Annotated in this window: 39 protein-coding genes; 16 read left to right on the top strand and 23 right to left on the bottom strand. The window is 67.9% G+C overall.

Going from position 1 to position 50,571, the window contains the following annotated elements:
- The 6 genes from P3W75_RS07000 to P3W75_RS06975 all read right to left on the bottom strand — a co-directional run.
- Positions 1 to 1,483: TolC family protein (locus P3W75_RS07000; RefSeq protein WP_276226641.1), on the bottom strand; the 1,483-nt coding region annotated here is incomplete at its 3' end.
- A 53-nt stretch (positions 1,484 to 1,536) separates the two neighbouring features.
- Complete coding sequence (locus P3W75_RS06995; protein WP_276226640.1) at positions 1,537 to 7,560, bottom strand: DUF4347 domain-containing protein; 6,024 nt, start codon at positions 7,558 to 7,560, stop codon at positions 1,537 to 1,539.
- A gap of 285 nt (positions 7,561 to 7,845) precedes the next feature.
- Positions 7,846 to 9,945 (bottom strand): HlyD family efflux transporter periplasmic adaptor subunit, encoded by a 2,100-nt coding sequence (locus P3W75_RS06990; protein WP_276226639.1) that lies wholly within the window; start codon positions 9,943 to 9,945, stop codon positions 7,846 to 7,848.
- Between the two features lie 2 nt (positions 9,946 to 9,947).
- On the bottom strand, positions 9,948 to 11,264 hold the full coding sequence (locus P3W75_RS06985) for an efflux RND transporter periplasmic adaptor subunit (protein WP_276226638.1): 1,317 nt from the start codon (positions 11,262 to 11,264) through the stop codon (positions 9,948 to 9,950).
- Positions 11,261 to 12,001 carry an efflux RND transporter periplasmic adaptor subunit gene (locus P3W75_RS06980; protein ID WP_430765347.1) on the bottom strand — a complete coding sequence of 247 codons (741 nt, stop codon included), beginning with the start codon at positions 11,999 to 12,001 and terminating at the stop codon, positions 11,261 to 11,263. Before P3W75_RS06980 ends, P3W75_RS06985 begins: the two co-directional genes overlap by 4 nt.
- Before the next feature lie 193 nt (positions 12,002 to 12,194).
- The gene (locus P3W75_RS06975; protein WP_276226636.1) at positions 12,195 to 13,112 is read right to left on the bottom strand and encodes a LysR family transcriptional regulator; all 918 of its coding nucleotides are present in this window, start codon (positions 13,110 to 13,112) and stop codon (positions 12,195 to 12,197) included.
- Between the two features lie 92 nt (positions 13,113 to 13,204).
- Here P3W75_RS06975 and P3W75_RS06970 point away from each other — a divergent pair, with 92 nt between their 5' ends.
- On the top strand, positions 13,205 to 13,927 hold the full coding sequence (locus tag P3W75_RS06970; protein ID WP_276226635.1) for a CTP synthase C-terminal region-related (seleno)protein: 723 nt from the start codon (positions 13,205 to 13,207) through the stop codon (positions 13,925 to 13,927).
- Complete coding sequence (locus P3W75_RS06965; RefSeq protein ID WP_276226634.1) at positions 13,924 to 14,247, top strand: antibiotic biosynthesis monooxygenase family protein; 324 nt, start codon at positions 13,924 to 13,926, stop codon at positions 14,245 to 14,247. The genes P3W75_RS06970 and P3W75_RS06965 overlap by 4 nt, the downstream gene beginning before the upstream one ends.
- 697 nt (positions 14,248 to 14,944) lie before the next feature.
- On the opposite strand, the gene P3W75_RS06960 is transcribed toward P3W75_RS06965, so the two are convergent.
- The gene (locus tag P3W75_RS06960) at positions 14,945 to 15,259 is read right to left on the bottom strand and encodes an AzlD domain-containing protein (protein WP_276226633.1); all 315 of its coding nucleotides are present in this window, start codon (positions 15,257 to 15,259) and stop codon (positions 14,945 to 14,947) included.
- A complete protein-coding gene (locus tag P3W75_RS06955) occupies positions 15,256 to 15,954 on the bottom strand; it encodes an AzlC family ABC transporter permease (protein ID WP_276226632.1) in 699 nt (232 codons plus the stop codon). The genes P3W75_RS06960 and P3W75_RS06955 overlap by 4 nt, the downstream gene beginning before the upstream one ends.
- A gap of 201 nt (positions 15,955 to 16,155) precedes the next feature.
- Here P3W75_RS06955 and P3W75_RS06950 point away from each other — a divergent pair, with 201 nt between their 5' ends.
- Positions 16,156 to 16,710, top strand: coding sequence for a C40 family peptidase (locus P3W75_RS06950; RefSeq protein WP_276226631.1), 555 nt, complete (start codon positions 16,156 to 16,158; stop codon positions 16,708 to 16,710).
- A gap of 90 nt (positions 16,711 to 16,800) precedes the next feature.
- On the opposite strand, the gene P3W75_RS06945 is transcribed toward P3W75_RS06950, so the two are convergent.
- The 5 genes from P3W75_RS06945 to tpx form a co-directional block, all read right to left on the bottom strand.
- The gene (locus P3W75_RS06945) at positions 16,801 to 18,285 is read right to left on the bottom strand and encodes an efflux transporter outer membrane subunit (RefSeq protein WP_276226630.1); all 1,485 of its coding nucleotides are present in this window, start codon (positions 18,283 to 18,285) and stop codon (positions 16,801 to 16,803) included.
- Positions 18,282 to 21,392 carry a multidrug efflux RND transporter permease subunit gene (locus P3W75_RS06940; protein ID WP_276226629.1) on the bottom strand — a complete coding sequence of 1,037 codons (3,111 nt, stop codon included), beginning with the start codon at positions 21,390 to 21,392 and terminating at the stop codon, positions 18,282 to 18,284. The genes P3W75_RS06945 and P3W75_RS06940 overlap by 4 nt, the downstream gene beginning before the upstream one ends.
- Positions 21,392 to 24,517 carry an MdtB/MuxB family multidrug efflux RND transporter permease subunit gene (locus tag P3W75_RS06935; RefSeq protein WP_276226628.1) on the bottom strand — a complete coding sequence of 1,042 codons (3,126 nt, stop codon included), beginning with the start codon at positions 24,515 to 24,517 and terminating at the stop codon, positions 21,392 to 21,394. The genes P3W75_RS06940 and P3W75_RS06935 overlap by 1 nt, the downstream gene beginning before the upstream one ends.
- Positions 24,514 to 25,824, bottom strand: a complete 1,311-nt coding sequence (locus P3W75_RS06930) for an MdtA/MuxA family multidrug efflux RND transporter periplasmic adaptor subunit (protein ID WP_276226627.1) — start codon at positions 25,822 to 25,824, stop codon at positions 24,514 to 24,516. Before P3W75_RS06930 ends, P3W75_RS06935 begins: the two co-directional genes overlap by 4 nt.
- Before the next feature lie 283 nt (positions 25,825 to 26,107).
- Positions 26,108 to 26,608 carry a thiol peroxidase gene (gene tpx / locus P3W75_RS06925; protein ID WP_276226626.1) on the bottom strand — a complete coding sequence of 167 codons (501 nt, stop codon included), beginning with the start codon at positions 26,606 to 26,608 and terminating at the stop codon, positions 26,108 to 26,110.
- 423 nt (positions 26,609 to 27,031) lie between these two features.
- Here tpx and P3W75_RS06920 point away from each other — a divergent pair, with 423 nt between their 5' ends.
- A complete protein-coding gene (locus P3W75_RS06920; protein WP_276226625.1) occupies positions 27,032 to 27,508 on the top strand; it encodes a thermonuclease family protein in 477 nt (158 codons plus the stop codon).
- Between the two features lie 51 nt (positions 27,509 to 27,559).
- Here P3W75_RS06920 and P3W75_RS06915 read toward each other — a convergent pair whose 3' ends face one another.
- A complete protein-coding gene (locus P3W75_RS06915; protein ID WP_276226624.1) occupies positions 27,560 to 28,168 on the bottom strand; it encodes an FMN-dependent NADH-azoreductase in 609 nt (202 codons plus the stop codon).
- Between the two features lie 115 nt (positions 28,169 to 28,283).
- Between P3W75_RS06915 and P3W75_RS06910 the strand changes: the two genes are divergently transcribed.
- Positions 28,284 to 29,189: a LysR substrate-binding domain-containing protein gene (locus P3W75_RS06910; RefSeq protein WP_276226623.1), complete on the top strand. Its 906-nt coding sequence runs from the start codon at positions 28,284 to 28,286 to the stop codon at positions 29,187 to 29,189.
- Here the strand turns inward: P3W75_RS06910 and P3W75_RS06905 are convergent.
- Positions 29,186 to 29,878 (bottom strand): DUF1294 domain-containing protein, encoded by a 693-nt coding sequence (locus P3W75_RS06905; RefSeq protein WP_276226622.1) that lies wholly within the window; start codon positions 29,876 to 29,878, stop codon positions 29,186 to 29,188. The genes P3W75_RS06910 and P3W75_RS06905 overlap by 4 nt on opposite strands.
- 10 nt (positions 29,879 to 29,888) lie before the next feature.
- Positions 29,889 to 30,719, bottom strand: a complete 831-nt coding sequence (locus P3W75_RS06900; RefSeq protein WP_276226621.1) for an undecaprenyl-diphosphate phosphatase — start codon at positions 30,717 to 30,719, stop codon at positions 29,889 to 29,891.
- 602 nt (positions 30,720 to 31,321) lie between these two features.
- Between P3W75_RS06900 and P3W75_RS06895 the strand changes: the two genes are divergently transcribed.
- The 6 genes from P3W75_RS06895 to P3W75_RS06870 are packed head-to-tail and all read left to right on the top strand — an operon-like array spanning position 31,322 to position 36,283.
- Positions 31,322 to 31,771 (top strand): hypothetical protein, encoded by a 450-nt coding sequence (locus tag P3W75_RS06895; protein WP_276226620.1) that lies wholly within the window; start codon positions 31,322 to 31,324, stop codon positions 31,769 to 31,771.
- Between the two features lies 1 nt (position 31,772).
- Positions 31,773 to 32,363 carry an adhesin gene (locus tag P3W75_RS06890; RefSeq protein WP_276226619.1) on the top strand — a complete coding sequence of 197 codons (591 nt, stop codon included), beginning with the start codon at positions 31,773 to 31,775 and terminating at the stop codon, positions 32,361 to 32,363.
- A gap of 57 nt (positions 32,364 to 32,420) precedes the next feature.
- On the top strand, positions 32,421 to 33,443 hold the full coding sequence (locus P3W75_RS06885; protein WP_276226618.1) for a heme utilization protein: 1,023 nt from the start codon (positions 32,421 to 32,423) through the stop codon (positions 33,441 to 33,443).
- Between the two features lie 55 nt (positions 33,444 to 33,498).
- Complete coding sequence (locus P3W75_RS06880; RefSeq protein WP_276226617.1) at positions 33,499 to 34,191, top strand: C39 family peptidase; 693 nt, start codon at positions 33,499 to 33,501, stop codon at positions 34,189 to 34,191.
- Positions 34,192 to 34,227: 36 nt separating this feature from the next.
- Entirely contained in the window at positions 34,228 to 34,968 is a 741-nt protein-coding gene (locus P3W75_RS06875) for a hypothetical protein (protein WP_276226616.1), read from the top strand.
- A gap of 49 nt (positions 34,969 to 35,017) precedes the next feature.
- Complete coding sequence (locus P3W75_RS06870; protein ID WP_276226615.1) at positions 35,018 to 36,283, top strand: hypothetical protein; 1,266 nt, start codon at positions 35,018 to 35,020, stop codon at positions 36,281 to 36,283.
- Positions 36,284 to 36,340: 57 nt separating this feature from the next.
- Here the strand turns inward: P3W75_RS06870 and P3W75_RS06865 are convergent, their stop codons facing one another.
- The 3 genes from P3W75_RS06865 to P3W75_RS06855 form a co-directional block, all read right to left on the bottom strand.
- Complete coding sequence (locus P3W75_RS06865) at positions 36,341 to 37,675, bottom strand: sigma-54 dependent transcriptional regulator (protein ID WP_276226614.1); 1,335 nt, start codon at positions 37,673 to 37,675, stop codon at positions 36,341 to 36,343.
- A 241-nt stretch (positions 37,676 to 37,916) separates the two neighbouring features.
- Positions 37,917 to 38,351 (bottom strand): carboxymuconolactone decarboxylase family protein, encoded by a 435-nt coding sequence (locus tag P3W75_RS06860; protein ID WP_276226613.1) that lies wholly within the window; start codon positions 38,349 to 38,351, stop codon positions 37,917 to 37,919.
- Between the two features lie 114 nt (positions 38,352 to 38,465).
- On the bottom strand, positions 38,466 to 38,894 hold the full coding sequence (locus tag P3W75_RS06855) for an Lrp/AsnC family transcriptional regulator (protein WP_276226612.1): 429 nt from the start codon (positions 38,892 to 38,894) through the stop codon (positions 38,466 to 38,468).
- A 240-nt stretch (positions 38,895 to 39,134) separates the two neighbouring features.
- Here P3W75_RS06855 and P3W75_RS06850 point away from each other — a divergent pair, with 240 nt between their 5' ends.
- Positions 39,135 to 40,820 (top strand): flavin monoamine oxidase family protein, encoded by a 1,686-nt coding sequence (locus tag P3W75_RS06850; RefSeq protein ID WP_276226611.1) that lies wholly within the window; start codon positions 39,135 to 39,137, stop codon positions 40,818 to 40,820.
- Positions 40,821 to 40,837: 17 nt separating this feature from the next.
- Positions 40,838 to 41,626 (top strand): carbon-nitrogen hydrolase family protein, encoded by a 789-nt coding sequence (locus P3W75_RS06845; protein WP_276226610.1) that lies wholly within the window; start codon positions 40,838 to 40,840, stop codon positions 41,624 to 41,626.
- Between the two features lie 715 nt (positions 41,627 to 42,341).
- Here P3W75_RS06845 and fusA read toward each other — a convergent pair.
- The 3 genes from fusA to P3W75_RS06830 form a co-directional block, all read right to left on the bottom strand.
- Positions 42,342 to 44,450 carry an elongation factor G gene (fusA, locus tag P3W75_RS06840; protein ID WP_276226609.1) on the bottom strand — a complete coding sequence of 703 codons (2,109 nt, stop codon included), beginning with the start codon at positions 44,448 to 44,450 and terminating at the stop codon, positions 42,342 to 42,344.
- Positions 44,451 to 44,714: 264 nt separating this feature from the next.
- A complete protein-coding gene (locus tag P3W75_RS06835; protein WP_276226608.1) occupies positions 44,715 to 46,205 on the bottom strand; it encodes an AbgT family transporter in 1,491 nt (496 codons plus the stop codon).
- Positions 46,206 to 46,320: 115 nt separating this feature from the next.
- Positions 46,321 to 47,481 carry a M20 metallopeptidase family protein gene (locus P3W75_RS06830; RefSeq protein WP_276226607.1) on the bottom strand — a complete coding sequence of 387 codons (1,161 nt, stop codon included), beginning with the start codon at positions 47,479 to 47,481 and terminating at the stop codon, positions 46,321 to 46,323.
- 130 nt (positions 47,482 to 47,611) lie between these two features.
- Between P3W75_RS06830 and P3W75_RS06825 the strand changes: the two genes are divergently transcribed.
- Together P3W75_RS06825 and P3W75_RS06820 are read left to right on the top strand one after the other, a co-directional pair.
- Positions 47,612 to 48,502, top strand: a complete 891-nt coding sequence (locus P3W75_RS06825) for a LysR family transcriptional regulator (RefSeq protein WP_276226606.1) — start codon at positions 47,612 to 47,614, stop codon at positions 48,500 to 48,502.
- A gap of 405 nt (positions 48,503 to 48,907) precedes the next feature.
- Positions 48,908 to 49,567 carry a DsbA family oxidoreductase gene (locus P3W75_RS06820; protein ID WP_276226605.1) on the top strand — a complete coding sequence of 220 codons (660 nt, stop codon included), beginning with the start codon at positions 48,908 to 48,910 and terminating at the stop codon, positions 49,565 to 49,567.
- A gap of 302 nt (positions 49,568 to 49,869) precedes the next feature.
- Here P3W75_RS06820 and P3W75_RS06815 read toward each other — a convergent pair whose 3' ends face one another.
- On the bottom strand, positions 49,870 to 50,205 hold the full coding sequence (locus P3W75_RS06815; RefSeq protein WP_276226604.1) for a ribonuclease E inhibitor RraB: 336 nt from the start codon (positions 50,203 to 50,205) through the stop codon (positions 49,870 to 49,872).
- Positions 50,206 to 50,409: 204 nt separating this feature from the next.
- On the opposite strand from P3W75_RS06815, the gene ptrC reads away from it, so the two are divergent.
- The coding region (ptrC, locus tag P3W75_RS06810) for a type III secretion system co-regulatory protein PtrC (protein WP_276226642.1) at positions 50,410 to 50,571 on the top strand (162 nt) is incomplete at its 3' end.

Raw genomic sequence — 50,571 nt, 5'->3', positions numbered from 1 at the left:
TCTCGCCGCGCTGCCACTGGGCCTCGCGCTGGGCCAGCGCCTGGCCGATGTCGGCCAGGGAATCGGACTTCAGCTGCGCCGGCAGCGGGTCCAGACCGACGCTGGCGAACACCTGGCCGTAGGCGTTGCGCAGCTCGGCGTAGGCCAGGTCGCGCTGCAGGTCGGCCTGCAGGTTGTTCAGCTCGCCCTGGATCAGCTCCAGCTCGCCGATGCCCTGGGCCTGGCGACGGTTGCGCAGTTCCTGGGTGATCTGGCCGTCGAGGCCGGCCAGTTCCTGGCTGGTCTGGAATTGCCGGCGGGCTTCCTGGTAGTTGGCGTTGGCCACGTAGAGCTGCGCCAGCACCGCCATCGACAGTGCCTGGCGACGGGCCTTGGCGACGTCCTCGCCGGCCTTGGCGACATCGATCGCGGCCGGGGCGGAAATCACGTTGAACAGGTTCCAGGTGACCTTCACGCCGTAGTCGGCCCAGCTTTGCTCGACCAGGTAGGAGTTGCTGTCGTAGTGGCCGCCGGCGGAGAACTCCAGGCCCGGCAGCAGGCGCAGCATGGCCTTCTTGGTCTCGGCGGCGCTGATCCGCGCCTGGTAGTCCTGCTCGCGCAGTTCCGGGCGCGAGGCCAGGGCTTCGCGTTCCAGGCTGTCCATGCCGACCTTGAGTTCCGGCAGCGGGTAGTCGGCGGCCGGCATCGCCAGCTTGACCTCGGTGCCCGGCGGCAGGTTGATCAGCGTGGCCAGTTCAGTCTTGGCCAGCGACAGCGCCTTGCGCTGCTCTTCCAGCTGGCGGGTGGCCTCGATCAGCGAGCGCTGGTAGGCCATCTGCTGCACCGGATCGCCGATGCGCTGGCTGCTCAGGCTCTGGCTGTCCTTGCGGGCCTGGCCGACGCGTTCCATCAGGCCGTCGATGCGGCCCAGCAGGCGTTCGGCGGCCACGGCGCGCCAGTAGGCCGAGCGCACGTCCTGGACGATGGTCTGGCGCACCTTGCGCCGGCGTTCCTCGATGATCAGGCGCTGGTCGGCCTGCTGCTTGGCGCTGACGTAGCTGACACCGAAGTCCAGCACGTTCCAGACCATGGTCAGGTCGGCGACGTCGCGGTCGCGGTCCTGGGAGGTCGAGGGTTCCAGGGACTGCTGGTTGGTCAGCACGCTCTTGCTCGACGAAGCGCTGACGTTGTTGCGCCCGGCGTAGCCGGCCTCCAGGGCCATGCGCGGCAGCATGTCGAAGGTGGCGAGGTCGACCTGGCGGTGCGCCAGGGCTTCTTCCATCACCTTCAGGCGGCCTTCGAGGTTGTACTTGATGGCCCGCGCGGTGGCTTCGTTGAGCGTCAGTTCGCCGCTGAGCGGCTCCTGCGCGCGGAACATCCCGGCGAGGTCGTCGCGGGCGCGTTGCTCGCTGGTGGCACGGCTGATCGGATCGCTGGTCACGGCGCAGCCACTGATGGCCAAGGCCAGCAGGCTGACGCCGAGGAATCGGAATTGCTTGTTCATTGTTATCGAGCCGCCCCCTGTACGGCTTCTGCTGAATACGTGCTCCCTGCCCTTCAGGCCGCCGGTCCCTCCCGACCGAGCTCGCCGATGGCCCGCGCCAGGTCGGCGACCTGACGCTGTTCGCGTTGGTTGATCTCGTGCAATTGCTGGCCCAGGCCCGGCGCGCCGAACACGCCACGCAGCCCCCCGGCCACGTCGCCATGCCGCTTGTCGAACGCCGACAGCGCCTGCTCTTCGCCTTCACGCGCGGCGCCGAACACCGACGACAGCGTGCTGCTGGTGAACACCCCGCCGTCGCCACCGCCGAAGCCGAGGAAGCCGTTGCCACTGCCATCGCCGTGGCCGCTGTCGCTGCTGAAGATCTGCGCGAACTGGCTCTGCGCCGGCGCGTCGCGGAACAGGCTGCTGAAGCCGGATTGCGCCGCGCCACGGTTGCTGCTGTCGAGCAGCGGCGGCTGGCCGAGCACCGGCGGCCCGACCACGATCGCGGGCGGAGCCGGCGGCACCACGCCGGTGCCGGTGCCACCGGGCGCCGCCGGACGCACGCCCTGGTCGGTACGGAACTGCGGGTCGCCGTCGCTGACCGCGCCCTGCACCAGCAGGCCGCTGGTGGACGGCACGCCGCCCAGCGCCAGGTTGGCGGCGTTGCCGGCGACGTCGCTGATGCGCCCGCCGTTGGCCTGGACCTGGCCATCCAGCTGGATGCCGTTCAGGTCGCTCTGGCCGGCCTGCACGGTGTAGGCGAACACCAGCTGGTTGCTGCCGGAGCCGGACACGTAGTCGGCGTAGACCACCACGCCACGGTCCAGGGTGATGGCGATGCGCGGCACGCCGCCACTGCTGTCCACCTGCACCGCTTCGTTGTAGTCGACGGTGAATTCCAGGGTCTGCCCCGGGGTGTAGCGGCCGTCGGCCGGCAGCTGCACGCCGGTGCTGCTCGGCGCCTGGGTGTCGACCAGCACCTGGTGGCTGTCGGCCACGCCGTTGAGGCTGGTGTTCATGGCGTTGCCGGCGCCGTCGCGCAGGGAACCGCCGTTGGCCTGCACGCCGAGCACCTGGATGCCGTCGGCGTCGTTGTCGCCGGCCTGCACCTGGTACTGGAACACCAGGGCGCCGCTGCCGGAACCCGACGCGTAGTTGGCGTAGACCGTGCGCCCGCCGATATCCAGGGCCAGGCGCGGGGTGCCGCCGCTGCTGTCGACGATGACCGCCTCGTTGCTGTTGACGGTGAAGCTGAGCACGTCGCCGGCCTTGTAGGAGCCGGCGCCGGGCACGTCGACCGACTGCACCAGCGGCGCGCTGTGGTCGATCACGTAGGCCTGGCCGGTGGCGCCGCCGGCGATGGCGTTGCCGGCCTGGTCGGCGATGCCGGTGGCGCTGGAATTGAGATCGAGGCGCAGGGTGCCGTCGCCGCTGACGTTGTCCACCACTACCACGAAGCTGTTGCCTGAGCCGGTGATCGAACGGATCGTCCCGCTGGCGCTACCGCTGCCGACCAGCGTGAAGTCGCTGACGTCGACCCCGCTGACCGCCTCGCTGAAGGTGACCTGGAAGCTCAGGGTGCTGCCGCCGCTGACCTCCGGGTCGACGCGGACGATGCTGGTCGCGCTCGGCGCGACGCCATCCACCAGCACGCTGGCGGTGGACGCGACACTGTTCAGGGTGGCCACGGCCGCGTTGCCGGCGGCATCGCGCAGGCTGCCGCCGTTGCTGTCGACCACGCCGCCCACGCTGATGCCGTTGCTGTCGAGCTGGCCGCTGGCGACGGTGAGGCGGAAGACCAGCGCGGAGCCGCCGGAACCGCTGAGGTAACTGGCATACACGGTGCCGCCGGTATCCAGGGTAATGGCCAGGCGCGGCGTGCCGCCGGTGGTGTCGACCACCACGCTCTCGCCGTAGTTGACGGTGAAGTCGAGGTTCTGCCCGATGCCGTAGGTGCCGCTCGCCGGCACGCCGACCGAGGTTACCGTCGGCGCCACGCCGTCGACGACGATGTCGGCGTTGGCGCCAAGCGACCCGGCGGCCCCCGGAGCCGGCAGGGTCAGGGTGGCGACGCCGGTGGTGGCGTTGCCGATGCTGCCGCCGTTCAGCGAGAGCGCGGTGCTGGAGGCGACGTCCAGGTCCGCGCTGCGGTCGCCGGCCTGCACGGTGTAGCTGAACACCAGGGTGTTGGTACCGGAACCGCTGACGTAGATCGCCTGGCGATCGACGAGGCCGGTTTCCAGCAGCAAGGTCGGCAGGCCACCGGTGGAATCCACCGTCACGGCCTGGTCGAAGGTGACGCTGATGGTGAGCGTATCGCCCGCCTTGTAGGCGCCGTTGGCACTGCCCGCGCTCACGCTCTGCACCATCGGGTTGACCTGGACGTCGACGGTGCTGGTCAGCACGGCGCTGTCCTTGGTGCCGTCGCTCACAGTGAAGCTGATGGTGCGCGTGGAGCCGTTCGCGGTCGACGCGTTCGAGAAGGCCACCGAGCTCAGCGCCGCCTGCCACTGCGCGAGGCTCGCCGAGGCGCCGCTCGACGTCAGGGTCAGCACGCCGGTGCCGGCGTTATAGCTGCCCGTGATGTTGCCAGTGTTGATGAAGGACAGGACATCTCCGGCCTGGAAGTTGCCGGTGATACTGACTCTGGCGCTGGCCAGCGTGGTGTTGTCCAGGTCGCTGACCGTGATGTCGGAGTCGACCGCCACGGCGGCGGCGCCCCTGACGTAGGTCGCGCCACCACCACTGGAGCTCAGGATGGGCGTCTGGTCGGTGTCGGTCACGGTCACCGTGCGCGTGCTGGTGGCGCTGTCATCGGTGCCGTCGTTCACCGTGAAGCTGATGGTGCGCGTGGCGTTGTTCGGGGTGACCGCGGTATCGGTGTAGGTCACCGCGCGCAGCGCCGCCTGCCATTGCGCCAGGGTGGCGGTGCCGCTGGCGGACGTCAGGGTCATGACGCCGGTGGCGGCATCGAAGGAGGCAACGATGTTGCCCATGGTGAGGCCATCGTTGCTGAAGCTCAGGATATCCTCGCCGGCGTGGAAGTTGCCGGTGATGGAGACGGTGGCGCTGCTCAGCGTGGTGTTGTCGGGGTCGCTGATGGTCAGGCCGCTGTCGATCGCCACCGGAGTGCTGGCGACGTTGTCGCCGGCGACGAAGGCAGCGCTGCCGGCGTCGGTGGTCACCACCGGCGTCGTGTTGACGGCGGTGACGGTGAGGGTCCTGGTCACCGTGTTGCTGTCGCTGGCGCCATCGTTGGTGACGAAGCTGAGGGTGCGGGTGGCGGTATTCGGCTCGCCGGAGCTGTTGGTGTAGGTGACCGCGCGCAGCGCCGCCTGCCATTGCGCCAGGGTCGCCGTGGCGTTGCTGGAAGTCAGGGTCAGCTCGCCGTTGCCCGCGTTGTAGGAGGCGACGATGTTGCCGAAGGTGGACGAGCTGGTGTTGGTGAAGCCCAGCACGTCCTGGTCGCTGTGGAAGTTGCCCGTGACGCTGACCTTGGCGCTGGCCAGTGTGGTGTTGTCCGCGTCGCTGACGGTGAAGCCGCTATCCACCGCCACCGGCGTGCTGACGCCGCTGCTGCTTTCGACGAACGCGGCGCTACCGCCCGAGGCGCTGTTCACCGGCGTGTCGTTGACGGCCGTGACGGTGAGGGTGCGGGTCGCGGCGGTGCTGGTCGTGCTCCCGTCGTTGACGGCGAAGCTGATGGTGCGGTTGGCGGTGTTCGGCGCTTCGGAGGTGTTGGTATAGGTCACCGAACTCAACGCGTTCTGCCACTGGGCCAAGGTCGCGATGCCGCCGGCGGAGGTCAGGCTGAGTACGCCGGTGCCCGCGTTGTAGCTGCTAGTGATGTTGCCGAAGAGCGTGCTATTGGTGTTGCTGAAACCCAGCACGTCTTCGGCCGTGTGCAGGTTGCCGGTGATGGAAACGCTGGCAGAGGCAAGCGTGCCACTGTCGAGATCGCTGACGCCGATGCCGCTGTCGACCACCACCGGGGTGCTGGTCACGTTGTTGCCTTCGACGAAGGCGGCGCTGCCGCCGGATGCGCTCACCACCGGCGTGTCGTTGACCGCGGTGACCGTGACGGTCCTGGTCGCCGCGACGCTGCTGGTACTGCCGTCGTTGACGCTGAAGCTGACGGTGCGGTTGGCGGTGTTCGGGGCATCCGAGCTGTTGCTGTAGGTGATCGAGCGCAGCGCCGCCTGCCATTGCGCCAGGTTCGCGGTGCCGCCGGCGGAACTCAGGCTGAGGATGCCGCTGGCCGCGCTGTAGCTGCCGACGATGTTGCCCATGGTCGCCGGGTTGTTGGTGAACGCCAGCACGTCCTGGCCGCTCTGGAAGCCGCCGGTGATGGCCACGGAGCCAGAGACCAGGCTGGTGTTGTCGCGGTCGGTGACGGTGATGCCGCTGTCGACGGCGACCGGCGTGCTGGTGACGTCGTTGCCTTCGGTGAAGGCGGTGTTGCCGCCGCTGGCGGTGACGACCGGTGTGTCGTTGGTGCTGGCCACGGTCACGCTGCGGGTGACCGTGGCGCTGTCGGCCACGCCGTCGTTGACCGTGATGCTGATGGCGCGGCTGCTGGTGTCCGGCGTGTCGGAGCTGTTCGAGTAGGTCACCGAGCGCAGCGCCGCCTGCCACTGCGCCAGGGTGGCGGTGGCATTGGACGAGGTCAGTGTCAGCACGCCGGTGGCACCGTTGTAGCTGCCGGTGATGTTGCCGAAGTTGCTGACGTTGGCGGTGAAGCCCAGCACATCCTGGTCGCTGTGGTAGCCCGAGCCGATCGAGACGGTGGCGCTGGCCAGGGTGGTGTTGTCCGGGTCGGACAGGGTCAGCCCGCTGTCCACCGCCACCGTGCTGGTGACGTTGTTGCCTTCGACGTAGGCGCTGGAACCGCCGGACAGGGCGACCGTCGGGGCGACGTTGGGCACCACCACGTCCAGGGTCAGCACGTAGTCGGCGACCACGGTGCCGTTGCCGATGGTGAAGCTGTACAGGCCGGACTGGATGGCGTTGTTGACCGTCTGGGTGGTCATCCCGGTCTGGCGGAAGAAGGTCGAGTCGGACAGGTTCTCGACGGTGAACGAGGTGCCGCTGGAAATCACCACGTTGTTGACGGTAAGCGTGTAGCTGCTGATGTAGGCGCCGTTCGGCAGCTCCACGGGGATCACGTCGGTGGCGTCGTTCGGCCCGCCGGACTCGACGTGGCCGGAGAAGGTGTAGGTACCGGTCTTGTTCAGCAGGAACAGATCGCGGCTCTGCTCGGCGTTGGTGGTGTAGGCGTCGACGTCCTGGCCCTGGGCGGACTCCGAGTAGGTCTTGTCGGTGGGGAACGCCTTGTAGGCCAGCAGGTGATCCCAGCCGGAGGCCTGGCCGCCGGCGAACAGCGCAGCGGTCTCGATGCTGCCGCTGCTGGTTTCCAGGGCCCAGTCGCCGCCCAGCGCGGCGCTGCCGGTGGGGTCGCTGGAGGCGGCCACGTCGGCGCCGGTGGCGTCCGCCAGGGCCTTGACGAAGGCGCTGCCGGCGGCGCCCTCGCCCACGTCGCAGCCGTACAGCAGCAGGTCGCCGTCGGCGCTCAGGGATTGGCCCAGCTCGGCCAGCAACGCCTGGTAGCTGGACAGGTTGGCCTCGCTCAGCACCAGGCTGCCGAAGCGCACTTCGCCGGCCTGGCCGTGGCTGATCACATGGATGGCGTCGATGCCTTCGCGACCGCGCAGGTAGTCGGCCATCTGCTGCAGGCCGTTGCCCGAGGCGTCGAGCACCACCACTTCGGTGCCCGGCTTGGCGTCGGCCACCAGTTGCTGGTAGTCGGCGACGTTGCTGTCGACGAAGACGATCTCGTGGCGCTGGTCGGAGGTGGCCGCGGCCGGCGGTGCTGCGGTCGCGGTGTCATGGCTGTCGCTGGCGTCGGCGTGGCTGCCCTGGGCGGCGTCGGCCTGGGCCGGCGCGGCTTCCGGCTTAGCCGCCTCGGCGGCGCTGGCGACGGCGGCGCCGTCGAACATCATGCGGGGCTCCAGGGCCACGATCAGCGGAGCCTGAGCCGATTGCAAAGCCACCGGACGGCTGTCAGCCGCACGGAATACGCGCTTGATCCATTGCATGCAGGGCACCTCTTGGCCGGCCACCGCGGGATGGCCCGGGCGCCTGTGTTCTTGTCGGTTGTCGGGTGGAACTGGACCGGCCGGCAGTGCGGCGTGAACCGGAAACACAGGGAGGGCGGGTGGCGCGACGAGATTCGTGCGTGCCGGCGAGCATCCCTGCGTTACTGCGGACTGGCAAATTGCAATTACCCGAATGCTATGGCAGTAGAGAATTTTCGTACATATGTATCAGCGTTAATTCAGAGGAATTTCGCGAAAAATTCTCAGTCCAGTACCGCCGGTCGCTCAGAAACCGCTTTCCCGCACGCCGAGGGCCGCCAGGCGTCGCAGGAAGCCGCCGAGGATCGACTCGCTGCGCCCGTCCAGCACCGCCACCCCGCGCAGCGCCTGCAACGGCGGCCGGGCCTCGCCCTGCACGTCCAGGCGCGCGCCGTACTGGGCGTGTTCCGGCACCGCGCGCTGCTCGGCGTCGCGACGCACCGCCAGCGGGCCGCCGAGGTCCGAGGCGAGCAGCGGCAAGGCCAGCGCCGCGCTGCTGGCGGTATCCAGCTCCGCCAGGCGCACCGGCAGCGTGGCCAGGCCCGGCTGCTCGGCGATGAAGCGCCCTTCGGCGCCCGGCGCCAGGCGCGCCAGGGCCTGCTGTTCGACATAGCCGCGCAGCTTCGGTCGTTGCTCGCCCACCACGCGCAGCAGCAACTGCTCCGGCGCCAGCCACTGGCCGGCGCGCAGCTCGCTGTCCAGGTCGCGCACCACGCCGGCCTGGGGCGCACGCAGCAGCAGGCGCTCGCGCTGCGCCGCCAGCCCCCGGTAATCCGCCAGGGACTGCGCCAGCTGGCTTTCCAGCACCCCGGCGTCGGCCACCGTCAGCGGGTTGGCCGAAGCGCGGGCGATCTGCAGTTGCAGCGCGCGGATTTCATGGCCGGCGATGCCCAGGCGGGCCTCGATGTCCGGTGACTCCAGCTCCAGCATCGGCTCGCCGGCCTGCAACGCCTGCCCTTCGGCGACCAGCACGCGGACCACGCGCCCCGCCACCGGGGTATGCACCTCGGCCACCTGCGAGGCCTCCAGCACCGCCGGCACCTCCACCGAGGTGCGCCAGGGCACCAGCAGCACCAGCAGCAGCGCGAGGCCGGCGCCCAGGGTGGGCCAGGCGCGGCGGCGCTCGGCGCGCTCGCGGTGTTGCCACCAGAGCTTCAGTTCGCGGCAGATCGGCAGCGCGATGAACCAGCCCAGCTCGACCAGCATCAGGAAGATCCCCAGCACCTTGAAGAACAGGTGGTACACCGCCAGGGCGATACCGAAGAACAGCGCCACGCGCCACAGCCAGGAGGCGTAGCCCCACAGCAGCAGCTGGCGGCGCAGGCGCGGCGGCCAGGGCTCGGGCATCGGCGCGCCGTAGCCGAACAGCGCTTCGCGCAGGCGCCAGCGGCACAGGGCGAAGGCGCGGCCCTGGAGGTTGTCCACGGCGAGCAGGTCGCTGAGCAGGAAGTAGCCGTCGAAGCGCATGAACGGGTTGAGGTTGATCGCCACCGTGGTCACCCAGGTGGCGCTGGCCAGCAGGAAGGCCGCAGTGCGCAGCGGCCCGTCGGCCAGCAGCGACCAGGCCAGCAGCGCCACGCAGGCCAGCAGCAGTTCGGCCAGCACTCCGCCGGCGCCGATCAACAGGCGGCTGCGGCGGTCGCTGACGCGCCAGGCGTCGGAGACGTCGGTGTAGAACATCGGCAACAGCACCACGAAGGCGATGCCCATGCTGTGTACCCGGCAGCCGGCGCGCTTGGCCATGTAGGCGTGGCCCAGCTCGTGGCAGAACTTGGCCAGCCACAGGGCGACGCCGAAGGCCAGCGCCCCGGACCAGCTGAACAGGTAGGAGAAGCCGCCGATGAAGCGGTCCCAGTCGCGCGCCACCAGGAACAGCCCGAGCGCCAGCACGGCGGGCAGGCCGAAGCGCAGCAGCGCGCCGCCGTGGCGCGCGAGCCAGGGCCAGGTGCGTTCGAGGAAGGGGTCCGGGCGCCACAGCGGGATGCGGAAGAACAGGTACTGGTGCAGCGCCTTCTGCCACAGGCTTTCGCGCCGCGCGGCGAGCTTGTTCGCGTAGCTGGCGCGCTGCTCCGGGTCCAGCGGGGCGACCAGGTCGTGCTCGCGGAGGAAGCGCAGCAGCTGTTCCAGGTCGTCCTCGCCCAGCGCGCGGCCGCCGCCCTGGTTGGCCGCCGCCAGCACCGCCGGCGGCACGCCCCTGGCCCAGTGGCGCAGCAGCCGCACGGCGGCCTCGCCGAGCTTGAAGTAGCGCCCGCGCAGGGGGTCGTTGAGCACCCATTGCGGGGCGCCGTCGAAGGCCGGGGCGGCCTCGGAGAGCTGCAGGTCCTCGCGCAGCGCCGGCAGCTGCATGTTCACAGCCCCAGGGTCTGGCGCAGCGCGGCCAGCGGCCGGCGCAGCAGGTAGTAGCCCAGCGGCACGCGGTCGCCGTAGAGCTTGGCGGTGCCGCGCAGGCCGATGCGCGGCGGCGCTTCGTCGAAGCCGGCCACCAGGCGATAGGCCAGGCCGCCGCCGGGCACCGGCTCGGCTTCGTAGCCGATGCGTTGCAGGCGCGCCGGCACCGAGGTCAGCGGCTGGTTGTCGAGGAACAGCGCGACCTGGGCGTCGGGCTCCAGGCTCATCACCCCGGCGGCGGGCAGTTCGATGCGCAGCTCGGCGCTGGCCGGGTCGGCGATCTCCATCAGGCGCTCGCCGGTGCGCACCGGCTTGCCGGTCCAGCGCTCGGCGTCGGCGAACACCGCCACGCCATCCTGCCCGGCGCGCACTTCGCTGCGCTGCAGCAGGTCGCGGGCGTAGTCGCGCTCGGCGCGCTTCTGTTCGACGCGGGCGGCGAGCAGGTCCAGGCGCGCCGCCGACTCGGCGTCCTGGAAGGCGCGCTGGGTGTTGGCCTTGAGTTCGGCCTCGGCCACCGCCAGGGCGCGCTCGGCGACGTCGGCCTGGGCCTTGAGGCTGGTGGCGTCGAAGCGCACCAGCAAGTCGCCGCGGCGCACCGCCTGGTTCGGCCGCACCACCACCTGGGCGATCACCCCGTCCAGCGGCGCGGCGATCACCAGGCCGCCGCGCGGCACCACTTCGGCCGGCGCCAGGGCCGACTGGCGCAGCGGAATCAACAACAGCAGCGCGGCACCGCCCAGGCACAGGGCGATGCGTCGCTTCGGCCAGCGCAGGCGCAACGGCAGGCGTGGCTGCAGGGCGCGCCAGGCGTGGGCGTAGGTGTCGCCCAGCTCACCCAGCAGAGCCTGCTCGGCGGCGTTCCAGGGTTGCTCGCGGGCCAGCCAGAGGCCACCGAAGCACACGCCGGCGGCGTTCTTCAGCGGCAGCCAGAAGGCCTGCGGCAGGCTGAATTCGTGGAGGTCGCGGCGGGTCTGTTCGGTGAGCGCGGCGGCGTCCACCGGCGCGGCGCGCTCCAGCAGCCCCGCGCCTTGCAGCTCGGCGCTGGCGCGCTCGATGAAGGCCACGAAGGGCGCGTTCGGCTCGACCACGCTGACCCCGGTCAGCGCCCGCACCTTGCCGGCGATGACCAGCGCGGCATGGCGGAAGCCGAACAGCGCCTGGCCGTCGTTGACCATGGCGAAGGCCAGCCGCTCCAGGCTGTCGGCGGCGCGCGCCTGGCGCTGCACCGCGAGGAACTGGGCGAAGACCCGCTCGCTGCCGCCGAGCGACGCGTTCATGGGCTCTCCGGGAACTGCGCGGTGCCGCTCATGCCGGCCACCAGGCCGTCGGCGGCGGGCACTCCGGCGATCAGCAGCAGGGTCTGGCTGGCCTCGTCGATGCGTGCGCCCAGGCGCTTGACCTCGACCTGCAGCGGCTGCCCGGTTTCGTCCGGGGTGAAGCTGAAATGCAGGCCGGGCTTGAGCTTGCCTAGCCAGCGCGACGGCACCAGCAGGCGGATTTCCAGGCTGCGGTTGTCGACGATCTCCAGCAGCGGCGCGCCGCTGGCGACGCTCTCGAACGGCTGCGCCTTGCGCTGCACCACCTGGCCGTCGTACGGCGCCTGCACGGCGCAGCGGCGCACCTGCACCTGGTAGACCTGGGCCTGGGCCTGGGCTTCGGCCTGCTTGGCCTCGGCCAGCGCCACTTCGTAGCGACCCACCGAATTCAGCGAGGCCAGCTGGCGGTTGTGCGCCAGCTCCTCGCCGGCGGCGCGCACCCCGGCCTGGGCGGCGTTGAGCTGGGCCTGGTAGGCGGAGCAGTCGAAACGCACCAGCACGTCGCCCTTCTTGAAGGCCTGGCCCTCGGCGAACGGCATCTCGAGGATGCGCCCGGCCAGCTCGCTGGACAGCATCGCCTGCTCGCGGGCGTGCAGCACGCCGCGCACCTCGCGCTTGGCGGCCGTCCCGGCATCCACGGCGGGGATCGGCAGCAGTGGGTCCGCCGGAGCCTCCGACGCCGCCTGCACCTGCCCCATCAAGCCCACTGCCACTGCTATTGCGAATCCGATACGGCCTTGCATCCTACCCCTCCTAGTCAGGCTGGGCGGAGTCTAAGGGAGTGGTCGGCTGTAGGAAATGGACTTCTGCAGGGTGCCCCCGGACAGCTGCCATCATTCGTGCCATCAGCCTGCGCCGGCAGGCCCGTCCTAGAGCCCGGCGCGAGGATTTTCAGCGTCCGTCGGCGGCGCCCTGAGCCGGCGCGGCGGCCGGCAGGTGGATATGCCGCGCCAGCTCCTCGAACAGCGTGACCACCGTGCGCAACGCCCGGCAATCCGGGCGGGTCAGCAGCCAGAGCGCGGTGCCGCAGCCCGCCAGGTCCGGCTGCAGCACGCGCAGGCCGTCGCCGTCGCGCAGCAGGTAGTCCGGCAGCGCCGCCAGGCCCAGGCCGGCGCGGCACAGTTCGAGCACCGAGAGCATGCTGCCGCAACGGTACGCCGGGGTCACCGCCGGGAAACCCTGGCGGCGCCAGGCCACGCTGGGGTGGTCGGGCATGAATTCGTCCGGGGCGATCCAGCTCAGCTCGCCCCAGTCGCGCCCGGCGTTGGCGGCCAGGTAGTCGGCGTGGGCGCAGAGCGCGTAGCGCACCTCGCCCAGGCGGCGGCCGACCAGGTACTCCGGCGGCGCGGTGGTCAGGCGCAGGGCGATGTCGGCGTCGCGGCGGCCGAGGTTGGCGAAGGCGTTGGAGGTGGACAGCTCCAGGTGCAGCCCCGGGTAGTCGCCCATGAAGCGCCCCAGCGCCGGCAGCAGCAGGCCGTGCAGCACGGCGTCGGTGCAGGTCAGGCGTACCGTGCCGCTGAGCACCTCGCGGCCCTGCTCCAGGCCGACCCGCGCGGCTTCCAGGGCCTGCTCGGCCAGCTCGGCCTGGCGCGCCAGCTGCTGCGCGGTGGCGCTGGGCAGGTAGCCGGCGCGGCCCTTCTCGAACAGCGCCATGCCCAGCGCCTTCTCCAGCCGGCGCACGGCGCGGAACACGGTGGACACGTCCACCGCCAGCAGTTCCGCGGCCCGCGCCAGGTTGCCGCCACGCACCAGGGCGAGCACCAGGGCGAGGTCGGTGTATTCCAATCGGTATTGCATAGACGCACTCATGGGTTGCGCAATCGCCAATTTCGATTGCGCCAGCGCAACTATAAAGTGGCCAGCATCGCCCGCCAATGGGTGTCAGTGCAGGGGAACTGGGGATGCGCAAGGTACGCAAGGTCTTACGGATCGGCCTGATCGGCGACCGCGACAGCCGGGTCACCGCGCACTGGGCGATTCCCCTGGCGCTGCAGCAGTCGCTGCTGGCCCACGCCGGCACCCTGCGCCTGGAATGGCTGGATACCCAGCGCCTGGCCAACGGCCTGCCGCTGGACGGCTATTCCGGTTTCTGGTGCACCCCCGGCAGCCCCTACCGCAGCACCGAAGGCGCGCTGCGCGCCATCGCCCATGCGCGCAGCCGCCAGGTGCCCTACCTGGGCACCTGCGCCGGTTTCCAGCACGCCCTGCTGGAGCGTGCGCGCAACGTGCTCGGCTGGGACGACGCCACCCACGGCGAGGTGGAGCCGCGCGCCACGCGGGCGGTGATCCACGCCCTGCCCTGCGCGCTGATCGAGGTGCGCGAAAACATAACGCTGCGCGCCGGTTCGCGGCTGGCCGAGGTCTACGGCCAGCCGAGCATCCGCGAGGGCTACCGTTGTAGCTACGGGGTCAACCCGGAGTACCAGGAGGCGCTGTTCGGCGACGCGCTGCAGGCCAGCGCCCATGGCGAGGACGGCAGCATCCGCGCCCTGGAAGCCAGCGACCATCCGTTCTTCGTCGCCACCCTGTTCCAGCCCGAGCGCAAGGCCCTGGCCGGCGTCAGCGTACCGCTGGCCGAAGCCTTCCTGCGCGCCGCCAACCGCCACGCGAGGCACCCCGCATGATCGCCAGCACCCCGCAACCGCGCTACTTCGCGGTGATCTTCACTTCGCTGCGCACCACGCAAGACAGCGGCTACGGCGAAACCGCCGAACGCATGCTCGAACTGGCGCGCGAGCAACCGGGCTACCTGGGCGTGGAATCGGCGCGCGGCGAGGACGGCCTGGGCATCACGGTGTCCTACTGGCAGGACGAGGCCAGCATCCGCCACTGGCGCGAGAACGCCGAGCACCAGCTGGCGCGCGAGGGCGGCCGGCGGGACTGGTACGCGCGCTTCGCGGTACGCGTGGCGCGGGTGGAGCGCGCCTACGGCTTCGAACGCTGACTGAAAACCTGCCCGTAGGAGCGCGCCATGCGCGCGATTCGCGGGCATGGCCCGCTCCTACGGGGAAGCACCGACGCAGGGCGCATAACCGTTCGCGGTTATCCGCCGTCGGCCCGGGCACCGGAGCCGACGGCAGCGGCGGATAACGCCGTAGGCGTTATGCGCCCTACGGGTTGGCCGACCGATTCCTCCTGTAGGAGCGCGCCATGCGCGCGATTCGCAGGCGTGGCCCGCTCAGCACCGACGTAGGGCGCATAACCGTTCGCGGTTATCCGCCGCCGACCCGAGCGCCGGAGCCGACGGCATCGGCGGATAACGCCGTAGGCGTTATGCGCCCTACGGGTTTCCAGAGAAACAACCGCGCGCACCGGAGCGCCCCGTTCAGGAGGCCGAACGAAGCCCGAGCTGAGGAGGCCGGGCGACATGGATGTCGCAAGAGCCCCGCGGGCTACAGGGACGTACCCTCGGGGCGGGCCTCCGGTGCTCGGGAATTCGTGAGGGAAGCCCGGCTTGCCGGGCCCGGATGCCGGGGCAAGCGTTCTTGGTTACTTCTTTGGCGCTTGAAAGAAGTGACTCGCCGAGAGGCGAAACCAGAAGCATCCGAGCACTCTGAAGCGGCGCAAACACACCCAACCACAAAGTCTCTGGGTCCCCGCGTTCGCGGGGATGACAAGGTGAGGAGCAGCGTGGCCCGCGCCTACAGCCACCAGCGCAGCAGGAAGAACACGCCCATGCTCAGCAACACGCTGAGCAGGGTATTGCGCGTCCACAGCACCAGCCCCACCGCCACCACCGAGCCCAGCAGATACGGGTTGTCCAGCCGCAGGTTCAGCTGGTGCTCGGGCAGGAACACGATCGGCCCGCAGATCGCCGTGAGCATCCCCGGCACGGCGAAGCCGAGGAACTGCCGCACGTTGCTGCCCAGGCGAATCGGCAGGCGCGGTTCGAGGAACACATAGCGGTTGAAGAAGACGATCAGCCCCATGCCGACGATCACGGCCCAGACCATCATGCCGACCTCCCGCTGAACTTGTTGCAGACGAAGCCCGCGGTCATCCCCGCCAGCCCCGCCAGGACCAGCGCCGAACCCAGCTGCCAGTAGCTGAACAGCACCGAGCAGAACAGCGAGACGGCGACGCAGACCACCGTCGGCACGTTCTTCACCACCGGCGCGATCAGCGCCACGAAGGTGGCCGCCACCGAGAAGTCCAGGCCCAGGTGTTCCAGGCCGGGAATGCTGCTGCCCAGCAGCACGCCGGCCAGGGTGAAGAGGTTCCAGGCCACGTAGAACGTCAGGCCGACGCCCAGGGCGTACCAGCGGTTGAAGGTTTCGCGGTCATGCTGGCTGGTCAGGGCGAAGAATTCGTCGGTGAGCAGGAAGCCCAGGCCCAGGCGCCAGCGCCCCGGCAGGTCGGCGATCACTGGGCGCATGCTCATGCCGTAGAGCAGGTGCTGGGAAGTCAGCAGCAGCGTGGTCAGCATGATCGAGAAGAACCCTGCGCCGCCCTTGAGCATGCCGATCGCCACCAGTTGCGCGGCGCCGGCGAAGACGATGGCCGACAGGCCCTGGCCGTGCGCCGGGGTGAGCCCGGCCTCGATGGCCAGCGAGCCCGCCAGCAGGCCCCAGGGCAGCACCGCGATGGACAGCGGCAGGATGGCGATGGCGCCCTTGAGGAAGGCGCGGGAGGGAAGCAGTTGTGCGGACATGGACGACGCGTTCAAGGCAGGAAAGCGCTCAGCTTGGCAGAAACGACCTCGGGCCGCCTTGAACGTTCTTGCGCACTTGTGAGTTTGGAGCTTCGGAAATCAGGGGGATTTTCCGCCGGGCATTGAGGACTTTTCCGAGTGATCACTATTTGATCAGTCCATAGCATATGCACGACTCCGATTCACCGCCTGGTACTTCCCGTGCGCATCTCCCTGCTGTGTCTGTTGCTGTTGTTGTCCCTGCTCCCCCTCGCGGCCGAGGCCGATGACCTGGGCGGGCCGTCCTGGCGACGCTACGAGCCGGCCGAGCGGACGCTGGGCGCGCTGTTCAAGCCCCACGGCAAGCCCGGGCTGCAGGCACCCGGGACCGACCGCGACATGCACCGCCTGCTGCAACGCGCCCGGCAGTTGGTGGGCACGCCCTACCGCTGGGGCGGCACCTCGGCGCAGACCGGTTTCGATTGCAGCGGCCTGCTGGTCTACCTGTTCCGCAAGGAGGTGGGCGTGGAACTGCCGCGCACCACCGGTTCGATGATCCGCCAGAGCCACCGCAGGGTACCGCGCCACGCGCTGAAGCCGGGCGACGCGGTGTTCTTCAGCCAGAACGGCAGCGAGCGGATCAGCCATGTCGGCCTGTACCTGGGCGACAGCCGCTTCATCCATGCGCCGCGCACCGGCAAGACGGTGCGCATCGACTCGCTGGCCAACAGCTACTGGGATCGCAACTTCACCACGGCGCGACGGTTCAGGCACTGAAGCGCCAGCCACGCCATTCCCCTGTAGGAGCGCGCCCTGCGCGCGATTCGCGGGCAGGGCCCGCTCCTACGCAGAGCGCTTCGGCGCGACTCAGTCCGCCTTGGCCGCCTTCTCGCCCTCGGCGGCGATCTGCTGGCTGTCCCAGCCGCCGCCCATGGCCGCGATCAGCTGCACGCTGGCCACCAGGCGGTTGCCGTAGAGGGTCAGCACGCTGCGTTCGTTGGACAGCGCCGTGGTCTGGGTGGTGACCACGCTGTTGTAGTCCACGGTGCCGGCCTTGTACTGGTTGCTGGTCAGGCGCAGGGCCTCGCGGGCCGCGTCCAGCGCTTCCTTCTGCGCGCCGCTCTCCTCCTCCAGCACGCGCAGCTGGACCATGTAGTCCTCCACTTCACGCATGCCGTCGAGCACCGTCTGCCGGTAGCTGGCCACGGTCTGGTCGTAGCTGGCCTCGGCCTGTTCCACCTGGGAGGAGATCAGCCCGCCGTCGAACAGGGTCATGGCGAACTGCGGGCCGATCGACCAGTAGCGGTTCGGTGTCTCGATCCAGTTCTGGAAGCTGCCGCTGCGGTAGCCGCCGGCGGCGCTCAGGGTCAGGTCGGGGTACCAGGCGGCCTTGGCCACGCCGATCTTGGCGTTGGCGGAAATCACCTGGCGCTCGGCCGCGGCCACGTCCGGGCGCCGCTGCAGCAGTTGCGAGGGCACCAGCGCCGGTACCGCCGGCAGCTTCGGCACCTGGTTGGTGGCGGCCAGGCTGAAGTTCGCCGGGGCCTCGCCCACCAGCACGGCGATGGCGTGCTCCAGCTGCGCGCGCTGGTACTTGAGGTCGATGGCCTGGGCCTCGGTGCTCTTGAGCTGGGTGCGCGCCTGGGCCACGTCGGCCTTGGTGACGATGCCGGCGTTGTACTGGTTGGTGGTGAGCTTGTACGCGCGCTGGTAAGCCTCCACGGTGTCGTTGAGCAGCTTGATCTGCTGGTCCATGACCCGCAGCTGCAGGTAGTTCTGCGCCAGCTGCGATTGCAGCGACAGGCGCGAGGCGGCCAGGTCGGCGGCGCTGGCGTCGCGGCTGGCGGTGTCGGCCTCCAGCTGGCGGCGCAGCTTGCCCCACAGGTCCAGCTCCCAGCTCACCCCGAGGCTCGCCGAGTAGCTGTTGCTGATGCCGCCGCCACCGCCGCTGGACACCGTCGAGCCATCGGACAGGCGCACCGTACTGCTGCTGCCGCCCTGGCCGGAGCGGGTCTTGCCAGCGTCGGCGCTGATGGTCGGGAAGAACGAAGAGCGCGAGCCCTTCACCAGCGCCGCGGCCTGGCGGTAGCTGGCCTCGGACTGGGCGAGGGTCTGGTTGGCCTTGAGCAGGCGCTGCTGCAGGTCGTCCAGGCTCGGGTCGGCGTACAGCGTCCACCACTGGCCGTGGCTGCCCAGGTCGGCCGGCTGCGCCTGGCGCCAGCCCTCGCCTTCCTTGAAGGCGGCCGGCACGCTGACCTGCGGGCGCTGGTAGTCGGGGCCCACCGCGCAGCCGGCGAGCGCCGCGCACAGCGCCAGGGCGAGCAGGCCGGGGGAAAGGTTCGGGCGGTTCATAGCTGTGTCTCCAGGGCGCCGTCGGTGCGCACGCCGCGCTTCTGGTTGACCCAGTGGCGCAGGCGGTCGAGGTAGAGGTAGACCACCGGGGTGGTGTAGAGGGTGAGCAGCTGGCTGCCGATCAGGCCGCCGACGATGGTCATGCCCAGCGGGCGGCGCAGCGCGGCGTCGCCGCCGATGCCGAAGATCAGCGGCAGCGCGCCGAGGATGGCCGCCAGGGTGGTCATCATGATCGGCCGGAAGCGCTTCATGCAGGCTTCGAGGATCGCCTCGCGCGGGGTCAGGCCGAGGGTGCGTTCGGCGTCCAGGGCGAAGTCGATCATCATGATCGCGTTCTTCTTGACGATGCCGATCAGCAGGATCACCCCGATCAGCGCGATCAGCGACAGCTCGGTGTTGAACAGCATCAGCGTGAGCAGCGCGCCCACCCCCGCCGAGGGCAGCGTGGAAAGGATGGTCAGCGGGTGCACGTAGCTCTCGTAGAGGATGCCGAGGACGATGTACACCGCCACCAGCGCCAGCAGGATCAGCCAGGGCATGTCGTTCTGGGTGTCCTGCACGGCGCCGGCGTTGCCTTCGAAGGTGGCCTGGATGTCCAGCGGCAGGTGCAGCGGCTCCAGCGCCGCCATCACCGCGTCGCGGGCCGGGCCGATGAGCGCGCCGGGCGCCAGGTTGAAGGAGAAGGTGGTGGCGGCGAACTGGCCCTGGTGGTTGACCGTCAGCGGCGCGCGGCTGGGCTCCACGTGGGTGAAGGCCGACAGCGGCACCTGCTGGCCGTCGCTGCCGATCACGTAGACCTGGCGCAGTTCTTCTGGACTCTGCTGGAACGGCTGGTCCACTTCCATCACCACGTGGTACTGGTTCAACGGGTTGAAGATGGTCGAGACCTGGCGCTGGCCGTAGGAGTTGTTCAGCACCGCGTCCACCGCCGCCATGTCGACGCCGAGGCTGGCGGCGCGGTCGCGGTCGACCACCAGGCGGCTCTGCACGCCCTTGTCCTGGGCATCACTGTTGACGTCGACCAGTTGCGGCAGCTTGTTCAGCACCGCTTCCACCTTGGGCGCCCATTCGCGCAGCAGGTCGAGGTCGTCGCTGCGCAAGGTGAACTCGTACTGCGCGTTGCTCTGCCGGCCGCCGATGCGCACGTCCTGGCCGGCCTGCAGGTAGAGGGTGGCGCCGGGAATGTCGGCGAGCTTCTTGCGCAGCCGCGCGACTATGGCGTCGGCGGAATCACGCTCGGAAATCGGCTTGAGGGTGACGAAGAACGAGCCGGTGTTGCTCGACTGCCACTTGCCGCCGCCGACGAAGCCGACCACGTTCTCCACCCCCGGATCCTTCGCCAGGATGGTGCGGAACTCGGCCATCTTGCGGTCCAGGGCCTGGAAGGAAATGCTCTGGTCGGCCACCGCGAAGCCGCGCAGGCGCCCGGAGTCCTGCTGCGGCAGGAAGCCCTTGGGCACGATGGCGAACAGGTACAGGTTCAGCGCGATGCAGCCGAACATGATCACCACCATCAACCGCGAATGTTCCAGCGCCCAGCTCAAACTGGCGCGGTAGCGCAGCATGAAGGCGACGAAGTAGCGGTTGCTCTGCCGCGCCAGCGAGGCCTTCTGCGGCCGCTCGACACGCCGCAGCAGGCGCGCGCAGAGCATCGGCGTGAGGGTCAGGGAGACCACCAGCGAGACCAGGATGGCCGCCGCCAGGGTCACCGAGAATTCGCGGAACAGCCGCCCGGTGATGCCGCCCATGAGCAGCAGCGGGATGAACACCGCGACCAGCGACAGGGTCATCGACAGCACCGTGAAACTCACCTCGCGGGCGCCGCGGACCGCCGCGGTGATCGGGTGGTCGCCCTCCTCGATGCGCCGGGCGATGTTCTCCACGACGACGATGGCGTCGTCGACCACGAAGCCGGTGGCGATGATCAGCGCCATCAGCGACAGGTTGTTCAGCGAGAAGCCGCACAGGTACATGACCGCGAAGGTACCGACCAGCGACACCGGCACCGCCAGGCTGGGAATCAGCGTGGCGCGGCCGTTGCGCAGGAACAGGTAGACCACCAGGATCACCAGCAGCACCGAGATCACCAGGGTCAGCTCGGCCTCGTCGAGGGACGCGCGGATCGACGGGCTGCGGTCGTCCATCACGTTGAGCTTGACCTGCGGCCCGAGCACGTCCTGGATCATCGGCAGCTGCGCGTGGATGGCGTCGGTGGCTTCGATGATGTTGGCGCCGGGCTGGCGGGTGATGATCAGCAGCACCGCCGGCAGGTTGTCGGAGAAGCCGGCGTTGCGTACGTCTTCCACCGCGTCGCTGACCTTCGCCACATCCTTCAGGCGCACCGCCGAGTTGGTCTCGGCGTTGTAGTGGACGATCAGCGGCGCGTATTCGCTGGCCTTGCGCAGCTGGTCGTTGGCGTCCACCTGCCAGTGCCGCTCGCCGAATTCCAGGGCGCCCTTGGGCCCGTCGGCGTTGGTGTTGGCGATGGCGGTGCGCACGCTGTCCAGGGAGATGCCGTAGTGGCTGAGCAGGTCCGGGTTGACGTCCACCCGCACCGCCGGCAGCGAGGAGCCGCCGACGCTGACCTGGCCGACGCCCTTCACCTGGGCCAGCTTGGGCGAGACGATGGTCGAGGCCAGGTCGTACATCTCGCCGCGGGTGTAGGTGTCGGAGGTCAGCGTGAGGATCATGATCGGCTGGTCCGACGGGTTCGCCTTGCGGTACGTCGGGTTGTTCGGCATGCCGGTGGGCAGCAGGCTCATGGCCGCGTTGATCGCCGACTGCACCTCGCGGGCGGCGCCATCGATGTCTTTCGACAGGTCGAACTGGACGACGATGGTGGTGCTGCCCAGGGAGCTGCTGGAGGTCATGTCGGTGACCCCGGCGATGCGCCCCAGCGAGCGTTCCAGCGGCGTCGCCACGGTGCTCGCCATGGTTTCCGGGCTGGCCCCGGGCAGCGAGGCCTGGACCATGATGGTCGGGAAGTCGACGTTGGGCAGCGGCGCCACCGGCAGCAGGCTGAACGACAGCCCGCCGGCCAGCAGCAGCGCCAGGGTCAGCAGGAAGGTCGCGACCGGGCGCAGGATGAACGGACGGGAAAGGTTCATCAGCCCCGCTCCACGCCTTCGTCAGGGGTGTTCACGTCGAGCCCGTGGCGCTTGCGCCAAGTTGCCCAGCGCAGCGCCAGGCGGTCGAAGTAGAGGTAGATCACCGGGGTGGTGAACAGCGTCAGCAACTGGCTCAGCAGCAGCCCGCCGACCATGGTCACGCCCAGCGGCTGGCGCAGTTCGGCGCCGGCGCCGCCGGCGAGCATCAGCGGCAGCGCGCCGAGCAGCGCGGCCATGGTGGTCATCAGGATCGGCCGGAAACGCAGCAGGCAGGCCTGGTAGATCGCCTCGTGCGGTGGCTTGCCCTCGTTGCGTTCGGCGTCCAGGGCGAAGTCGATCATCATGATCGCGTTCTTCTTGACGATGCCGATCAGCAGGATGATGCCGATGATCGCCACGATGCCGATGTCCTGCCCGGCGAGCATCAGCGCCAGCAGCGCGCCGACGCCGGCCGAGGGCAGCGTGGAGAGGATGGTCACCGGGTGGATGAAGCTCTCGTAGAGGATGCCCAGCACGATGTACATGGTGACGATGGACGCCAGCACCAGCAGCAGGGTGTTCGACAGCGACGCCTCGAACGCCTCGGCGGCGCCACGGAAGCTGCCTTCCAGGCTGGCCGGCATCTGCATCTGCGCCTCGACGTCGCGGATCGCCTGCACCGCCTCGCCGAGGGCGACGCCCTTGGCCAGGTTGAAGGAGATGGTCGCGGCCGGGAACTGGGCGATGTGGTTGACCGCCAGCAGGGTGTGGCGCTCCTCCACCCTGGCCAGGCTCGACAGGCGCACCTGGGTGCCGTCGCTGGCCGGCACGTAGAGGTTCTCCAGCGACTGCGGGCCGAGCTGGAAGTCCGGCGCCACTTCCAGCACCACGCGGTACTGGGTGGCCTGGGTGAAGATGGTCGAGATCAGCCGCTGGCCGAAGGCGCTGTAGAGCACGCTGTCGATGTTCGACAGGCTCACGCCCAGGCGCGAGGCGGTGTCGCGGTCGATGTCGATGTAGGCCTGCAGACCCTTATCCTGCCAGTCGCTGGCGACGTCGGCCAGCTGCGGCAGTTCCTGCAGGCGTCCGACCAGCTTGGGCACCCATTCGGCGAGCACGTCCGGGTCGGCGTCCTGCAGGGTGAACTGGTACTGGGTACGGGCGATGCGGTCTTCGATGGTCAGGTCCTGCACCGGCTGCAGGTACAGCTTGATGCCCGGCACCTTCTCCAGTTCCGGCTGCAGGCGGCGGATCACTTCGCTGGCGGTCAGGTCGCGCTCGCTGTGCGGCTTCAGGTTGATCAGCAGGCGCCCGGTGTTGAGCGTGGCGTTGGTGCCGTCGACGCCGATGAACGACGACAGGCTGGCCACGTCCGGGTCGGCCAGCACCACCTTGGCCAGTTCCTGCTGGCGCGCGGCCATGGCCTGGAAGGAGATCGACTGCGGCGCCTCGGCGATGCCCTGGATCACCCCGGTGTCCTGCACCGGGAAGAAGCCCTTGGGCATGAACAGGTAGAGCGCGGCGGTCAGCACCAGGGTGCCGATGGCCACCAGCAGGGTCAGCCCCTGGTGGCGCAGGACCACGCGCAGCGCGGCGGCGTAGCGCTCGATCATGCGTTCGATGAAGGCCCCGGCGGCGCGGGCGAAGCGGCCCTCCTGCTCCGGCTCGATGTGCTTGAGCAGCTTGGCGGCGAGCATCGGCGTCAAGGTCAGGGAGACGAAGCCGGAAATCAGGATGGCCACCGCCAGGGTCACGGCGAACTCGCGGAACAGCCGGCCGGCCACGTCGCCCATGAACAGCAGCGGGATGAGTACGGCGATCAGCGAGAAGGTCAGCGAGATGATGGTGAAGCCGATCTGCCTGGAACCCTTGAGCGCGGCTTCCAGCGGGCTGTCGCCCTGTTCCAGGTAGCGCGCGATGTTCTCCACCATGACGATGGCGTCGTCGACCACGAAGCCGGTGGCGATGGTCAGCGCCATCAGCGTCAGGTTGTTGATCGAGAAACCGGCCAGGTACATCACGCCGAAGGTGCCGATCAGCGACAGCGGCACGGCGAAGCTGGGGATCAGGGTGGCCGAGAGGTTGCGCAGGAACAGGAAGGTCACCATCACCACCAGGCAGACGGCGAGGAACAGTTCGAACTGCACGTCCTTGACCGAGGCGCGGATGGTCGTGGTGCGGTCGGTGAGCACCGTCACCTCGAGGCTGCCCGGCAGGGTCGCCTGCAATTGCGGGAGCATCTGCTTGATGCTGTCGACCACCTCGATGACGTTGGCCCCCGGCTGACGCTGGATGTTCAGCACCACCGCCGGGGCGTCGTTGGCCCAGGCCGCCAGGCGCACGTTCTCGGCGTCGTCGTCGACACTGGCGACGTCGCGCACGCGCAGTGGCGAGCCGTTCTTGTAGGCGACGATCAGCTCGCGGTAGGCGTCGGCGGACTTCAGCTGGTCGTTGGCGTCCAGGGTCGAGGAGCGCGTCGGGCCGTCGAAACTGCCCTTGGGGCCATTGAGGTTGTTGTTGCTGACGGTGGTCTGCAGGTCTTCCAGGCTCAGCCCGGCGGCGGCCAGGGCCGCGGGGTTGGCGCGGATGCGCACGGCCGGGCGCTGGCCGCCGCTGATGCTGACCAGGCCGACGCCGGAGATCTGCGAGATTTTCTGCGCGAGGCGGGTGTCGACCAGGTCCTGGATCTTCGGCAGCGGCATGTCCGGGGACATCACCGCCAGGGTCAGGATCGGCGCGTCGGCCGGGTTGACCTTGCTGTACACCGGCTGGTTCGGCAGGTCCTTGGGCAACAGGCTCTGCGCCGTGTTGATCGCCGCCTGGACTTCCTGCTCGGCGACATCCAGGTTGACCTGCAGGCTGAACTGCAGGGTGATCACCGAGGCGCCGCCGGAGCTGGTGGAGGACATCTCGTTGAGCCCGGGAATCTGCCCCAGCTGGTTCTCCAGCGGCGCGGTGACCGACGAGGTCATGATGTCCGGGCTGGCGCCGGGGTACAGGGTGACCACCTGGATGGTCGGGTAATCCACTTCCGGCAACGCCGAGATCGGCAGGAAGCGGTAGGCGATGATCCCCGACAGCAGGATCGCCACCATCAACAGCGTGGTGGCGACCGGCCGCAGGATGAACAGGCGCGAGGGGTTCATTCGCTCTTACCGCCGTCCTGGGCCGGGGAGTCCGAACCGAACGGCTTCGGCGAGCTGGCCCCGCCCTCCTCGCTGGCTTCCGCGCGGGCCTGCTCGTCGCTGGCGACGATGTGCAGACGGGTGCCGTCGCGCAGGCGGTCGGTGCCTTGCACCACCACCCGCTGGCCTTCCTGCAGGCCCTTGCTGACCACCACGCGCTCGCTCTCGCTGGTGCCCAGTTCGACCAGCTGGCGCTTGGCCTTGTCCTCGCCGTCGGCGACGTACACGTAGGTGCCGTCGTTGCCGCGCTGCACCGCGTTGGCTGGGATGCTCAGCACGCCGTGCAGGGTCTCGGCGAGCAGGCGCACGTTGACGAACTGGTTGGGGAACAGCTTCTGGTCGGCGTTCTCGAAGGCGGCCTTGAGCTTGACCGTGCCGGTGGTGGTGTCGATCTGGTTGTCCAGGGTCTTGAGCACGCCGCTGGCCAGGGTCAGGTCCTGGTTGCGGTCCAGCGCCTCCACCGGCACCGGCTGGGTACCGGCGAGCTGGCGGGCGACAGTGCCCAGTTGCTGCTGCGGCAGGCTGAACACCACGGAGATCGGCTTGACCTGGGTGATCACCACCAGCGGCGTGGTGTCGCCGGACGTGACCAGGTTGCCGACGTCCACCTGGCGCAGGCCGACGCGCCCGGCGATGGGCGCGCGCACCTGGGTGAATTCGAGGTTGAGCCTGGCGTCGTCGACCTGGCCCTGGTTGGTGCGCAGGGTGCCTTCGTACTGGCGCACCAGGGCTTCCTGGGTGTCGAGGGTCTGCTTGGCGATGGAGTCCTCGGCGAACAGGCCCTTGTAGCGCGCGAGGTCGATCTGCGCGTTCTTCAGCTGCGCCTGGTTCTGCTGCAGGGTGCCGACCGCCTGGTCCAGCGCCGCCTGGAACGGCCGCGGGTCGATCACCGCGAGGACGTCGCCGGCCTTGACCTGCTGGCCTTCCTGGAACGGCACCTTGACCAGCTGGCCGCTGACCCGCGCGCGCACGTTCACGGTGTTGTAGGCGGTGACGGTGCCGAGGGCGTGGTAATGCACCGGCAGGTCGCCCTTGAGCACCGCCGCCACGCTGACCGTGACCGCCGTGCCGCCGCCCTGCCCGCCCGGTCCGCGCCCGGCCATGGCCGCCCCGCGCCCGCCACGCCCGCCCTGGTCGGCCTGGGGCGCCGAAGAGCCACTCTTGTGCAGCCACATGCTCAGGCCGACCACCCCGGCGAAGGCGACTGCGGTGATCAACCAGGGGCGCAGGGCGCGCAGTTTCGAGGGCTTTCCGTTGCTTGGGGTCATAGTCGTCTTCAGGCGGCCAAAGGTCTTGGATGATAGCTAGGCAGCCGCAAAAACGCCGCATCCACGATGCAGCGCGCAACGACTTACCTTCAGGGTCGAACGATAAGCACAGCCCGGCCGCAGGCAAAGTCTCTTTACCCGCTATTTACCTTTGAATAACCGAGGCTTACGCAGCTTGGACGGGATTCGCGGCGAGGCGTTCCGCGACGCACAAACGAAGATGCCGCCCGGCCAGGGGCACGGGCGGCATCGGCGGGGCGGGCGCGAGGGCGCCCGGCCGGGATCAGCTCAGCGCGGCGACGGCGGCGGCGTAATCCGGCTCATCGGCGATTTCGCCGACCAGCTCGCTGTGCAGCACCTTGTCGTTCTCGTCCAGCACCACCACGGCGCGGGCGGCCAGGCCGGCCAGCGGGCCGTTGCTGATAGCCACGCCGTAGTTGGCGAGGAAGTCGGCACCGCGCATGGTCGACAGGTTGACCACGTTGGCCAGGCCTTCGGCGCCGCAGAAGCGCTGCTGGGCGAACGGCAGGTCGGCCGAGACGCACAGCACCACGGTGTTGGCCAGCTTGCTGGCCTCGACGTTGAACTTGCGCACGGAGGTGGCGCAGGTCGGGGTGTCGACGCTGGGGAAGATGTTCAGAACCTTGCGCTTGCCGGCGAAGTTCTCCAGGGTCACGTCGGCCAGGTCGGCGCCGACCAGCTTGAAGGCCGGGGCCTTGTCGCCCTGTTGCGGCAACTTGCCGTCGACGTTGATCGGGTTGCCCTTGAGGGTCACTTGAGCCATTGCGGTATTCCTTCTGTCGTGGGATGGCCGCGCCACGGAGGGCGGCGCGGCCGGGAATTCGGGGCCGGCGGCCATCCTAGCACGAACTTGTCCGAGCGAATCGGTCGGGCATGTTACGCGCCGCCCTGCTCGTGAACCTCCATCAGCACACCTCACCTCCCCCCGTCATCCCCGCGAACGCGGGACGCGGCTCCATCGCGAACAGCGCTTGCGCTGGCCCGAAGGGGAATAACCCAGAGGCTTTGTGATTGGGGTTGGGGGTAGCTCGAATGTTTCGGTGCCCCTTGTAGGGCGCATAACGCCTACGGCGTTATCCGCCGTTACCATCGACTCCGCCGCTCGGGCCGGCGGCGGATAACCGCGAACGGTTATACACCCTACGACACCGGCGTATGCTGCGTCGGTATCCATGAAGGAGGCCGCATGCGCCTGCCCCGCTCCGCCCTGCTGTTCACCCTCGCCCTCCCCGCCGCCGCGCTGGCCGACGAGCCCTGCCAGGTGCTCGCGGTGGCCAGCGGCGACCGCCTGACCTGCCGGCTGGCCGACCAGCGCAGAGTCGAGGTGCACCTGAGCGGCATCGAGGCGCCCAGACCCGGCGAGCCCTATGCCGAGGTCTCGAAGGTCAACCTCCAGCGCCTGGCCGAGGGTCATGGCGCGACACTGGTACGGCCTCGACGGCTGGACAGCGGGGACGTCAGCGCGGCGGTCTGGGTCGAACCGGCGGACTGCCCCGGCTGCGGCCACACCCTGGATATCGGCCGCGCCCAGCTCGCGGTCGGCATGGCGCGCTGGCACGCCGACGCCCCGCAAGGCGAAGAGGAGCGCGCCCAGTACAGCTTCGAGGAACATGAAGCGCGGGCGCGCAAGGTCGGGCTCTGGCGGCCGCCGGCGCAGCCCTGAAACGACGAAGCCCCGGCAAATGCCGGGGCTTCGTCTGTTAGCGCAGTGCGATCAGGCCTGGGCGAAGGCCGCGGCGATCTCGGCGCGGGCGCCCTTGAGTGCGTTGGCGCGCGGTTCTTCACCGTAGGCCAGGCCTTCGGCGCCAACCACTTCGATGTCGGTGATGCCGAGGAAGCCCAGCACCAGCTTCAGGTAGTCGACGTGGGCCGCGCCGCTCGGCTGGCCGGCATGCAGGCCGCCGGCGGTGGCGACGATGATCACTTTCTTGCCACCGGCCAGGCCCACCGGACCGGCTTCGGTGTAACGGAAGGTCTTGCCGGCGACGGCGATGCGGTCGATCCAGGCCTTCAGTTGGCTGGGCACGCTGAAGTTGTACATCGGCGCGCCGATGACGATGGCGTCGGCGCCCAGGAATTCCTCGATGCTGCGCTCGCCCAGGGCGGCCTCGTGCTTCTGCGCGGCGTCGCGCAGTTCGGCCGGGGTGCCGGCGGCGACCAGGCTGGCGGCGGACAGGTGGCTGATGGCGTCGGTGGCCAGGTCACGGTAGGTCACCTGCACGCCCGGCTCGGCGGCGGTCCAGGCCTGGACCACTTCGCCGCTCAGTTGGCGGGAGGCGGAAGCGTCGCCGAGGATGCTGGAATCGATGTGCAGAAGTTTCATGGGGTGGCTCCTGTGAATGTGGGGTAGGACGCGATGGAGTGAATGCTACGCATGTAGCCAATCATCGATAAGTCGGTAAAAATGTGATTAATCGTCCCACCAGCAGGACAATCCCATGCAGGACCTCAACGATCTCTTCTATTTCGCCAAGGTGGTCGAGGCCGGAGGCTTCGCCGCCGCCGGCCGCGAGCTGGGCCTGCCGAAGTCACGCCTGTCGCGGCGCGTGGCGGAACTGGAAGCGCGCCTGAACGTGCGCCTGCTGCAGCGCACCACCCGCAAGCTGGCGCTCACCGACATCGGCGAGCGCTACTTCCGCCACTGCCAGGCCATGCTGGTGGAGGCCGAGATGGCCGACGAAGTGGCCGCCCAGCTCAGCGCCGAACCGCGCGGACGGGTGCGCCTGTCGTGCCCGGTGGCGCTCGCCGAAACCTCGCTGAACGACATGCTGCCGGGCTTCCTGGCCAGCTACCCGCAGGTCAATCTCGACCTGCTGCTGACCAACCGCCGGGTCGACCTGGTCAACGAAGGAGTGGACGTTGCCCTGCGCGTGCGCGTAGCCGGCGACGAGGACCCGTCGCTGTTCAGCCGCCGCCTGCGCTGTGCCGGCACCGCGCTGGTGGCCACCCCGGCGCTGCTGCAGGGGCGCAACCTGAGCACGCCGGAGGACCTGGCCGGGCTGCCGGTGCTCGGCGCCGCGGGCAACGACCGCAAGGTGCGTTTCAGCCTGCAGGGGCCGGGCGGCGAACGCCGCGAAGTGGCCCTGGAACCGCGCCTGGCGGCGGAGGACTTCAATCTGCGCAAGACGGTGGCGCTGGCCGGCCTGGGGATCACGGTGCTGCCGCTGTACTACTGCATCGATGAGCTGGCCAGCGGCCGACTGGTGCGGGTGCTGCCCGACTGGCAGGAACCGGAGGCTTTCCTCCAGGCGGTCTACCCGCACCGGCGCGGGCTGCTGCCGGCGGTGCGAGCGCTGATCGACTACCTGGCCGAGAGCTTCGCGCGCAGCGACGAACCGCTCTAGAGCAGCGTCAGCAAACGCGCGAAGAGCGCGCCGCCGAACAGACGGTCCAGCCAGAACAGCTGGTGCGCCAGGACGATCACCCAGAACACGATCTGGTAACTGGCCTTGCGTGTCTTGTGGCGGAACACCCGCTGCGCCAGCAACGCGCCGGGCCAGCCGCCGAGCAACTCCAGCAGGTGCAGGGTCTGCTCGGGGGTGCGCCAGGCGCCCTGCTCGGCGCTGCGCTTGTCGCGCCAGTAGGCGTAGAACGCCGCCAGGCTGAGCAGCGGGTAGGCCAGCAACCACCAGCCCAGGCCCGCGCGCAGGCTGACGAGCACGCCGGCCAGGGGCAACAGCAGCAACAGGCCCAGCAGCATCAGCGCGGACGCCACGCCCGAGGGCCGCGGCGCCGGCGTGGCGATCTCGCGGCCGCTGCGGGCCTTGGCGCGGGTCGCCGGCGCGACCGGCTTGCGGCGGATCGCCGGCACGTCCACGGCCAGCCCGGCCAGCCGCGCGTGCTCGGCGCGCGGGCGGCCCTGGCGGTCGCTGCCGGCGATGAAGCGTACCGCGTCGCCGGCTTCGGGCCGGCGGTCGCCACGGAAGTCGCTGATGTGCAGGAACAGCTCCGCGCCGCCGGCCTTCGGGCGGATGAAGCCGAAGCCCTTGTCGTCGTCCCAGCGGCTGATGACGCCGTCGCGTTCCTGGTTCATCGCTGCTTCCTCAGGGTGCGGCGCCGGACCAGTCGATCAGGTCCAGTTGCCAGGTCGCCAGGATCAGCAGGCCGAAGGCGATGCGATACCAGGCGAACACCGCGTAGCTGTGGTTGGCGATGAACTTCAGCAGGCCGCGCACGGCGATCATGGCGAAGATGAACGAGGTGACGAAGCCGATGGCGAATACCGGCAGGTCCGACGGCTGGAACAGGTCGCGGTACTTGTAGCCGGAATAGACCGCGGCGCCGACCATGGTCGGCATCGCCAGGAAGAACGAGAACTCGGTGGCGGCCTGGCGCGACAGGCCGAACAGCAGGCCGCCGATGATGGTGGCGCCGGACCGCGAGGTGCCCGGGATCAGCGCCAGGCACTGGGCGCAGCCGACCTTGAGGGCGTCCTTCCAGGTCATCTCGTCCACCGTCTCGGCGCGGATAATGTGCTTGCGCCGCTCGGCCCAGAGCATCACCACGCCGCCGACCACCAGGGCCGCGGCCACGGTGATGGGGTTGAACAGGTAATGGTGGATGACGTCGGCGAAGGCCACCCCGAGCACCACGGCCGGGAAGAAGGCGATCAGCAGGTTGACGGTGAAACGCTGGTCGCGCCGCCGCGTCGGCAGGCCGACCACGACCTGGAAGATCTTCCCGCGAAATTCCCAGACCACCGCCAGGATGGCGGCCAGTTGGATGATGATGTTGAAGGCCTGCGCCCGCTCGCCGACGAAACCCAGCAGGTCGGCGACAATGATCTGGTGGCCGGTGCTGGACACCGGAAGGAACTCGGTCAGCCCCTCCACCACCCCAAGAACGAACGCCTGGAAGGCATTCCACGACTCCATACTGCTTCCCCCAATGGCGTCTTTATAGGTTTTATGAATCTCTGCACGCCTCGCCATAACTCGCGAGCCTGGCCCGCGAGGGCTCGGAATGCTACTGCATTGCATCGCCGGCGGTGAGGGTGTAACGAAAATTTCTCACACGGACGATGGGCGACAGCGACAGCGCTTCGGCGACGAAGCGGTGAGGTCTGACAACCGGGGCCGCCGATCATTCCCTTTACAGCTGCCGAAGCGTGCCTAAACCCTTGAATTAACAGTGCACTTTCGTACCAGAATGTTACTTCAGGGGCCATCATGTCTCACCCCTGAAACACCGCTGCAGGCGTAAAACTCAGAAAACACGCAAACATCGACAGCTTCACGAAAAACCGTATCAGCGGTGATACGCATCTATCTTCAGCACCGTTCTAGAGCGGTTCCAGCCTTCCAGAGCGGCTCGCGCATGCTGGCCAGTGTTTCAACACGGATACAGTAAACCTCCACCCGCTCTCACCCTCTTCCTACAAACCTCTGAAAACAAAGCGAAAACAGATTCCGGCACGGCTAATGCTCCAGGTTGGTACTGCTGTTTAGGGCACAGCGCACCAAAAGGGATCGCCATCATGGGGAACTCAAAGGAAAGGAGCGGCTCACTGCTCGTCGCTCTGGTCTGTTGCGGAACGCTGCTGGTCAGCGCCGTCGCCGAGGCGGGCGACGGAACGATCGTCCTGAACCGAACCGTGCAGCCGCGCATGGCAACCACCCCGACCATGGTGCCGGACCCCAATCCGACCACCGTCAATCCGAACATCTCCCCCCAGGTCAACCGCCTGACCAGCAACGAGCTGACCGATAACGATATCGCCGGCGTGTCGAGCGGCACCGGGCTCTCCGGCCGCGTGTTGCAGAACGGCACCCTAACCGGCCCCCACGGCATCGACCAGAGCACCGCCCAGGGTCTGCCGGGCATGAACTCCGGACATAGCGGCACCGGCAACAGCATCGCCAACACCGTGAACCGCAGCGTGACCCAGGGCCTTGCACCGCTGCGCGTCCTGACCGGAGCACCCTGACATGAAACAGCATGCCCTGCTTTCCGGCCTGCTCGCCCTGTTCTGTGGCGCGGCCCTCGCCGATGGCGCACCGACGCCAATGACCATCAACCAGTCGACGCTGAGCAACGTGGCTCCCGGCTATCACGGCAACGTCGGCGTCAACCAGGCGGCCGGCGACGCCCAGCAGCAGGCCAACGGTCGCGCCATCGCCATCGGCAGCCAGGCCCAGGCCAGCACCCGCTTCACGCAAAGCAACGTCACCAGTACCGATCTCAGCCAGTCGACGCGCTCCTCCATCGAAGGCAACTCCTTCGCCAATGGCAGCGGCGCCGTCGGCGTCAACCAGGCGGCCGGTGCCGGCAGCCAACAGGTAAACGCCATGCGGATCAGCATCAGCGCCTATCCGCAGGGCATGGACGACAGCGAGCTCTCGCAGCAGAGCGTCACGCTGTTACCGAACTCGGGAGCGGGTGGAAGCACCTCTGGCGAGCGCAGGGTCGACACGAGCGACCAGGCGTTCAGGAGCAGCCAGGGCGTGGTCCAGCTTAACCAGAGTGCCGGGGTGGGCAACCACATGGCCAACACCCTGAGCATCCGGGTCGCGGATTGACCCGATAAGTAGTGTCGTATCCAAACAACACGAAAAAATCTGCAAAGGAGAACCACCATGAAAGCATCGATGGTAATTAAGCCGCTGGCTTTCGCGATCGCCGCTGGCATCGCTGTATCGGCTTATGCAGGTGACGATCACGACAGAAACGACCGGTACAAACCCGATCCGTACGCAACCAAGGACGCTGGGGCAGCGGCCGTAACCGTGACGGAGCAACACATCAGTCAAGGCACGGTCAACAACGAAGGCACCGAAAACACCGCTCGCCTGGGCGGCTCGGTGAATGGCAGCAGTGGCGATGAAGCCGCCCGCAACGGCGGCGGTGGCGGCGGCAGCGACGAAGGCGGCGGCAACAACGTCGCCGACGGCGCGGCCGGCAACATCGGTCTGAACATGGCAGCTGGCGACGTCAACCAGCAGAGCAACAGCGCTGCGCTGTCGACCGCGGACGAGGACTTCGTCTTCGGCACCGCACTCGCCGTTACCTACACCGACCAAAGCGGCCCGAACGCCGGCGTGACCAACCACGGTACGCAGAACAACGCCTCCGTGCGCGACTCGCTCAACAACACCTCCGGCAACATCGGCGTCAACATCACCGCCGGCAACTACAACCAACAGTCCAACTCGCTCGCAGCAGCCGTATCTGGCGGCCGTATCGCCATCGCCGCCGCCGCGACCGGGCAGGACTCGCAAAACAACACCGTCCAGAACCTCGCCACCACCAAGTACAAGGAGCAAACCACCTACGGCTTCTTCGTAGCCAAGGGCACCTACGAGGGTGAAGGGAAGATCTACGACAAGGATCACAGAGGCGGCGGTTACGACGACAAGAACGGCGGCAACAAACATCCTGACGCCACCTTCACCGAAGAAGGCGACATCCATCTGGTGGGCTTCTACACCGGGAACAAATGGGTGCCGAACGGCTACAAAGATGTCGTGAAAAACAACGCCATCATGATGGACTCCCTGCAAGGAGCTTCCGGCAACATCGGCGTGAACATTTCCGCCGGCACCAACAACCAGCAGAGCAACTCGCTGGCCATCGCTGCAGGTTGCAAAGCCTGCATGTAACGCAGCACTGGGAGGCTCCGGCAACGGAGCCTCTCTCTTTGCGGGAGTCTTAGCGATGAGACCGGTACTGTCCTGCCTGGCGATCGCCCTCGCGTTGTGCTGCGCGGGCCAGGTCCAGGCTGCCAACCAGGGGTTCGCGGTTCTGCCCGGCGGCGCGCTGGCCTTCAAGAAGGTGGAGAGCCTTCGCGAACGGCGCTTCAGCGGACTGGTCCAGCAGAAAACCGACTTCAGCTGCGGCGCGGCGGCGCTGGCGACCATCCTTCGCCAGGCCTACCACCTCGACGTGGACGAGCACTTCGTCATCGAGGGCATGCTGGTGAAGGCGAACGCCGACCTGGTACGGACCCAGGGCTTCTCGATGCTCGACATGAAGAACTACGTCCAGGCCATCGGCATGCGCGGGCGCGGTTATCGGGTGTCGGCCCCGAGCCTGGAGACGCTCAAGGTCCCGGTCATCGTGATGATGGAAATCAACGGCTACAAGCATTTCGTCGTGCTGCAGCGGGCCAACAAGGAATGGGTCTACGTCGGTGACCCCGTGCTTGGCAACAAACGCTATCGCCACGACGACTTCGCCAAGGGCTGGAACGGCATCATCTTCGCCGTGATCGGTCCCGGCTACGACAAGGACAACGCCCTCATGTCGCCACCGGAGCCCCTCACCGCCCGCAACAGGCTGGATCGATTCCGCCCGGTAAAGGACACCGAACTGATGGATTACGGCTTTATCCAGAGCGACTTTTTCTAAGTTATCGATAAAGGGCTGGACGCCCGGGAGAAGGACATGAAAATTCCAATCTGGCTGAGCGCCATCTGCCTGGCCGCCAGCCTCCCGGCCACTGCGACCGAAGCATTCAAACCCATCGAATTGAAAGACGCCGAAATGGCCCAGCTGCGCGGGCGCTATACCCTGCCCGGGCGGATCATCAGCTTCGGCGTCGTGATGAGCAGCACCTGGACCAACTCCAACAATGCCAGGATCGGTGCAACCGTCAGCATGGAGATGGGCCAGAAGAACCAATACATGCCGCAGTTCTACGTTTCCTCCGACAAGAGCAACGGCTCCGGCAACCAGATCGCCTCCGGCACCGGTACCGTCACCGGCGGCGCCGGCCTGGCGCAGACCGGCGGCGTAACTCAATCGTCACGCTCTGCCGGCAACTTCAACACCTCGCGGAACAACTTCGCGCTGAACGTGAAGGAGTCCGACACGCCGGATAACAGCCAGCCACAAGGCCAGGCGCTCAACGGCAGCTTCACCGACTCCAGCGCGGCCGGCACCGTCCAGGTCACGCAGGCCGGCGGCGGCGTGCAGATCGCCATCGCCGCCAACCAGAACCAGGGCACCGCCCTGCAGAACCTCGGCGCCAATGGCCTGCTGCAGGCGACCAAGCTGCTCGGCGACAGCAACCTGGTCAGCAACCTCACCGAGCTCAACGTGGTGCTGCGCAACAACATGCCGTCCGCCGGGGCGCTGAACTGCAACCTCGACATGCTGAAGAACCTACGCGCGGGAGGAATCTGATCTACGCTGCTTTCAGCCGTCCATTCACTATAAAAATGGAACCCTCGCCATGCACCGATCGCTCTCGCTTCGTGCCGCAATCTGTGTATCCGCGTTACTCCCCTCGACTTTGGTGCACGCCGCTACCGAAGCCGAGGTGGAGGCCCTGAAACAGGAACTTCTCCAACTCAAACAACGCTACGAAACCCAGCAGAAGGCGCTGATGGTGCTGGAACAACGCGTGCGCCAGGTGGAAGAACAGCCCGCCGCGCCGCAGCAGCCCAAACGCCTGGCCGTGGCGACCAACAAGCCGACGCCGCCCGGCACCAGCAGCGCCGCCGGCAGTTCCTATGGCGAATCGCTGAAGGACGACGCCAACCCGCCGAAAAGCGTGGAAAACCTCTACGACGAGGCCAGCGGCTTCTTCGGCAACGGCGCGTTCAGCTTCGAGACCGGCCTGACCTATACCCGCTACGACACCAAGCAACTGGTTCTCAACGGCTTCCTGGCGCTGGACTCGATCTTTCTCGGCAACATCAACGTCGACAACATCAAGGCCGACAACTGGCAGCTCGACCTGACCGCCCGCTACAACTGGAACAACCGCTGGCAGTTCGATATCAACGCCCCAGTCATCTACCGCGAGTCGACCTACCAGTCCGCCGGCGCCGGCAACTCCACGGCGGTGTCCAGCGAAGAAACCGTGACCCGCGACCCGACCCTGGGCGACGTCAACGTCGGTGTCGCCTACAAGTTCCTCGACGAAACCGAGACCCGGCCGGACGCGGTGTTCAGCCTGCGGGTGAAGGCCCCCACCGGCAAGGACCCCTACGGCATCGACCTGGTGCAAGCGCCCGGCAACGACAACCTCACCGTGCCCAAGGACCTGCCCACCGGCAACGGTGTCTGGTCCATCACCCCGGGCATCTCGCTGGTCAAGACGGTGGACCCGGCGGTGCTCTTCGCCAGCCTGTCGTACACCTACAACATGGAAGAGTCGTTCAGCGACATCAACCCGTCGGCCACGGTCAAGACCAAGGGCAAGGTCGACCTCGGCGACTGGTTCCAGGTTGGCGCGGGCGTGGCCTTCGCCCTGAACGAAAAAATGAGCATGTCGTTCTCGGTTTCCGACCTGGTCGCGCGCAAGAGCGAGATCAAGCAGGAAGGCGGCGACTGGACCTCGGTGCCCGGCAGCGACATCAACGCCGGCCAGTTCAACTGGGGCCTGACCTACGCCTGGAGCCAGAACCTGACCATCGTGCCCAACCTATCCATCGGCATCACCCCGGACGCCCCGGACTTCAGCTTCAGCGTGAAATTCCCCTACTACTTCTGACAGCACGCTCACGAAAACGGCCCCACTCGGGGCCGTTTGCGTTTGCGCGCTTCGCGCTCAGCGCAGCTGGTGCTTGTGCAGCAGGCGGTAGAAGGTCGGCCGCGAGATGCCCAGCACCCGCGCCGCCAGGCTCAGGTTGTCACCGTGGCGTTCGAGGACGTCGCACATCGCCTGGCGCTCGGCGCCGAGCTTGTACTCCTCCAGGGTCACCAGCGGCACGCGGTCGGTGCGGCCGCGCTGGCGTTCCAGGCCCAGGTCGCGAGCCTCGATCTGCCGCCCCTCGGCCAGCACCAGGCCACGGCGCACGCGGTTGGCCAGCTCGCGCACGTTGCCCGGCCAGGCGTGTTCGGTCATCGCCGCCAGGGCGTCGTCGGAGAAACGCCGCGGCCGGCGCCCGGTCTCGACGCTGTACAGGTGGGCGAAGTGGCTCGCCAGCAGCGCCAGGTCGCCGTTGCGCTCGCGCAGCGGCAGGGTCGAGACCTGCAGCACGTTCAACCGGTAGTACAGGTCCTCGCGGAAGCTGCCGGTGCGGATGGCCGCCTCCAGGTCGAGGTGGGTGGCCGCCAGCACCCGCACGTCCACCGCGATCGACTGGCTGCCGCCAACCCGCTCGATCTGTTTCTCCTGCAGTACGCGCAGCAGGTTGGCCTGCAGCTCCAGCGGCAGGTCGCCGATCTCGTCGAGGAACAGGGTGCCACCGTTGGCCTGCTCGAAACGGCCGATCTTGCGCTGGTGCGCCCCGGTGAAGGCGCCCTTCTCGTGGCCGAACAGCTCGGACTGGATCAGGTGCTCGGGAATCGCTCCGCAGTTGATCGCGATGAACGGCCGGTTGGCGCGCCGCGACTGGCGGTGCAGCGTCCGCGCCACCAGTTCCTTGCCGGTACCGCTCTCGCCCCGGATCAGCACCGGCGATTCGGTGGGCGCGAACTTCGCCAACAGTCGGCGCAGTTCCTGCATCGAACGGCTCTCGCCGAGCAACTCGTGCTGGTGCTCGACGCTGTGGTTGCTGCCGCGCCCGCGCAGGCGCGCCATGCCGAAGGCGCGACCGAGGGTGACCTGCACCCGCGCCACGTCGAACGGCAAGGTATGGAAATCGAAGAACCATTCGCAGACGAAGTCACCCACTTCCTGGATAGGCAGGGCGTCCGGGCTGAGCACCGCGATCCACTCGGTGCCGCTGCGGCTGATGAGGTCCTTCACCGATTCGGGACGTTCCAGGTGCTCCGGATGCAGGCGCAGCAGGCCGACGTCGCAGCTGCGATCGCTCGCCGCGTCGAGCTCGCAACTGTCCACCTCCCACCCTGCCGCCCGGAGTCCGGGCAGTAATCGCCGGCAATCGTCGCAGGGATCGACCACCAGCAATCGACGTCGTTTGGACGCTGCTTCGAGCATGCTCCCTTCCTTGGCGCCATTTTTTTGAAAAACTTTAAAAAACAGAAGCTTGGCGCTCTGATTTGTAAAGCTAGCAATCTCTTGACGCGTCCATCGACCGTTTTTCTATAACGTCAATACCGAAACGATCTCAATACATGCCCCCTCTCCATCGCGGTACGGCTCGCGGCGCGGCGGCAGGCCTATAAACGCCGAAGGCGCCCCCGCGCGGGCGCCTTCGGCGTGTCTGCTGCTCGTCGGCTCAGGGCACCATGGCCATGCCCACGCCGAAGCGGTTCCAGGCGTTGATGGTGGCGATGGCCAGGGTCAGGCTGACGATCTCGGCGTCGCCGAAGTGCTCGCGCAGTGCCTCGAACTGCTCCTGCGGCGCGTGCTTCTCGGCCAGCAGGGTCAGGCTTTCCACCCAGGCCAGGGCGGCGCGCTCACGGGCGCTGAAGAATTCGGTCTCGCGCCAGACACTCAGGGTCTGCAGGCGCGCCTCGGTCTCGCCGGCCTTGCGCGCGTCGTTCGCGTGCATGTTCACGCAGTAGGCGCAACCGTTGATCTGCGAGGCACGCAGGCGAATCAGCTCGAGCAGGGAATGCTCCAGGCCGGACCTGGCCAGGGCCTGTTCCAGCCCGAGCATTGCCTTGTAGGCGTCGGGGGACTGCTTGGCCCAATCGATACGTGCGCTCATGGTTCTCTCCAGTGGGGCCCGCGGGTTGCGGGAATGGCGATACCTTAGTCCCGCCGCGGCCGGCGTCGAATAGCCAATGCCGGGTATTCCGCGCAGTCCAATGGGGCCATTGGCTCAACGGTCGATGCGGGTGGAGAGGATGATCGAGGACATGGTGCGCTCCACCCCGTCCAGCGCGCCGATGCGATCGAGCAGCGCGTCCAGGTCGCGGATCGACAAGGCTTCGACGATGGCGATCATGTCGAACTGGCCGCTCACCGAATGCAGCGTCTTCACCTCGGGGATCTTCTCCAGCGCCTGCACCACCGGGTGCGACAGCTTCGGCAGCGCGGTCACCAGCACGTGGGCGCGCACCAGCGACTGCGCGTAGCTGTCGGCCACCTTGATCGAATAGCCGCTGATCACCCCCTGTTGCTCCAGGCGCTCGATGCGGCTCTGCACGGTGGAACGCGACACCCCGAGCTTGCGCGCCAGCTCCGAGACCGACTCGCGGGCGTTGGCGCGCAGCAGGTTGAGCAGGGCCGCGTCGGCGCTTTTCGTCATATTGCCAATTCCACTGGTTGAATTAATAGAAATCTCTTCGTCATTTTGCAGATTCACGGATTCATTTCAACGACTCCCTCTGCAACCATGTCCGCCGACACCGGCCCGCTTCAGCGCGCCCCCGCGCCGGCCCTCCGCCCATCGGGCGGGCGCCGTCGCGTTGCGTGCGGCAAGGCAGGAATGCCTCGCCTGGACGATGCTGAAGACAGTGGCCACGCGCCTACCCGTTGGGAGAGACCCATGCACAAGAAGAATCGCCATCCCCACACCCCCGGCAAGCAGCCGGTGACCATCTTCGGCCCGGACTTCCCCTTCGCCTTCGACGACTGGCTGGAGCACCCGGCCGGCCTGGGCAGCATCCCGGCGCACAACCATGGCCAGGAGGTCGCCATCGTCGGCGCCGGCATCGCTGGCCTGGTGGCGGCCTATGAATTGATGAAGCTGGGCCTCAAGCCGGTGGTCTACGAGGCCGCGAAAATGGGCGGGCGGCTGCGCTCGGAACCCTTCGAGGGCGCCGACGGGGTGATCGCCGAACTCGGCGGCATGCGTTTCCCGGTGTCCAGCACGGCCTTCTATCACTACGTCGACAAGCTCGGCCTGGAGACCAGCCCCTTCCCCAACCCGCTGACCGCCGCCTCCGGCAGCACGGTGGTGGACCTGGAAGGCACCAGCCACTATGCGGAGAAGATCGACGACCTGCCGGACATCTTCCGCGAGGTCGCCCAGGCCTGGGCCGAGGCCCTGGAGGACGGCGCGCGCTTCTCGGAAATCCAGGACGCCATCCGCGCGCGCGACACCGTCAAGCTCAAGGCCCTGTGGGACGAGCTGGTGCCGCTGTGGGACGACCGCACCTTCTATGACTTCGTCGCCACCTCCAAGGCCTTCTCGCGCCTGTCCTACCGCCACCGCGAGGTGTTCGGCCAGGTCGGTTTCGGCACCGGCGGCTGGGACTCCGACTTCCCCAACTCGATGCTGGAAATCTTCCGCGTGGTGATGACCAACTGCGACGACCACCAGCACCTCGTCGTCGGCGGCGTCGAGCAGGTGCCGCGCGGCATCTGGAACCACGCGCCGGACACCCTCGCCCACTGGCCGGCCGGCACCACCCTGGCGAAGCTGCACAACGGCGCGCCGCGCCCGGGGGTGAAGAAGATCGCCCGCGCCGCCAGCGGCAACCTGGCGGTCACCGACTACTGGGGCGACACCCGCGAGTACGCGGCGGTGCTCACCACCTGCCAGAGCTGGCTGCTGACCACCCAGATCGAGTGCGAGGAAGCGCTGTTCTCGCAGAAGATGTGGATGGCCCTGGACCGCACCCGCTACATGCAGTCGTCGAAGACCTTCGTCATGGTCGACCGGCCGTTCTGGAAGGACAAGGACCCGCAGACCGGCCGCGACGTGATGAGCATGACCCTCACCGACCGCCTGACCCGCGGCACCTACCTGTTCGACAACGGCGACGACAAGCCGGGGGTGATCTGCCTGTCCTACTCGTGGATGAGCGACGCCATGAAGATGCTCCCGCACCCGGTGGAGAAACGCGTGCAACTGGCCCTGGACGCGCTGAAGAAGGTCTACCCGAAGCTGGACATCGCCGGCCACGTGATCGGCAACCCGATCACCGTGTCCTGGGAGGCCGACCCGCACTTCCTCGGCGCCTTCAAGGGCGCCCTGCCCGGTCACTACCGCTACAACCACCGCATGTACTCGCACTTCATGCAGGACGACATGCCCGCCGAGCAGCGCGGCATCTTCATCGCCGGCGACGATGTATCCTGGACCCCGGCCTGGGTGGAAGGCGCGGTGCAGACCTCGCTCAACGCGGTGTGGGGTATCCTGCGCCACTTCGGCGGCGCCACCCACCCGGACAACCCCGGCCCCGGTGACCGCTACGCCGAACTGGGGCCGATCGCCCTGCCCGACTGAACCCAGGAGCCAGCGCCATGCGCATCGCCCTCTACCAGTGCCCACCCGGGCCCGACGACCTCGCCGGCAACCTGCGCCGGCTGCGCGAGGCCGCGCAACGCGCGGCCGCCCAGAGCGCCGACCTGCTGGTCTGCCCGGAAATGTTCGCCAGCGGCTACAACATCGGCGCCGAGCGCGTCGCCGCCCTGGCCGAAGCCGCCGACGGCGCCATCGCCGAGACGGTGGCCGGGATCGCCCGCGAGTTCGACCTGGGCGTGCTCTATGGCTACCCGGAGCGCAACCCGGCCGGCGCGCCGTTCAACAGCGTGCAGCTGATCGACCGGCGCGGCGAGCGCCGCGCCAACTACCGCAAGACCCACCTCTACGGCGACCTCGACCGCAACCAGTTCAGCGCCTCCGACGAGCCGCCGGCGATCGTCGAGCTGGACGGCTGGAAGATCGGCCTGCTGATCTGCTTCGACGTCGAGTTCCCTGAGGCGGTGCGCACCCTGGCGCTGGCCGGCGCCGACCTGGTGCTGGTGCCGACGGCGAACATGCACCCCTACGAATTCGTCTGCCAGGTGCTGGTACCCACCCGCGCCTACGAGAACCAGGTGTTCCTCGCCTACGCCAACTTCCAGGGCCACGAAGGCGAGCTGGAATACTGCGGCCTGAGCTGCGTGGTCGCCCCGGACGGCCAGGTGATCGCCCGGGCCAAGCAGCCCGACGAGTTGCTGATCGCCGACCTGGAGCCGGAGCGCATCGCCATGGTGCGCGAAGGCTACAGCTACCTGCGCCTGCGCCGGCCGCTGCTGTACCGCTCCTGAGCTGCAGCGGATAAACCCGTAGGGCGGATAACGCCTGCGGCGCTATCCGCCGTTACCGTCGGCTCCGGTGTTTGGGCCAACGGCGGATAACCGCGAACGGTTATGCGCCCTACCACGCTGGGTTCCCGCGTTCGCGGGAATGACGGATGTGGGTTCAGGATGACGCCGAACTTTCCGGCAACGCCGAACGGCCCCCTCTCACGCTTGCGGGAGAGGGCTGGGGAGAGGGGCTCTTGCCTTGGCTGCGATGTTCCGCGCCGCTCCGAGCCTGCCCCACCGCCTCGTTTCGCCCCCTCGGGCGACCTACTTTGGCAAACGACCCAAAGTAGGCAAAGGTCTTGCCCCGGCATCCGGGCCCGGCAAGCCGGGCTACCCTCACGAATTCCCCCGCCACGGCGGCACGCCCCGACAGTACGTCCCTGTACAGATCGGGGCTCGCGCGACATCCATGTCGCCCGACCTCCTGAGCGGGGGCTTCGCTCGGCCTCCTGAACGGGGCGCTCCGGTGCGCTCGGAAGTTTCACTGGAAACCCGTAGGGCGCATAACGCCTACGGCGTTATCCGCCGTTATCGTCGGCTCCGGCGTCTGGGCCGACGGCGGATAACCGCGAACGGTTATTCGCCCTACGTCACTGCTGTACCGCTCCTGAGGCGCGAACAACGCACGGCGAATGAAAAACGGCGCCCTCGGGCGCCGTTTTCATGTGCAGCGGAATCAGCCGTTGCTCTTCTTGATGATCGCCTCGGCGATGTTCGCCGGCGCCTCGGCGTACTTGGTGAACTCCATGGAGTAGCTGGCGCGGCCCTGGGACATCGAGCGCACGTCGGTGGCGTAGCCGAACATCTCGCCCAGCGGCACCTCGGCGCGGATCACCTTGCCCGCCGGGGTGTCTTCCATGCCCTGGATCAGGCCGCGGCGGCGGTTCAGGTCGCCCATCACGTCGCCCATGTAGTCCTCGGGGGTCACCACCTCGACCTTCATCACCGGCTCCAGCAGCACCGCGCCGCCCTTCTGCGAGAGCTGCTTGGTGGCCATGGAGGCGGCGATCTTGAAGGCCATCTCGCTGGAGTCGACATCGTGGTACGAGCCGTCGAACACCGAGGCCTTGAGGCCGATCAGCGGGTAGCCGGCAAGCACACCGTTCTGCATCTGCTCCTCGATGCCCTTCTGGATCGCCGGGATGAACTCGCGGGGAATCACCCCGCCGACCACCTCGTTGACGAACTCCAGGCCGTCCTTGCCCTCGTCGCCCGGTTCGAAGCGGATCCAGCAATGGCCGAACTGGCCGCGGCCGCCGGACTGGCGGACGAACTTGCCCTCGATCTCGCATTTCTTGCGGATCGCCTCGCGGTAGGCGACCTGCGGCTTGCCGATGTTGGCCTCGACGTTGAACTCGCGGCGCATGCGGTCGACGATGATGTCCAGGTGCAACTCGCCCATGCCGGAGATGATGGTCTGGCCGGTCTCCTCGTCGGTCTTGACGCGGAACGAGGGGTCTTCCTGGGCCAGCTTGCTCAGGGCGATGCCCATCTTCTCCTGGTCGGCCTTGGTCTTGGGTTCCACCGCCACCGAGATCACCGGGTCGGGGAAGTCCATGCGTTCGAGGATGATCGGCTTGTCGATAGCGCACAGGGTGTCGCCGGTGGTGACATCCTTCATGCCGATCAGCGCGGCGATGTCGCCGGCGCGCACTTCCTTGATCTCCTCGCGCTGGTTGGCGTGCATCTGCACCATCCGCCCGACGCGCTCCTTCTTGCCCTTCACCGAGTTGAGCACGGCGTCGCCGCTGCTCAGCACACCCGAATAGACGCGGGCGAAGGTCAGGGTGCCGACGAAGGGGTCGGTGGCGATCTTGAAGGCCAGCGCGGAGAACGGCTCGCTGTCGTCGGCGTGGCGTTCGTCGTGGCGCTCCTCGTCGTCCGGGTGGGTGCCCTTGATCGCCGGGATTTCCGACGGCGCCGGCAGGTAGTCGATCACCGCGTCGAGCACCAGCGGCACGCCCTTGTTCTTGAACGAGGAGCCGAGCACCGTCGGCACGATCTCGTTGGCCAGGGTGCGCTGGCGCAGGCCGGCCTTGATCTCCTCGACGCTCAGCGCCTCGCCCTCGAGGTACTTGTTCATCAGCTCGTCGTTGGCCTCGGCGGCGGCCTCGACCATGTGCGAGCGCCACTCGGCGGCCAGCTCCCTGAGCTCGGCGGGAATCTCTTCCTCGCGGTAGCTGGTGCCCTGGTCGTCGTCGTTCCAGTAGATGGCCTTCATCTTCACCAGGTCGACCTGCCCGTTGAAGTTCTCCTCGGAGCCGATGGCCAGCTGGATCGGCACCGGGTTGTGGCCCAGGCGGCGCTTGATCTGCTCGACCACGCGGAGGAAGTCGGCGCCCTGGCGGTCCATCTTGTTCACGTAGGCCAGGCGCGGCACGTGGTACTTGTTGGCCTGGCGCCAGACCGTCTCGGACTGCGGCTCGACGCCGTCGGCGCCGCTGAACACCACCACCGCGCCGTCGAGCACGCGCAGCGAGCGCTCCACCTCGATGGTGAAGTCGACGTGGCCGGGAGTGTCGATGATGTTGAAGCGGAATTTCTTCTCGTACTGCTTGGTCGAGCCCTGCCAGAAGGCGGTGGTGGCGGCCGAGGTGATGGTGATGCCACGCTCCTGCTCCTGCACCATCCAGTCCATGGTCGCCGCGCCGTCGTGCACCTCGCCCATCTTGTGATTGACGCCGGTGTAGAAAAGGATGCGCTCGGTGGTCGTGGTCTTGCCGGCATCCACGTGCGCGACGATGCCGATGTTGCGATAGAGCTCGATGGGCGTGCTGCGAGCCATGATCTACTCCGTATCTGCTGGATGGCTGAGGTTTCGACCGCGGACGGCGGCGCGTCCGCCGAAGAAGGCAAACCCGCGAATAAATGCCTTCGGGACAGGCTCAAGGTAGCGCGTCTGCGTGGCAATTCCAGTACCGTCCGCACACGCGGTGGCATTTCCAGCACAACCTCGGGGGCGGCTGGGACGCGCCCGGCCTCGATGGCCTGGACTAGGCCAACGGGCTGAGCCTCCCGATCCGGACTCGCGTCGAGCCCGCCGCCCGGCTCAGTCGAGGTAGGGGCCGAGGCCCGGCGCAATCGGCAGTTCCAGCTCCATCCAGAGCAGCAGGAACAGCGCCCAGGACACCAGGAAGCCCAGGGCCACCGGCAGCGTCATCGACGCCAGGGTGCCGATGCCGGCGTCCGCCTGGTAGCGCTGCAGGAACGCCAGGCACAGGCTGAAGTAGGGGCTCATCGGCGTCACTATGTTGGTCGAGGAGTCGGCGATGCGGTACGCGGCCTGCACGAAGGCCGGCTCGAAACCCACCAGCATCAGCATCGGTACGAAGATCGGAGCCATCAGCGACCACTGTGCCGAGCCCGAGGTGATGAACAGGTTCATCACCGTCACCAGGCCGAGGAACGCCAGCACCAGCGGCACGCCGCCGAAGCCGCTGCTGTCGAGCAGGTGCGAACCGCCGACGGCGATCCATTCGCCCAGGTGAGTCCATTTGAACCAGGCGAGGAACTGCGCGATGGCGAAGAACAGCACCAGGGTCGGCGCCAGTTCCTTGACCGCCTCGGCCATGAAATGGATGGCGTCGCGAGCGCCGCCGATCTTCCCCGCGCTGCGGCCGTAGACCCAGCCCAGGATCAGGAAGAAGAGCGCGAAGATGGCCACCGCGCTGGCCAGCAACGGCGAAGGCACCAGGCCACCGTCGGCGTTGCGCAGCGGCGCGCCGGCCGGCAGCACCGCCGCGAGAAGCGTGGCGACCAGGGCCAGCGCCGTCCAGCCCACTCGCCGCAGCCCGCGGAGCTCCGCCGCGTCGAGAGGCGTGATGTCGACCACCACGTCGCCGCGATAGGGCCCGGCCAGCGGCTCGACGAAGCGTTCGATGATGAAGGCACCGACCACCGACAGCAGCACGGCGGAACAGGCGACGAAATAGTAGTTGTCGATGGGCGAGACATAGGCCGCCGGGTCGATCGCCTGCGCCGCGCCGGTGGTGATCCCGGAGAGGATCACGTCGGTCGGGGTGATCAGCAGGCTCGCGTCGTAGCCCGCCCCCACCGCGACGAAGCCGGTCACCGCGCCGACCAGCGGGTTGCGCCCGGTGGCCTGGAAGATCATCGCCGCCAGCGGAATGAGGATGACGAAGGCGGCATCGGCGGCCACGTGGCTGCACATGCCGACGAGGAAGATGACGAAGGTGGTCAGCGAGCGCGGCGCCTTCATCACGCTGACCTGCATCAGCGCGCCGACCAGCCCGCTCTTGTCGGCGACGCCGATGGCCAGCAGGATCACCAGCACCGCCCCCAGGGGCGGGAAGTCGACGAAATTGTCGACCACCGAGGTGAGCGCGAAGACCAGGCCGTCGACGGAGACCAGGCTCCGGACGCTGACCGCCTCGCCGGTCTTGGGATGGACTCCGGCGACACCGTAGGCCGCCAGCGCCCAGGACAACAGGGCGACACCCAAACACAACGACGCGAACAGGACCACCGGGTGCGGAAGCCGGTTGCCCGCCCGCTCGACGGCGTTGAAGAAACGCTGCATGATGGACTCTCCTTGGCCGCGACGCCGGCGCCGGCTTGCGCGGGACGACGCGGCATGTCGCGGCATGTCGCGGATTCGCGGAAGGCCCGCGGCACGGGCCGGTTATCGCGCGTGCTCAGCTGAGCGGACGCAGGCGCCGCTCGGCGAGGGCCACGAACATACCCGCGGCGACGGGCAGGATTTCGTCGCGATAGTCGTAGCGCGGATGATGAAGATAAGCGCCGTCTTCGCCATTACCGACGAAGAAGTAGCAACCCGGAACTTTCTCCAGGTAGAACGCGAAATCCTCCGCCCCCATCGTGGGAAGCTGGTGCATGTAACCCGCCTTCTCCGCCCCCAGGACCTCGATGGCGGTCTCCACCACGAATGCGGTTTGCGCGGTGTCATTGACCAGCGCCGGGATACGCAGCGTCTGTACCAGCTCGGCGCGCGCGCCATGGGCCTGGCAGACCTGGGCGACGATACGGCGCAGCGCCTCGTCCACCACCGCGGCGGCTTCCGGCGAGCCGTCACGGGTGTTGATGGTCAGCGTCGCCTGGCCGGGGATGACGTTCTGGCTGTTGCCGCCCAGGAACCGGGTGACCGTCACCACGCCGGACTCCAGCGGCGACAGGCACCGGGCGACCACGCCCTGCAGCGCCTGGACCACCGCCGCGCCGACGAAGATCGGGTCGACCGTCAGGTCCGGCCGCGAGGCGTGGCCACCCTTGCCGCCGATACCGACCTCGTACAACGAACTGCCGCCCATGCTCGGGCCGGCCTTGGCGAACACCTGGCCAAGCGGATAACCGGGACGGTTGTGATAGCCGAAGATGGTCTCGACCCCGTCCAGCGCGCCTTCCTCGATCATGCGCGCGGCGCCCAGCCCGCCTTCCTCCGCCGGCTGGAACAGCAGCTGGATGCGCCCGCCGAGGTGCGCGTGCCGTGCGGCGAGCCGGCCGGCGGCCAGCAGCAGCGAGGCGGTATGCCCGTCGTGGCCGCAGGCGTGCATCTTTCCCGGACTCCGCGAGGCGTAGGGCAAGCCGGTGTCCTCCTGGATCGGCAAGGCATCCATGTCGGCGCGCAGGCCTATGCTGGGTCCGGGCCGGCCGGTGTCGAGCAGCGCGACGACACCGGTGCCCGCCACGCCGGTGCGCACCTGGTAGCCATGCCCACGCAAGAACGCGGCGACCAGGTCTGCGGTGGCGTGCTCCTCGTACTTGAGCTCCGGATTGCTGTGCAGTTGCTGACGGATGGCACGCGCCTCCGCGATCGCCGCGGTGGTGAATAAGGGCATCGAAGACCTCCACAAGGTTGTTGTTGTCGTTCCGCAGGCCTGCCGAGCGGGATTGTTAGCCGGACACTTGAGCTGCCACAATTTCATTAATTCGCAACCTTCATTGCCTTTAAGGCAAACCAGGAGCTCCATGCAGCACCTCGCCCTGCGTTACTTCCTGGAGGTAGCCCGCGCCGGATCGATCAGCGAAGCCTCCAGCCAACTGCACGTTTCCGGCTCGGCAATCAGCCGGCAGATCGCCCGCCTGGAAGACGAACTCGGCGTCGCGCTGTTCGAGCGGCGCCCTCGCGGCATGGCGCTCAGCCCGGCCGGCGAAGTGCTGGCGCAGCGTGTGCGGCGCATCGCCCTCGATACCGACAGGGCCCTGGCCGAGGTGCGCGAGTTGCAGGGGCCGCATCGCGGCACGGTACGCCTGGCGGCCTACGAAGGCTTCGCCATCGACTGGCTGCCGCCGATAGTCGCGCGGTACCGGCGCGCCTACCCGGAGGTCCGATTCGAAGTCTGGGTGGGTAGCTCAGCGGATATCTGCGAGCGGGTCGGCGACGGCCGCGCCGATATCGGCATCACCTACAGCTACAGCGCACCGGCGGCGATCAAGGTGGAACGCATCCTGCGCCGGCCCATGCGGGTGCTGGTGCCGCGCGGGCATCCCCTGGCGGCGCGCGCCTCGGTCAGCCTGGCCGACCTGGCCGATGAAGTCCTGGCCCTGCCGGACCGCCAACGCACCCAGCGGCAGTTGATCGACACCGCCCTGGCCGGCCAGGGGCTGACCCTGGAGCCAGCCTTCAGCAGCAACTCCATGGCTACCCTGAAGGCGTTCGCCCTGGCATCCGGGGCGCTGCTGTTCTCCAGCGCGCCGGACGACCCGGCGGGTGGGCAGGCGAGCGCGGTCGTCGCGCTGCCGCTGGAAGACGAAACCTTGCAGGCCAGCGTCCTGCAGGTCATCACCCTGCGCGAGCGCCACCTGCCGACCACCGTCAGCGAATTCCTGGGCTTTCTCGATCAGTCCATCGAGCATTGACCAGATATTTTTACGTTTAATTTCAATATCTTAATGAATAAATCGCATGTCAATTCTGGAAAAAGCTCGATCTCTATGGGGTTATTTTGATTTTTAATGTTAAAAATCAACTAGATACGAAAATTACCTAGAATCGGGATTTAACTTTAACGAGCGCGCGAGGCGCCACCGACCAAGCCGCAACCCAGTGACGACGGGGCCCGACCCGAGGATCGAGGCCCCTCGCCACGACCCACTCTTGAAGTACTTTCTAGAAAAGAATAATCAGATATAAAACAATGAGTTATAAATTAAACATCACGTTAACTATGAAAACATGCGCCCCTCACACCGCGCGGCACTGGATCATCCCGGGCAAACAGGTCCATGCTTTGGCTTTGCAACCCAAAGGCGGAGACCGCCCGCATGCGTGAAACCATTACCCTCGATTTCGTCTCCGACGTGGTCTGCCCCTGGTGCGCCATCGGCCTGGCCGGGCTGCTCGAGGCCATCCAGCGGGTCGACGGCGAGATCGACGTCGAACTGCACGTCAAACCCTTCGAACTCAACGCCGACATGCCCGCCGAAGGCGAGGACCTGATCGAGCACCTGCAGCGCAAGTACGGCAGCAATGCCGAGGACATCGCCGCCAACCACAAGCGCATCCACGACTTCGGCGAGGAAGTCGGCTTCCACTTCGGCGGCAAGCGCGAGCGCATCTACAACACCTTCGATTGCCACCGCCTGCTGCACTGGGCTACCGAACAGGGCCGCGACCTGGCGCTGAAGCAGGCGCTGCTGCACGCTTACTTCGGCGTGGGCAGCAACATCAGCGACCCCGAAGTGCTGCTGGAGATCACCAGCAGCGTCGGCCTGGACCCGGTGCGCACCCGCGAAATCCTCGACAGCGACGCCTACGCCAGCGAAGTGATCGAGGAAGAGGAGTTCTTCACCAGCCACGGCATCCGCGCGGTACCGGCGGTGATCATCAATGGCCGCCAGCTGATCTCCGGCGCGCAGTCGGCGGACTACTACGAACAGGCCCTGCGCCAGGTGGCCACCAAGGCCGAACCACTGCCACGCTGAATCCCACCCGTTGGCACATGACGTTCGCGGTTATCCAGCGATGGCATTGCGCGAGGGAAACGGCGGATAACGCCTGGAGCGTTATCCGCCCTACGCTCTGAAACGCCCCCGTAGGGCGGATAACCGTTCGCGGTTATCCGCCGATCACATTGCGCGCGGGCCACTGACACACTGCGTTCGTCCAGGGTGGGAGCGCGCCATGCGCGCGATCGCAGGCGTGGCCTGCTCCTACGGCCAGGCGCCGAACCTACGGGCACAAAAAAGCCGGGGACAAGCCCCGGCTTTCTCTTATCGCATCCGCGTCAGAGCGCCGACCAACCGTCGGTCTTGCCGCCCAGCGGTTCGGAGTGCTCGGCCAGCAGCTCTTCGTAGCCGCCGATGTTCTCGTGGGTCGGCTCCATCACCGGGTAGGCCAGCACCTGCCAGGGCAGCGCCGGGTCGCCGTCGTACTCGGAATAGGCCACTTTCTGGCCGTTCTGCAGCAACAGGATGGCGAAATCCAGCGCCGCCTGCTCTTCCGGGAAGATCACGGCGAACTCCACTTCACGCTCGAACGAAAGGTCCTCACCGTCCTCCTGCAGGGCCCACAGGGCGTCGCCGATTTCGTCGTCCGGGAAAAGTTGCTTGTCGCGGGTCATGTCGCTGCTCCAATCAGGAAAAGGGGCGTCCGGTCGAACGCTTGCCCATAAGGATACCTGCCCCGGGGCGATGGCGCCGGAAATATCGTGGGCATCGTCGGCGCTGATGTTCACCATCGAGGGGATTCACTTCCGGCCGGCGCGGGCGCGCCGCAGGATGGCCGACATACCGGGCAGACCCGGAAGCCTTCGGAGCGCCTTGCCATGCTCGACACCTACACCCAGCCCGCGCAGGGCTACCGCATCACCTACATCACCCTGGACGACCTGCAACTGCATTTCGAAACCCAGGTCGCCGTGGCCGGCGAAGACGGTGAGCTGATCCTGCTCGAAGCCCCCACGCCGCCCGCCGAACGCCGCGCGCTG

Source organism: Pseudomonas citronellolis (assembly GCF_029335315.1).
In the GTDB taxonomy this organism is placed as follows: domain Bacteria; phylum Pseudomonadota; class Gammaproteobacteria; order Pseudomonadales; family Pseudomonadaceae; genus Pseudomonas; species Pseudomonas citronellolis_A.
The sequence above is the reverse complement of the archived record's forward strand: the minus strand, read 5'-3'. Positions and strand labels throughout refer to the sequence as shown.

Coding starts and splice junctions, on each gene's coding strand:
- P3W75_RS06995 (WP_276226640.1), bottom strand. CDS start 7,560: ATGCAATGGATCAAGCGCGTATTCCGTGCGGCTGACAGCCGTCCGGTG.
- P3W75_RS06990 (WP_276226639.1), bottom strand. CDS start 9,945: ATGCAGCTGCCGGCGCTGCGCGAGGACCTGCAGCTCTCCGAGGCCGCC.
- P3W75_RS06985 (WP_276226638.1), bottom strand. CDS start 11,264: ATGAACGCGTCGCTCGGCGGCAGCGAGCGGGTCTTCGCCCAGTTCCTC.
- P3W75_RS06980 (WP_430765347.1), bottom strand. CDS start 12,001: ATGGGGCAGGTGCAGGCGGCGTCGGAGGCTCCGGCGGACCCACTGCTG.
- P3W75_RS06975 (WP_276226636.1), bottom strand. CDS start 13,112: ATGAGTGCGTCTATGCAATACCGATTGGAATACACCGACCTCGCCCTG.
- P3W75_RS06970 (WP_276226635.1), top strand. CDS start 13,205: ATGCGCAAGGTACGCAAGGTCTTACGGATCGGCCTGATCGGCGACCGC.
- P3W75_RS06965 (WP_276226634.1), top strand. CDS start 13,924: ATGATCGCCAGCACCCCGCAACCGCGCTACTTCGCGGTGATCTTCACT.
- P3W75_RS06960 (WP_276226633.1), bottom strand. CDS start 15,259: ATGATGGTCTGGGCCGTGATCGTCGGCATGGGGCTGATCGTCTTCTTC.
- P3W75_RS06955 (WP_276226632.1), bottom strand. CDS start 15,954: ATGTCCGCACAACTGCTTCCCTCCCGCGCCTTCCTCAAGGGCGCCATC.
- P3W75_RS06945 (WP_276226630.1), bottom strand. CDS start 18,285: ATGAACCGCCCGAACCTTTCCCCCGGCCTGCTCGCCCTGGCGCTGTGC.
- P3W75_RS06940 (WP_276226629.1), bottom strand. CDS start 21,392: ATGAACCTTTCCCGTCCGTTCATCCTGCGCCCGGTCGCGACCTTCCTG.
- P3W75_RS06935 (WP_276226628.1), bottom strand. CDS start 24,517: ATGAACCCCTCGCGCCTGTTCATCCTGCGGCCGGTCGCCACCACGCTG.
- P3W75_RS06930 (WP_276226627.1), bottom strand. CDS start 25,824: ATGACCCCAAGCAACGGAAAGCCCTCGAAACTGCGCGCCCTGCGCCCC.
- tpx (WP_276226626.1), bottom strand. CDS start 26,608: ATGGCTCAAGTGACCCTCAAGGGCAACCCGATCAACGTCGACGGCAAG.
- P3W75_RS06920 (WP_276226625.1), top strand. CDS start 27,032: ATGCGCCTGCCCCGCTCCGCCCTGCTGTTCACCCTCGCCCTCCCCGCC.
- P3W75_RS06915 (WP_276226624.1), bottom strand. CDS start 28,168: ATGAAACTTCTGCACATCGATTCCAGCATCCTCGGCGACGCTTCCGCC.
- P3W75_RS06910 (WP_276226623.1), top strand. CDS start 28,284: ATGCAGGACCTCAACGATCTCTTCTATTTCGCCAAGGTGGTCGAGGCC.
- P3W75_RS06905 (WP_276226622.1), bottom strand. CDS start 29,878: ATGAACCAGGAACGCGACGGCGTCATCAGCCGCTGGGACGACGACAAG.
- P3W75_RS06900 (WP_276226621.1), bottom strand. CDS start 30,719: ATGGAGTCGTGGAATGCCTTCCAGGCGTTCGTTCTTGGGGTGGTGGAG.
- P3W75_RS06895 (WP_276226620.1), top strand. CDS start 31,322: ATGGGGAACTCAAAGGAAAGGAGCGGCTCACTGCTCGTCGCTCTGGTC.
- P3W75_RS06890 (WP_276226619.1), top strand. CDS start 31,773: ATGAAACAGCATGCCCTGCTTTCCGGCCTGCTCGCCCTGTTCTGTGGC.
- P3W75_RS06885 (WP_276226618.1), top strand. CDS start 32,421: ATGAAAGCATCGATGGTAATTAAGCCGCTGGCTTTCGCGATCGCCGCT.
- P3W75_RS06880 (WP_276226617.1), top strand. CDS start 33,499: ATGAGACCGGTACTGTCCTGCCTGGCGATCGCCCTCGCGTTGTGCTGC.
- P3W75_RS06875 (WP_276226616.1), top strand. CDS start 34,228: ATGAAAATTCCAATCTGGCTGAGCGCCATCTGCCTGGCCGCCAGCCTC.
- P3W75_RS06870 (WP_276226615.1), top strand. CDS start 35,018: ATGCACCGATCGCTCTCGCTTCGTGCCGCAATCTGTGTATCCGCGTTA.
- P3W75_RS06865 (WP_276226614.1), bottom strand. CDS start 37,675: ATGCTCGAAGCAGCGTCCAAACGACGTCGATTGCTGGTGGTCGATCCC.
- P3W75_RS06860 (WP_276226613.1), bottom strand. CDS start 38,351: ATGAGCGCACGTATCGATTGGGCCAAGCAGTCCCCCGACGCCTACAAG.
- P3W75_RS06855 (WP_276226612.1), bottom strand. CDS start 38,894: ATGACGAAAAGCGCCGACGCGGCCCTGCTCAACCTGCTGCGCGCCAAC.
- P3W75_RS06850 (WP_276226611.1), top strand. CDS start 39,135: ATGCACAAGAAGAATCGCCATCCCCACACCCCCGGCAAGCAGCCGGTG.
- P3W75_RS06845 (WP_276226610.1), top strand. CDS start 40,838: ATGCGCATCGCCCTCTACCAGTGCCCACCCGGGCCCGACGACCTCGCC.
- fusA (WP_276226609.1), bottom strand. CDS start 44,450: ATGGCTCGCAGCACGCCCATCGAGCTCTATCGCAACATCGGCATCGTC.
- P3W75_RS06835 (WP_276226608.1), bottom strand. CDS start 46,205: ATGCAGCGTTTCTTCAACGCCGTCGAGCGGGCGGGCAACCGGCTTCCG.
- P3W75_RS06830 (WP_276226607.1), bottom strand. CDS start 47,481: ATGCCCTTATTCACCACCGCGGCGATCGCGGAGGCGCGTGCCATCCGT.
- P3W75_RS06825 (WP_276226606.1), top strand. CDS start 47,612: ATGCAGCACCTCGCCCTGCGTTACTTCCTGGAGGTAGCCCGCGCCGGA.
- P3W75_RS06820 (WP_276226605.1), top strand. CDS start 48,908: ATGCGTGAAACCATTACCCTCGATTTCGTCTCCGACGTGGTCTGCCCC.
- P3W75_RS06815 (WP_276226604.1), bottom strand. CDS start 50,205: ATGACCCGCGACAAGCAACTTTTCCCGGACGACGAAATCGGCGACGCC.